The sequence below is a fragment of the Kushneria sinocarnis genome, assembly GCF_003633775.1.
GTDB classification, from domain to species: domain Bacteria; phylum Pseudomonadota; class Gammaproteobacteria; order Pseudomonadales; family Halomonadaceae; genus Kushneria; species Kushneria sinocarnis.
Genome location: NZ_RBIN01000004.1, coordinates 344,459 through 402,129 on the forward strand (window position 1 = coordinate 344,459; position 57,671 = coordinate 402,129).

At 65.4% G+C, this 57,671-nt stretch carries 50 protein-coding genes (2 of these 50 running past the window's edge); 25 read left to right on the top strand and 25 right to left on the bottom strand.

Going from position 1 to position 57,671, the window contains the following annotated elements; translation table 11 throughout:
• The 3 genes from C7446_RS08350 to slmA form a co-directional block, all read left to right on the top strand.
• Positions 1-1,082, top strand: partial view of a phosphomannomutase/phosphoglucomutase gene (locus C7446_RS08350; RefSeq protein WP_121172719.1) — the 3' portion only. It extends 325 nt beyond the left edge of the window; 1,082 of the gene's 1,407 nt are visible here — the last part of the coding sequence; its start codon lies off the left edge, out of view; the stop codon is at positions 1,080-1,082.
• Between the two features lie 98 nt (positions 1,083-1,180).
• Positions 1,181-2,131 (top strand): acetylglutamate kinase, encoded by a 951-nt coding sequence (argB, locus tag C7446_RS08355; protein ID WP_121172624.1) that lies wholly within the window; start codon positions 1,181-1,183, stop codon positions 2,129-2,131.
• A 102-nt stretch (positions 2,132-2,233) separates the two neighbouring features.
• Positions 2,234-2,854: a nucleoid occlusion factor SlmA gene (gene slmA, locus C7446_RS08360; RefSeq protein ID WP_121172625.1), complete on the top strand. Its 621-nt coding sequence runs from the start codon at positions 2,234-2,236 to the stop codon at positions 2,852-2,854.
• A 90-nt stretch (positions 2,855-2,944) separates the two neighbouring features.
• Here the strand turns inward: slmA and rpoH are convergent, their stop codons facing one another.
• From rpoH to ftsY, 4 genes are all read right to left on the bottom strand, one after another.
• Positions 2,945-3,823, bottom strand: a complete 879-nt coding sequence (gene rpoH, locus C7446_RS08365) for an RNA polymerase sigma factor RpoH (protein WP_121172626.1) — start codon at positions 3,821-3,823, stop codon at positions 2,945-2,947.
• Between the two features lie 141 nt (positions 3,824-3,964).
• On the bottom strand, positions 3,965-4,930 hold the full coding sequence (gene ftsX, locus C7446_RS08370; protein WP_121172627.1) for a permease-like cell division protein FtsX: 966 nt from the start codon (positions 4,928-4,930) through the stop codon (positions 3,965-3,967).
• On the bottom strand, positions 4,927-5,595 hold the full coding sequence (ftsE, locus tag C7446_RS08375; protein WP_121172720.1) for a cell division ATP-binding protein FtsE: 669 nt from the start codon (positions 5,593-5,595) through the stop codon (positions 4,927-4,929). The genes ftsX and ftsE overlap by 4 nt, the downstream gene beginning before the upstream one ends.
• Before the next feature lie 64 nt (positions 5,596-5,659).
• The gene (ftsY, locus tag C7446_RS08380; RefSeq protein WP_121172628.1) at positions 5,660-7,159 is read right to left on the bottom strand and encodes a signal recognition particle-docking protein FtsY; all 1,500 of its coding nucleotides are present in this window, start codon (positions 7,157-7,159) and stop codon (positions 5,660-5,662) included.
• 171 nt (positions 7,160-7,330) lie between these two features.
• On the opposite strand from ftsY, the gene rsmD reads away from it, so the two are divergent.
• Together rsmD and zapB are read left to right on the top strand one after the other, a co-directional pair.
• Complete coding sequence (gene rsmD, locus C7446_RS08385; protein ID WP_121172629.1) at positions 7,331-7,957, top strand: 16S rRNA (guanine(966)-N(2))-methyltransferase RsmD; 627 nt, start codon at positions 7,331-7,333, stop codon at positions 7,955-7,957.
• A 138-nt stretch (positions 7,958-8,095) separates the two neighbouring features.
• Positions 8,096-8,290, top strand: a complete 195-nt coding sequence (zapB, locus tag C7446_RS08390) for a cell division protein ZapB (protein WP_121172630.1) — start codon at positions 8,096-8,098, stop codon at positions 8,288-8,290.
• On the opposite strand, the gene C7446_RS08395 is transcribed toward zapB, so the two are convergent.
• The 7 genes from C7446_RS08395 to prfB all read right to left on the bottom strand — a co-directional run bounded on the left by C7446_RS08395 (position 8,275) and on the right by prfB (position 14,813).
• Positions 8,275-8,748, bottom strand: coding sequence for a GNAT family N-acetyltransferase (locus C7446_RS08395; RefSeq protein WP_121172631.1), 474 nt, complete (start codon positions 8,746-8,748; stop codon positions 8,275-8,277). The genes zapB and C7446_RS08395 overlap by 16 nt on opposite strands.
• Positions 8,745-9,653 carry a hypothetical protein gene (locus tag C7446_RS08400; RefSeq protein WP_121172632.1) on the bottom strand — a complete coding sequence of 303 codons (909 nt, stop codon included), beginning with the start codon at positions 9,651-9,653 and terminating at the stop codon, positions 8,745-8,747. Before C7446_RS08400 ends, C7446_RS08395 begins: the two co-directional genes overlap by 4 nt.
• A 23-nt stretch (positions 9,654-9,676) precedes the next feature.
• The gene (locus C7446_RS08405) at positions 9,677-9,991 is read right to left on the bottom strand and encodes a BolA family protein (RefSeq protein ID WP_121172633.1); all 315 of its coding nucleotides are present in this window, start codon (positions 9,989-9,991) and stop codon (positions 9,677-9,679) included.
• Between the two features lie 79 nt (positions 9,992-10,070).
• On the bottom strand, positions 10,071-11,483 hold the full coding sequence (locus C7446_RS08410) for an MFS transporter (RefSeq protein WP_121172634.1): 1,413 nt from the start codon (positions 11,481-11,483) through the stop codon (positions 10,071-10,073).
• 35 nt (positions 11,484-11,518) lie between these two features.
• Entirely contained in the window at positions 11,519-11,905 is a 387-nt protein-coding gene (locus C7446_RS08415) for a hypothetical protein (protein WP_121172635.1), read from the bottom strand.
• Positions 11,906-12,001: 96 nt separating this feature from the next.
• The gene (gene lysS, locus C7446_RS08420) at positions 12,002-13,516 is read right to left on the bottom strand and encodes a lysine--tRNA ligase (RefSeq protein ID WP_121172636.1); all 1,515 of its coding nucleotides are present in this window, start codon (positions 13,514-13,516) and stop codon (positions 12,002-12,004) included.
• 198 nt (positions 13,517-13,714) lie between these two features.
• Positions 13,715-14,813 (bottom strand): peptide chain release factor 2 gene (gene prfB / locus C7446_RS08425; protein WP_121172637.1). Its coding sequence is split into 2 segments (ribosomal slippage): positions 13,715-14,737 and positions 14,739-14,813, totalling 1,098 coding nucleotides; the frame shifts between segments, so codons are not numbered across the junction.
• Positions 14,814-14,953: 140 nt separating this feature from the next.
• On the opposite strand from prfB, the gene C7446_RS08430 reads away from it, so the two are divergent.
• From C7446_RS08430 to C7446_RS08515, 18 genes are all read left to right on the top strand, one after another.
• A complete protein-coding gene (locus C7446_RS08430) occupies positions 14,954-16,549 on the top strand; it encodes a peptide ABC transporter substrate-binding protein (RefSeq protein ID WP_245977774.1) in 1,596 nt (531 codons plus the stop codon).
• Between the two features lie 141 nt (positions 16,550-16,690).
• Positions 16,691-18,292, top strand: a complete 1,602-nt coding sequence (locus C7446_RS08435) for a peptide ABC transporter substrate-binding protein (protein WP_121172638.1) — start codon at positions 16,691-16,693, stop codon at positions 18,290-18,292.
• 125 nt (positions 18,293-18,417) lie between these two features.
• Positions 18,418-20,022, top strand: coding sequence for a peptide ABC transporter substrate-binding protein (locus C7446_RS08440; RefSeq protein ID WP_121172639.1), 1,605 nt, complete (start codon positions 18,418-18,420; stop codon positions 20,020-20,022).
• A gap of 49 nt (positions 20,023-20,071) precedes the next feature.
• Positions 20,072-21,682 (top strand): peptide ABC transporter substrate-binding protein, encoded by a 1,611-nt coding sequence (locus C7446_RS08445; protein WP_121172640.1) that lies wholly within the window; start codon positions 20,072-20,074, stop codon positions 21,680-21,682.
• 51 nt (positions 21,683-21,733) lie between these two features.
• Positions 21,734-22,660, top strand: coding sequence for an oligopeptide ABC transporter permease OppB (gene oppB, locus C7446_RS08450; protein WP_121172641.1), 927 nt, complete (start codon positions 21,734-21,736; stop codon positions 22,658-22,660).
• 18 nt (positions 22,661-22,678) lie between these two features.
• Positions 22,679-23,620, top strand: coding sequence for an ABC transporter permease (locus C7446_RS08455; protein ID WP_121172642.1), 942 nt, complete (start codon positions 22,679-22,681; stop codon positions 23,618-23,620).
• Between the two features lie 10 nt (positions 23,621-23,630).
• Positions 23,631-25,235 carry an ABC transporter ATP-binding protein gene (locus C7446_RS08460; protein ID WP_121172643.1) on the top strand — a complete coding sequence of 535 codons (1,605 nt, stop codon included), beginning with the start codon at positions 23,631-23,633 and terminating at the stop codon, positions 25,233-25,235.
• 46 nt (positions 25,236-25,281) lie between these two features.
• Positions 25,282-27,147: an oligoendopeptidase F gene (gene pepF / locus C7446_RS08465; protein ID WP_121172644.1), complete on the top strand. Its 1,866-nt coding sequence runs from the start codon at positions 25,282-25,284 to the stop codon at positions 27,145-27,147.
• Between the two features lie 572 nt (positions 27,148-27,719).
• Positions 27,720-28,490, top strand: coding sequence for an energy transducer TonB (locus C7446_RS16575; RefSeq protein WP_121172645.1), 771 nt, complete (start codon positions 27,720-27,722; stop codon positions 28,488-28,490).
• Positions 28,491-28,537: 47 nt separating this feature from the next.
• Positions 28,538-29,266, top strand: coding sequence for a MotA/TolQ/ExbB proton channel family protein (locus C7446_RS08475; protein ID WP_211327902.1), 729 nt, complete (start codon positions 28,538-28,540; stop codon positions 29,264-29,266).
• Between the two features lie 41 nt (positions 29,267-29,307).
• Positions 29,308-29,709 (top strand): ExbD/TolR family protein, encoded by a 402-nt coding sequence (locus C7446_RS08480; protein WP_121172723.1) that lies wholly within the window; start codon positions 29,308-29,310, stop codon positions 29,707-29,709.
• Between the two features lie 276 nt (positions 29,710-29,985).
• The gene (locus tag C7446_RS08485; RefSeq protein ID WP_170150030.1) at positions 29,986-32,682 is read left to right on the top strand and encodes a TonB-dependent receptor; all 2,697 of its coding nucleotides are present in this window, start codon (positions 29,986-29,988) and stop codon (positions 32,680-32,682) included.
• Between the two features lie 102 nt (positions 32,683-32,784).
• Positions 32,785-34,857 (top strand): M13 family metallopeptidase, encoded by a 2,073-nt coding sequence (locus tag C7446_RS08490; protein ID WP_170150031.1) that lies wholly within the window; start codon positions 32,785-32,787, stop codon positions 34,855-34,857.
• A 151-nt stretch (positions 34,858-35,008) separates the two neighbouring features.
• Positions 35,009-35,464 carry a MerR family transcriptional regulator gene (locus C7446_RS08495; RefSeq protein ID WP_121172648.1) on the top strand — a complete coding sequence of 152 codons (456 nt, stop codon included), beginning with the start codon at positions 35,009-35,011 and terminating at the stop codon, positions 35,462-35,464.
• Positions 35,461-38,268, top strand: coding sequence for a heavy metal translocating P-type ATPase (locus C7446_RS08500; protein ID WP_342768362.1), 2,808 nt, complete (start codon positions 35,461-35,463; stop codon positions 38,266-38,268). The genes C7446_RS08495 and C7446_RS08500 overlap by 4 nt, the downstream gene beginning before the upstream one ends.
• Positions 38,269-38,447: 179 nt before the next feature.
• Positions 38,448-39,692, top strand: coding sequence for an HlyD/EmrA/EmrK family protein (locus tag C7446_RS08505; RefSeq protein WP_121172649.1), 1,245 nt, complete (start codon positions 38,448-38,450; stop codon positions 39,690-39,692).
• On the top strand, positions 39,685-41,214 hold the full coding sequence (locus C7446_RS08510; RefSeq protein WP_121172650.1) for a DHA2 family efflux MFS transporter permease subunit: 1,530 nt from the start codon (positions 39,685-39,687) through the stop codon (positions 41,212-41,214). The genes C7446_RS08505 and C7446_RS08510 overlap by 8 nt, the downstream gene beginning before the upstream one ends.
• Before the next feature lie 46 nt (positions 41,215-41,260).
• Positions 41,261-41,674, top strand: coding sequence for a VOC family protein (locus tag C7446_RS08515; RefSeq protein WP_121172651.1), 414 nt, complete (start codon positions 41,261-41,263; stop codon positions 41,672-41,674).
• A 6-nt stretch (positions 41,675-41,680) separates the two neighbouring features.
• On the opposite strand, the gene C7446_RS08520 is transcribed toward C7446_RS08515, so the two are convergent.
• The 14 genes from C7446_RS08520 to C7446_RS08585 all read right to left on the bottom strand — a co-directional run bounded on the left by C7446_RS08520 (position 41,681) and on the right by C7446_RS08585 (position 55,885).
• On the bottom strand, positions 41,681-42,304 hold the full coding sequence (locus C7446_RS08520; protein WP_121172652.1) for a YitT family protein: 624 nt from the start codon (positions 42,302-42,304) through the stop codon (positions 41,681-41,683).
• 124 nt (positions 42,305-42,428) lie between these two features.
• The gene (locus C7446_RS08525) at positions 42,429-44,237 is read right to left on the bottom strand and encodes a single-stranded-DNA-specific exonuclease RecJ (RefSeq protein ID WP_121172653.1); all 1,809 of its coding nucleotides are present in this window, start codon (positions 44,235-44,237) and stop codon (positions 42,429-42,431) included.
• 58 nt (positions 44,238-44,295) lie between these two features.
• A complete protein-coding gene (gene thrC / locus C7446_RS08530; protein ID WP_121172654.1) occupies positions 44,296-45,684 on the bottom strand; it encodes a threonine synthase in 1,389 nt (462 codons plus the stop codon).
• Positions 45,685-45,769: 85 nt separating this feature from the next.
• The gene (locus C7446_RS08535) at positions 45,770-47,086 is read right to left on the bottom strand and encodes a homoserine dehydrogenase (protein WP_121172655.1); all 1,317 of its coding nucleotides are present in this window, start codon (positions 47,084-47,086) and stop codon (positions 45,770-45,772) included.
• Positions 47,087-47,188: 102 nt separating this feature from the next.
• A complete protein-coding gene (locus tag C7446_RS08540) occupies positions 47,189-47,980 on the bottom strand; it encodes a DsbC family protein (protein ID WP_121172656.1) in 792 nt (263 codons plus the stop codon).
• 6 nt (positions 47,981-47,986) lie between these two features.
• On the bottom strand, positions 47,987-48,877 hold the full coding sequence (gene xerD / locus C7446_RS08545; RefSeq protein ID WP_121172657.1) for a site-specific tyrosine recombinase XerD: 891 nt from the start codon (positions 48,875-48,877) through the stop codon (positions 47,987-47,989).
• A gap of 132 nt (positions 48,878-49,009) precedes the next feature.
• Positions 49,010-49,375 (bottom strand): 50S ribosomal protein L19, encoded by a 366-nt coding sequence (rplS, locus tag C7446_RS08550; RefSeq protein ID WP_121172658.1) that lies wholly within the window; start codon positions 49,373-49,375, stop codon positions 49,010-49,012.
• A 93-nt stretch (positions 49,376-49,468) separates the two neighbouring features.
• Positions 49,469-50,320 (bottom strand): tRNA (guanosine(37)-N1)-methyltransferase TrmD, encoded by an 852-nt coding sequence (trmD, locus tag C7446_RS08555; protein WP_121172659.1) that lies wholly within the window; start codon positions 50,318-50,320, stop codon positions 49,469-49,471.
• Between the two features lie 15 nt (positions 50,321-50,335).
• Positions 50,336-50,860: a ribosome maturation factor RimM gene (rimM, locus tag C7446_RS08560; protein ID WP_121172660.1), complete on the bottom strand. Its 525-nt coding sequence runs from the start codon at positions 50,858-50,860 to the stop codon at positions 50,336-50,338.
• Positions 50,861-50,898: 38 nt separating this feature from the next.
• Positions 50,899-51,156, bottom strand: a complete 258-nt coding sequence (rpsP, locus tag C7446_RS08565) for a 30S ribosomal protein S16 (protein WP_121172661.1) — start codon at positions 51,154-51,156, stop codon at positions 50,899-50,901.
• Positions 51,157-51,368: 212 nt separating this feature from the next.
• Positions 51,369-52,835 (bottom strand): signal recognition particle protein, encoded by a 1,467-nt coding sequence (gene ffh, locus C7446_RS08570; RefSeq protein ID WP_121172662.1) that lies wholly within the window; start codon positions 52,833-52,835, stop codon positions 51,369-51,371.
• Between the two features lie 125 nt (positions 52,836-52,960).
• Positions 52,961-53,653: a LutC/YkgG family protein gene (locus C7446_RS08575; protein WP_211327904.1), complete on the bottom strand. Its 693-nt coding sequence runs from the start codon at positions 53,651-53,653 to the stop codon at positions 52,961-52,963.
• Positions 53,637-55,127 (bottom strand): lactate utilization protein B, encoded by a 1,491-nt coding sequence (locus tag C7446_RS08580; RefSeq protein WP_121172663.1) that lies wholly within the window; start codon positions 55,125-55,127, stop codon positions 53,637-53,639. Before C7446_RS08580 ends, C7446_RS08575 begins: the two co-directional genes overlap by 17 nt.
• Positions 55,124-55,885, bottom strand: a complete 762-nt coding sequence (locus C7446_RS08585) for a (Fe-S)-binding protein (RefSeq protein WP_121172726.1) — start codon at positions 55,883-55,885, stop codon at positions 55,124-55,126. The genes C7446_RS08580 and C7446_RS08585 overlap by 4 nt, the downstream gene beginning before the upstream one ends.
• Positions 55,886-56,079: 194 nt before the next feature.
• Between C7446_RS08585 and C7446_RS08590 the strand changes: the two genes are divergently transcribed.
• Together C7446_RS08590 and C7446_RS08595 are read left to right on the top strand one after the other, a co-directional pair.
• Complete coding sequence (locus C7446_RS08590) at positions 56,080-56,883, top strand: cytochrome C assembly family protein (protein ID WP_121172664.1); 804 nt, start codon at positions 56,080-56,082, stop codon at positions 56,881-56,883.
• Between the two features lie 85 nt (positions 56,884-56,968).
• Positions 56,969-57,671, top strand: partial view of an HlyC/CorC family transporter gene (locus C7446_RS08595; RefSeq protein WP_121172665.1) — the 5' portion only. The gene runs 584 nt beyond the window's last position; only the first 703 of its 1,287 coding nucleotides appear in the window; it begins with the start codon at positions 56,969-56,971; the stop codon falls past the right edge of the window.

The window sequence follows — 57,671 nt, forward strand, 5'->3', positions numbered from 1 at the left end:
TTACCGGCAGCCACAATCCGCCGGACTACAACGGCTTCAAGGTCGTGCTGGACGGTGTAACGCTGGCCAACGAGGAGATTGCCGATCTCCATCGCCGCATCCGTGAGGATGATCTGCGCACGGGCAGCGGCAGCTACCGGGCGCACGACATCCGCCCGGCCTATCTCGAGCGCATCCTCGGAGATGTACAGCTCGAGCGGCCACTGAAGGCCGTGGTCGACTGCGGCAACGGGGTCACCGGTGAACTGGGCCCCGAACTGATCCGACGCTTGGGCGTGGAGACGATCCCGCTGTTCGACGAGATCGACGGCCGCTTTCCCAATCATCATCCCGATCCCGGCAAGTTCGAAAACCTCGAAGACCTGATCGCGAAAGTGCGCGAGACCGGCGCCGATATCGGCCTGGCCTTCGACGGTGACGGCGATCGCGTCGGCGTCGTCACACCGGCCGGCGAGATCATCTACCCCGACCGCCTGCTGATGGCCTTTGCCGAGGATCTGCTCGAGCGCCAGCCCGGTGCGCGCGTCATCTTCGACATCAAGTGCACCGGCAACCTGACCGATATCATCGAGGCACGTGGCGGCATCCCCGAGATGTGGCGTACCGGACACTCGCTGATCAAGGCGCGCATGAAGGAGACCGGTGCCCAGCTGGCCGGCGAGATGAGCGGGCACATCTTCTTCGGCGAACGCTGGTACGGCTTCGATGACGGGCTTTACGCCGCTGCCCGACTGCTGGAGATTCTCGCGCATCAGAGCGGCAGTGCCGATGACTATTTCGCCCGCTTTCCACAGGATCACGGCACGGCCGAGATCAACGTGCGGGTGACGGATGACAGCAAGTTCGATATCGTCAGGCGACTGGCGCGCGACACGGACTTCGGCGATCACGCCACCAAGACCACGCTGGATGGCATTCGCGTCGACTACCCCGACAGCTGGGGGCTGTGTCGTGCCTCCAACACCACACCCATGCTGGTATTCCGTTTCGAGGGCAGGACACCGGAGGCGCTCGAGCGTGTCCGGCGCCGCTTCCGCGAGGCGCTCGGCTCGGTGGCCCCCGAAACCGAACCCGGTTTCTGAACCGAATGCGTGCGCGCCCTCCGGGCCGACAACGCCGACACACTGTGCCAGATGGGGTGTTTCATGACGCCCCGTTGCATGACAAGGACCCGAACCTGATGACCCAGTCCGAACGCGATCCCCGCCAGGTCGTGGAAATCCTTGCCGAGGCGCTGCCCTACATCCAGCGTTTCTCGGGCAAGACCGTGGTGGTCAAGTATGGCGGCAACGCCATGACCGAAGACGCCCTGATCGACTCCTTTGCCCGCGACATCGTGCTGCTCAAGGAGGTCGGTCTCAATCCGATCGTGGTCCATGGCGGCGGGCCGCAGATCGGTGAACTGCTCGAGCGGCTGTCGATCGAGTCCCGGTTCGTTGACGGCATGCGGGTCACCGATGCCCAGACCATGGACGTGGTCGAAATGGTACTCGGCGGGCTGGTCAACAAGAGCATCGTCAATCTGATCAACCGCGCCGGCGGCAAGGCCATCGGCCTGACCGGCAAGGACAACGGTCAGATCCGCGCCCGGCAGCTGAAGGTCACCCGCCAGACGCCGGAGATGACCGCCCCCGAGATCATCGATATCGGTCATGTCGGCGAGGTCGAGTACATCTCCACCGACCTGATCGAGATGCTCTCGCACGCCGACTACATTCCGGTGATTGCCCCGATCGGCGTTGACGAGGCGGGACACGCCTACAACATCAATGCCGATCTGGTCGCCGGACGTGTTGCCGAGGCCCTGAACGCCGAAAAGCTGATGCTGCTGACCAATGTGGCCGGACTGATGAACGAGCACGGCGAGATCGTTACCGGCCTCTCCACCGCCGAGGTGGACCGCCTGATCGAGATCGGCGTCATCCATGGCGGCATGCTGCCCAAGATTCGCTGTGCGCTGGAAGCGGTCAGAAACGGCGCGGCAAGCGCGCATATCGTCGATGGCCGGGTGCCCCATGCCACGCTGCTGGAGATCTTTACCAATGCCGGGGTCGGCACCCTGATTACCGATACCCGGGAGGTCCCCACGCGCGATGAGGACGCGTCGGACAGCGCCGGCATCACCGCCTGAACCAGAGCCGGATGAGTGCATCCCCGATGCCCGGCTGCAGCAGTATCCCGACAATAAACGGCTGGGCTTCGCTCAACGCCAACCGGAGAAGAATGCCCCATCATGACCCAGGCCAATCCACGTCCGACGCGCCGCGACCAGATTCTGCAGGCGCTGGCACACATGCTCGAGGAGGACCGCGGCCGCCGGATCACCACGGCAGCACTGGCCCGTCAGGTCGGTGTGTCGGAGGCTGCGCTCTATCGGCACTTTCCCAGCAAGGCCAAGATGTTCGAGGCCCTGATCGAGTTCATCGAGCAGTCGCTGTTCGAACGGGTCCAGCGGGTCATGGAGGAGGAGCAGGAGCCGGAAAGCCGCTGCCGGCTGGTGCTCGTGCTGCTGCTGGGATTTGCCGAAAAGAACCCCGGCCTGTGCCGACTGATGACCGGCGACGCCCTGACCGGTGAAAATGCCCGGCTGCGCGCGCGTGTCGCCCAGCTGTTCGACCGGCTGGAGACTCAGCTCAAGCAGGTGCTGCGTGAAGGCCAGGCGCGCGAAAAATTTCAGCCGGTGATAACCATCACCGCCACCGCCAATCTGATGATGGCCACGGCTGAAGGGCGGATTACCCAGTATGTCCGCAGCGACTACCAGCGCCGGCCCACCGAGCACTGGCAGGACCAGTGGCAGCTGCTGGCACGCAACCTGCTATCGGACTGCTCCGCCTCGCCCTCCGCCGAATGATTCGGGGTCTCGTGCCGTAACGCAACAGGGCCCGCTCCTTCTGGAGCGGGCCCTGTCACTGGCAGAAGCCGCCGGCAGTCGATGGCTGCCTCAGGCGAAGTCGTGCATTTCCTCGCCCATGGCCTGCTTGAGCTTCTTCATGGCGTTCTTTTCCAGCTGCCGGATGCGCTCGGCGGAGACACCGTAGACATCGGCAAGCTCATGCAGCGTCGACTTGTTTTCCGACAGCCAGCGCCGCTGCAGAATATCACGCGAGCGCTCGTCCAGCTGCATCAGGCCCTCCTGCAGACGCCGCATCGAATCGGCTTCCCAGTCGCTGTCCTCGAGCGAACGGGCGGGATCGAAGCGCGAATCCTCGAGATACTGCGACGGCGACTGATAGCTCTGCTCGTCGTCATCGCCGGGCGTGGCATCGAAACCGGCATCATAGGCCGACAGCCGGCTCTCCATCTCACGCACTACCGACGGCTTGACGTCGAGATCGGAAGCGATGGCCTCCACCTCGTCGTTGTTGAGCCACGACAGCCGCTTCTTGGCACTGCGCAGGTTGAAGAACAGCTTGCGCTGTGCCTTGGTGGTCGCCACCTTGACGATCCGCCAGTTGCGCAGCACGAATTCGTGAATCTCGGCCTTGATCCAGTGCACGGCGAACGATACCAGACGCACGTTCTGTGCCGGATCGAAGCGCTTGACCGCCTTCATCAGGCCGACGTTGCCTTCCTGGATCAGATCGGCCTGCTGCAGACCGTAGCCGGAGTAGCTGCGCGCGATGTGCACCACGAAGCGCAGGTGCGACATGACCAGCTGTCGTGCTGCCTCGAGATCGCCGTGATCATGCAGTTTCACGGCCAGTTCGTGCTCCTCCTCGGCGGAGAGCACGGGGATGCCATTGATCGCCTGGATATAGCCGTTGAGGTCATGCCCCGGCGAAAGCTGACCAATAGGCTGAAGGTTGGTACTGGTAGTCATGGATACCCTGTGTTGTCTCCCTTGACCCGACCCTGAAAACGCTACCTGATTACTTCCTTGGACCACCGCCGCCCTGCCCGGTTCCGCGGCAGCGGTCACCACATGATACTGACAAGACGGGTCGAGTACTGATTAATCGGATCAGCGGGGCCGGATCCCCGCCAGATGGCGATCTACTGCCAACCATGCACCCATCAAGCCTAGCAGTGTGCCACAGCATAGTAAAAATGCCGACCCCCCGAGGCCCAGCGCCGGCAGGGTATAGTGGGTGCCGAAGCTCCGGGCCAGCGCATCGATCGGCGCCGACAGCCACTGGCGGCCGGCAAACAGCAGCACCAGCGCCATGAGCCCCCCGCCCAGGCCATACCAGGCGCCGCTGTAGAGGAAGGGACGACGGACGAAGGCATGCGTGGCCCCCACCAGGGTCACCACCTCGATTTCCCGGCGCCGGCTCTCCACGGCCAGGCGCACCGTGTTGCCCACCACCAGCAGCACTCCGCAGGCAAACAGCACCCCCAGCGCGATGACCAGCCGCTGACCCAGTTCGGCCAGCTGCCGCAGCCGTTCGAGCCACGCCATGTCCAGCCGTGCACGCTCAACGCCCTCGAGTCCGTCGAGCTGCTCGGCGAGTGCCTGCACCTGTTCCGGATTGCGGGAGCTCGGCTGCACCACGACAGTAGCCGGCAGCGGATTGTCATCCAGCAGCGCCAGCGTATCGCCGGTGCCCAGGCGCTGCTGAAACTCCTGCAGGCCGGCTGCGGCGGTAATCAGGCGAGTGGCATCAACGCCCGCCATCCCCCCTACCCGATCGGCAATCTCCATGGCCCGGGATTCGGAGAGCTGCGGCGAGAGATAGAGGGTCATCTGCGCGCTGTCGTCGAGATTGCGATCAAGCAGTGAAGCGCTGCTCAAAACCAGCCACAGGATGGCCGGCAGCATCAGCGCCACCGCAATCGCCAGCATGGTCATCAGACTGGCCAGCGGCCGCTCACGCAGCCGACGGGCGCTGTCGACCGCCATCCGGAGATGATGGCGACGCCAGGCACGCGCACGGCTCTCGACACCCAGCTGATGACGGCGGGCCCCCCGGCGCGATGGCAGATTCATGCCGCCTCCTCATCGCCGATCAGCCGCCCCTCGCGCAGCCGCAGCACACGATGACGCAGGCGCGCGATCAGGGCCAGGTCGTGGCTGGCAATCAGCACCGTGGTGCCGATGCGGTTGAAGTCCTCGAACAGTCGCATGATATCCGCGGAGAGCTGGGGATCGAGATTGCCGGTGGGCTCATCGGCCATCAGCAGGGCCGGCTTGTTGACCACTGCCCGGGCAATGCCCACCCGCTGCTGTTCACCGCCGGAGAGCTCGATCGGCAGCGCGTTCTCGCGATGCAGCAGACCGATCTTGTCGAGTGCGGCCCGTACCCGGCGCCGCGCATCCTCGGGCATCACGCCCCGAATGGTCAGAGGCAGGGCAACATTGTCGAAGACACTGCGATCGAACAGCAGCTGATGGTCCTGGTAGACCACGCCGATCTGGCGCCGGTAGTAGGGAATCTGCGATACCGGCAGACGCCCCAGATCGTGGCCACCGACCGACAGTTTGCCGCGGGTGGGCCGTTCCAGACAGGTCAGCAGACGCAGCACCGAACTCTTGCCGGCACCGGAGTGCCCGGTCAGAAAGACCATCTCGCCACGCTCGATGGTGAAGTTGAGATCGGCCAGCGCCTCGAAACGCCCGCCATACCGCTTGCCCACGTGCTCGAAGGCAATCATGGCCATGTTGTGCTCCACCCTCTCACCGCGTCACCGAATCCGCCCTGCTGCACGTGCGATCGCGCTACTCGCGCTCGCGGGAAAACAGTGCGCCGACGAAATCCCGGGCCTCGAACGGGCGCAGATCGTCCAGCGTTTCGCCCACGCCGATATAGCGAATGGGAATGCCCAGCTGCTTGGCCACGGCAAAGATGATGCCGCCCTTGGCGGTACCATCCAGCTTGGTGAGGGTAATGCCGCTGATCGGCACCGCTTCGTGGAAGGTCTGGGCCTGGCTGATGGCGTTTTGCCCGGTGCCGGCATCGAGCACCAGCATCACCTCGTGCGGCGCCTGCTCATCGAGCCGGGACATCACCCGCTGTACCTTCTTGAGCTCCTCCATCAGCGGCCCCTTGTTCTGCAGCCGCCCGGCGGTGTCGGCAATCAGTACATCAATGCCCCGCGCCTTCGCCGAGGAGAGCGCATCGTAGATCACCGAGGCGCTGTCGGCACCGGTATGCTGGGCCACCACCGGCACCTCGTTGCGCTCGCCCCAGACCTTGAGCTGCTCGACCGCAGCCGCACGGAAGGTATCGCCGGCCGCCAGCATCACGCTGCGACCCTGACGCTGGAAACGCTGGGTGAGCTTGCCGATGGTGGTGGTCTTGCCCACGCCGTTGACGCCGACCATCAGGATCACGAACGGCCCTTCACCCTTCGGCGGCAGCTTCAGGGTCTTCGCCACCGGCTCGAGCATGTTCGACAGCTCTTCCTGCAGCGCCTCATAGAGGGCTTCGACATTCTTCAGCTCGCGCCGCGAGATGCGCGCCTCGAGGTTGGTCATGATCTCGGTGGTGGCCTCGACGCCGACATCGGCCAGCAACAGCTGGGTCTCGAGCTCCTCGAGCAGATCGTCATCGATCTCCTTGTGGCCCAGCAGCAGCGTCGAGAGATTGTCGGTCAGATTGGCGCGGGTCTTGCCCAGCCCCTGACGCATGCGCCTGAGCCAGCCCTGCTTGCGTGGCGCCTCCTGCGACTCATCGGCCGTCTCGGGGCCGACCTCGATCTCATTGCTCGACGGTTTGCCGGGACGGCGCTCACCCGGGCGCAGCGCCGGCTCGGCCGTCGAGGACGGCGCATCGGCGGTACTGGCCACGCCGACATCCTCCGAGGCCGCCATGTCCTCGGGCGCGGGGGCCAGCCCCGGGGCCGGCTCGGGCGCGGCCTCCCGCGGCTCGGGGGTGGCAGCATGCTGCTCCCGGGCCTCGGTGGACAACGCCTGCTCGTCCGGGGGCTGCTTTTGCCCGTCATTCACCTGCCGCGGTGACTCTTGCTCCTGCGGCTCTTGTTCCCGGGACTCTTTCTCCCGGGATTCTTCCGCCTGTTCGGGCTCGGCCACGGGCGCGTTTTCAACCGTGTCTGCCGCTGCGGTCTGCTGCTGTTCCGGGGGCGTTTCCTGTCGCTCCGCGGCAGGCTCGCCCGGCGCTTCACGCTGCTCGGGCTGTTCGGAAGCCGGCTTTTGCGACTCCCGCTCCTCTTGCTCGGATGGCTGGTTGTGCTTCCTGCGTTTCAGAAAACCGAACATGAACGCTCTACCGTAAGAATGAAATCGAAAAAGGGAGGATAGCGTCACCACCCGCTGCACAGGCCGCTCGGGCAGTGCCGGGACAACGCCGATAACCGGGTCCTCATCCTACCACTACCGTCGGGGTGCGGGTACAATCGTGCCGCCCTCAGCACGATTCCGGAGCCCCGCATGGCACGCAGAACTTCACGTCGGCCGGCATCACACGGCGTAGCCCGCAAACGCGGCACGCTGCGTCTGATCGGTGGCGACTTTCGCCGCCGTCGCCTGCCGATTCCCGATCGTCCGGGACTGCGTCCGACCCCCGACCGGGTCAGGGAGACCCTGTTCAACTGGCTGACTCCACTGCCCGGCACCACCCGGGTCCTCGATCTCTATGCCGGTACCGGGGCACTCGGGCTGGAAGCGCTCTCGCGTGGCGCGGGGGCAGCCTGCTTCGTCGAGCACGACCGGGCTGCCGTCATTCAGCTGCGGGACAATCTCGCCACCCTGTTTGCCGCCCCCCTGCCCGATCAACGTCCGCTGCCCGATCACCGCGTGGCCGAAGAACCGGTGACCACCTTTCTGGCGCGGCCACCCGAAGCGCCATTCGATCTGGTCATGCTCGATCCCCCCTTCCGGCAGGCACTGGTCGAGGCGGACTGCGCCCGGCTCGAGGCCGGCGGCTGGCTGACCCCGGGCGCGCGGATCTATATCGAGACCGAGGCCGGTACCGACCCCGTGCTGCCCGGCAACTGGCAGCTGCATCGTCAGACCAAAGCCGGCGACAGCCTGGCGCGCCTCTATCAGCGCTGCTGACAACGCCCGGCCCGCGGGGTGCCGAGGCCGCCACTGCGGGCTTGCCCGCGCCGCACTGGGCGCGTAGGCTGGCTCCGGAGCGCCGCGCAGGCGGCCGACCTTACAAAACGATCAGGGCGTATCAGGAGACGGATCAGCATGAGTACCGAACTTTTCGATCAGCTTGAGCAGCGGGTCCACAATGCTCTGGAAACGATCGAAATGCAGCGCATGGAGCTCGACGAGCTGCGCCAGGAAAACGAGCAGCTCAAGCAGCAGCAGCAGCAGTGGGAAGGCCGCGTCAACAGCATCCTGTCCCGTTTCCGCGAACTGGACGATCAGAGCAGCGAGTAGGACGCCGCGAGGGTCAGCGACATCAGCAGTGCATCCTCGCGCCTGCCGCCGGGTACGGATGGCTCGTAATAGGCCCGGCGGCATCCATCCACCCGAAAGCCATGCCGTTCATACAGCATACGCGCCGTTCGATTGTTGCTGCGCACCTCGAGCAGCAGCCGCTCGCGCCGGCTTTGCTGCAACCGCTGCCGCGCCAGCGTCAGCAGTTGACCGCCCAGCCCGCGCCCCTGCCACTCGGTCGCCACGCCGATCAGCTCCAGCTCGGCATCCCAGGGGCCGAAGGCCAGCACCATCATGGCGACCAGTTCGCCACTCTCGTGCTCCATTCCCCAGAGCTCGGTTTGCGGCCGTGACGCCAGGGTCTGATAGACCGTCGCCGACCAGGCATCCTCGCGTATCCGCCGATCCAGCGCCGCCATCGTCGCGGCCTGCGCCGGACCGAGCGCCACCGGCATCATGTCCCGCTCTCCGGGGCAGTCCCGGACGCTGTCTCACCGCCCTCCTGCCACCACCGTGACCAGGGCTGCATCTGCTGCCAGAGGGCACGACGCACCCGGGCATCCTCCAGCGACGCCGGATCGGGCCCCTGCCAGTAGGGGACGTCCAGCAGTGCCGCCTGCTCATCGCCCAGCTGCAGTGCCCGGGATAGCGCCGGCGGCGTGCCAAACAGCAATACCCGCTCGATGAGCCAGCCCCGGCTGCGACGACCGGCGATGAAGGCGCGCAGCCCTTCGCGCGCCTCGGTCAGCGGATCCTCGACCGGCAGACCCTCCATCATCGGCCACTGGAACAGCTGAAAGTCAAGGGGATGTTCGGGGCGTACCCCGGCCGCATGAAAGATATTGCCCAGCAGCCGGCACTGATCCGACGAGGGCGCCTCGGTCTGGGAAAGCATGATCAGCCAGCGGCCATCGAGCGCGGCCACCTGCAGGGTAAAGCGCAACGGCTCGGCGTCGGCTGACGCCGATGTGGCCTCCCCGACCGCAGCCGGCTCTGCCGGCGCCGGACGCTCGTCTTCGGCGACCGGCGTTGCGGGCTCACTCGGCACCGGCGTTGCGGCATCGGCCGATGGTGCTGCCGGGCTCTCTTCCAGCAGCGCCCGCGCCGAGCGCGGTGCGCCGGTGGCCCGGGGCGGCGGGCTGGCCGCCTCGGTCCCGGCGGTGTCACGGGCATCGTCGATCAGGGCGTGCAGGCGGGTGCCGTGATCCGCTTCCGCCTCTTCGGCAGGCGCTTCTTCCGGCCAGTCGCAGGCCGGGGTGGGTGCGGCATTGGGCAGCCGGAAACGGGCCACGTGCGGGGTGATCCCCATGGCCTCGAGATACTGCAGACGTTCGCGCTCGGACACCTGTGCCGGCTGACCCATGATGGCGACTCCGGGCGACGCGTTCAGCGTCCGCCGCCGCCGCGGCAGTCGGGCGAATCCGGCCGGGTATTGCCGCGCGCTTCCCACTGGGCCGGGGTATAGAGGTGCAGCGCCAGGGCGTGGACCGGTCCCGCCATCTCATCGGCCAGTTCACAGTAGATCTGCTGATGGCGCTTGACCGGCATCAGCCCCTCGAACTTCTCGCTGACCATGGTGACCTTGAAGTGGGTCTCGGCATCCGGGGGCACATTATGCATGTAACTCTCGTTCTCGACGCTGAGCCACCGGGGTGCAAAGGCCTGCTGCAGCTTCTCTTCGATTCGGGTCTGCATACTCATTGTTCACCTCCTGTGCAGGACATGGGCCTGGAGCAGAGAGGCAGACGAGAGAGCACACGCCCTCGGCTGCATCCTGACATCAGTCGAATACGGCTTGCGTTCGCCGGTAGTGGAGTGTGCGCAGCACACACAGTCCGCAGGCCATGGCTCCGGCCAAGGCGCCGCCCCAGAGGGCCAGGCCGACCGGCATCGCATCGGCCGGTTCTGCGAACATTATTCCAGAAAGCACCAGTGCGACCAAGGCAGCCCCCAGCGACTGACCGAAGGTGCGCACGCTGGCCATGACCCCGGCGGCACTGCCACTGCGCTCACGCGGCAGGCTGCCCATGAGCTCGCGATTGTTGGGGGCCTGATAGAAACCGAAGCCGATGCCGCATACACCGCTGCGCCAGAGGATGTCGAACACGGCGGCCTCCCCGTCGAGCAGCGCCAGCAGCATCATGCCGACGATCAGCACCCCCATGCCACAGGCCGCGATCAGCGGAGGCGAACAGCGGTCCGCCAGCCGCCCGCCCAGCGGCGCGCCGAGCATGGTGCCCAGCGGCCAGGGCGTGAACAGCAGCGCCGAGGCCAGCGGGGTATATCCCTGCACGTTCTGAAACAGGAACGGCAGGCTGATGAAGGCCATGCTCTGGGCGATGAAGGCCAACAGCGACGTCAGGGCCGCCGCGGAAAACCGGGGTTCGGTAAAGATCGTCAGCGGCAGCAGCGGATGGGCCACGCGACGCTGACGCACCACGAAGGCGACCGCCGCCGCCAGACTCAAGCTCAGCAGCGCCAGCGTTTGCCCGGCTGCCGGGCCGCGCGAGAAGCCGTCCACCATGATCACGAAGCTTCCCAGCGCCACGGCCGACAGGACCGCGCCGAGCACATCGAAGGGAAAGCGCCTGCCCTGCTCGAAGGGCAGTGCCCGCACCGCCAGGCAGAGCGCGAACGCCCCCATCGGCAGATTGATCCAGAACAGCCAGGGCCAGTCGGCCACCGCCAGAATCGCCCCCCCCAGCGCCGGCCCACCGGCCACGCCGATCGAGACCGTCATCGCGGTCAGCCCCATCGCCTGCCCCAGCAGCCGGGAGGGAAAGATGACCCGATAGAGCGAAGGACCGATGCTCATCATGGCGGCGGCGCCGAGCCCCTGGATCACCCGGAAGCCGACCAGCACCGGCAGGCTGGGCGCCAGCGCGCAGCCGATCGAACTCAGCGTGAATACCGCCATGCCGGCGATATAGAGCCGGTAGCGGCCGATCCGATAGCCCAGCGCGGCGAAGGTCAGGATCGCCGCTGCCGCCATCAGCTGGTAGACATTGATGATCCAGACCGAGACCGAGGACGGCACGCCGAGATCGCGGGCCATGGTCGGCAGGGCAATGTTGATCAGGTTGATGTTGAGCACCGCCATCAGCGAGCCCGACATCAGCACCGCCATCGCCAGGATGCGCTGCCTCGGCGGCAGGCCGTCATCCCCCTCGCGCCATGACAGCAGTGCCTTCAAGAAAATGCTCCCGGCTGATGAAATGGCAGGCCCGTTCAGGCCTCGTCGTTGTCCAGCAGCAGATCGTCATCGAGCTCGACGCTGTCCAGCGCGTCATCGTCGCCCAGATCCAGCGTCATGTAGCTGTACTCGATGCTCAGAAAGCGCTCGAACATGGCTTCGTCGAGCGGCTCCGGCCAGTAGCGACGGTCCTCTTCCCAAGCCTGCAGCTCGTTTTCGAGAATATCGAGATAGCGCTCCCGTACATAGGCCTGCAGTGCCTCGAGCGAATCCATCTCGGGAATCAGATAGACCGTGCTCTCCTGCTCCACATCGGCCAGCGTCAGATCATCGTCGCCTTCGGTAGCCTCCAGCGAATTGATCCAGTCGACAAAGGCCCGGGTGGGGCGCACGCTGAGCGCCGAACGGTTGACCAGTTGCATCACGTGACTCCTCGAGCGGGAAGGTAACCGCCAACAGCGGGACAGACGGCCGACAGTATGGGCGCTTCCCGCCGTCGCGGCCAGCCCCGCATCCTGCTAGCCGGCCTGCGGCCGCATCGCGGGGAACAGCAGCACATCGCGGATCGAGGGCGCATTGGTGAGCAGCATGACCAGCCGGTCGATGCCGATCCCCTCCCCGGCGGTCGGCGGCAGGCCGTACTCCAGGGCGCGGATATAGTCCGCATCGTAGTACATTGCCTCGAGATCGCCGGCCTCCTTCTCCGCCACCTGGGCGGCAAAGCGTTCGGCCTGGTCCTCGGGGTCGTTGAGCTCGGAGAAGCCGTTGGCGATCTCGCGCCCGTTGATGAAGAACTCGAAGCGATCGGTCACGAACGGATCGGTATCGTTGCGCCGTGCCAGCGGACTGACCTCGGCCGGATATTCGGTGATGAAGGTCGGCGCATCGAGCCGATGCTCGGCAACCGTCTCGAAGATCTCGGTCTGCAGCTTGCCGAGCCCCCAGCCGGTGCCGACCTCGAGCCCCAGCCGCTCGGCGACCCCGCAGGCGGCCTCGAAGCTGTCGAGTTCGGCAGCCTCGATGCCCTCGCCATGGCGCAGGATGGCTTCCCGCATGGTCAGGCGCTCGAACGGCCGGGAGAGATCATAGTCCGCGCCCTGATAGTGCACCGTGGTGGTCCCCAGCGCCTGCTCGGCGACAAAGCGCACCAGCGCCTCGGTCAGATCGATCAGGTCATGGTAATCCGCATAGGCCCAGTAGAACTCGAGCATGGTGAACTCGGGGTTGTGACGCGTCGACAGCCCCTCGTTGCGAAAGTTGCGGTTGATCTCGAAGACCCGCTCGAAACCGCCCACCACCAGCCGCTTGAGATAGAGCTCGGGGGCAATGCGCAGGTACATGTCCATATCCAGCGCATTGTGATGCGTCACGAACGGGCGCGCCGTGGCCCCGCCGGGAATCGGCTGCAGCATCGGCGTCTCGACTTCCATGAAGTCATGCTCGGTGAAGTAGCGGCGAATGGCGCTGATCACCGCAGCCCGGATGCGGAAGGTTTCGCGCACCTCCGGATTCATGATCAGATCGACATAGCGCTGGCGATAGCGCGCCTCCTGATCGGTCAGGCCGTGAAACTTGTCGGGCAGCGGCCGCAGGCTCTTGGTCAGCAGCCGCGCCTCTTTCATCATGACGTAGAGATCGCCCTTGCCGGACTTGTGCACCGGCCCCCGGCCGAAGACGATATCGCCGATGTCCCAGCTGCCGATCTCCTCGAGCAGCTCCGCCGGCAGCCCCTTCTTGTCGACATAGAGCTGGATCTGGCCGGAACCATCCTGGATGACGATGAAGGGGCCACGCTTGCGCATGATGCGCCCGGCCACCGCCGCATGGCGATCGAGCTGCTCGAGGGTCGGCTTGTCATGCTCGCCCAGCTCGGCCTGCAGCGTGGCAGCCAGGCTGTCGCGGCGCTGGTCGTTGGGGAAGGCACTCGCGCCGCCGGCGGCCGCCCGCTCCCGATGCGCCGCCAGCTTGGTCCGGCGCTCACTGATCAGCTGATTGTCGTCGCGTGAAGTGTCCTGCTGATCCTGATTCGCCATTGCTTTGCCTATCGGAATATGATCGATCGAAGGCAGGCGTCGCGGCCTGCACGATTGCGGTAAAAGGGGCGCCTGCCGCCGGGGTGCGTCACGCGCGATGGCGGGACCGGGCGCGACGCCGCCCCGGCACGGGGAGCCGGGGCAGCGAAAGGCTGACGAACATGCGGCACCGTCACCCTGCCCCGCTGCGCAGGATGCTCAGAGTCCCTGCTTGAGGCTCGCCTCGATGAACGCATCCAGCTCGCCGTCCAGCACCTTCTCGCAGCTGCTGCTCTGGACGCCGGTGCGCAGATCCTTGATGCGCTGGTCATCGAGCACGTAGGAGCGGATCTGGCTGCCCCAGCCGATGTCCGACTTGGCATCCTCGGCCTTCTGTTTCTCGGCATTGCGCTTTTGCATCTCGATTTCCCAGAGCTTGGCACGCAGCTGCTTCATGGCGAAATCGCGGTTGGCATGCTGGCTGCGCTGGCTCTGGCACGACACCACCACGCCGGTCGGCTCGTGGGTGATGCGCACTGCCGAATCGGTGGTGTTGACGTGCTGACCACCGGCCCCGCTGGAGCGATAGGTGTCGACGCGCAGGTCCGAGGAGTTGATCTCGACCTCGAAGCTGTCGTCGATCTCCGGCGAGAGGAACACTGACGCAAAGGAGGTGTGCCGCCGGCCACCGGAGTCGAACGGGCTCTTGCGTACCAGCCGGTGCACGCCGGTCTCGGTGCGCAGCCAGCCGAAGGCGTACTCGCCCTGCACATGCACGGTGGCGGACTTGATGCCGGCCACATCACCGGCACTGACTTCCAGCAGGTCGGCGGTAAAGCCGTGATGCTCGATCCAGCGCAGATACATGCGCAGCAGCATGTTGGCCCAGTCCTGGGCCTCGGTGCCGCCGGAGCCGGCCTGGATATCGAGATAGGCGTTGTTGGCGTCCATTTCGCCGGAGAACATCCGCCGGAACTCGAGTCTGGAAAGCTCGCTCTCGTAGCGCGCGAGATCGCTGCGGATCATGTCGACGGTGTCGTCATCCTGCTCGCTGACCGCCAGCTCCAGCAGATCGGCGTTGTCGGAGACCCCGCTGGAGAGACGATCGAGGGTCGTGACGAGCTCCTCGAGCTGGGCGCGCTCGCGACCGAGCTTCTGGGCGTGATCCGGGTCGTTCCAGATCTCGGGGTTTTCCAGTTCGCGGGTTACCTCTTCCAGCCGATCCTTCTTCTCGGCATAGTCAAAGATACCCCCTCAGGACTTCTGTCCGTTCGGACAGGTCCTTGATCTGCTGATTGATCGGTGTAATTTCCTGCATGCTGGACTCGCTCTTGCGGGGCCGGTACGACCCGCCCCGCCGGATTCATGGGTCAAAAGGGGCACTTATTGTAGCCAACCGGTGGCATGGCCGTCATCCACCGGCGTCACCGAACGCCAGACAGCGCAAGGAAGACAACAATGACACGACTGTATCCGATGATGGCAACCGCAGCCCTGCTGGGCGCCCTGAGTCTCGCCCCCGTGGCCATCGAGGCCGCCGCGGCAGCCACTCTCAAGGTCGGCATCAGCAGCGATCCGGCCTCGCTCGATCCGGGTCGGATCACCGGCGGTGTCTGGGAAGAAGATGTGCTGCGTGACATCTACGAGGGACTGATCAGTATCGATGCCGGTGGCCGGATCATTCCCGGCGTCGCCGAAAGCTGGCAGCTTGCCGATGACGGCACCACCTGGACCTTTGAACTGCGCGACGATGCGCAGTGGTCGGATGGCGAGCCGGTCACCGCCGAGGATTTCGTCCGGGCGCTGCGCTATCACGCCAATCCGCAGACGGCCTCGAACTACGCCCATCGGCTCTATCCCATCGTCAATGCAGAAGCGATCACCCGCGGCGACAAACCGGTTGACTCGCTGGGGGTGGAGAGCCGCAACGATGGTCATACGCTGGTCATTCACCTGAACGAACCCACGGCCTATTTCCTGAAGACGCTGGTGCTGCCCTTCGGCTACCCGTTGCCGAAACACGTGATGGCGCAGTACGGCAAGGCCTGGAGCGATATCGATCATATCGTCACCAATGGCCCCTTCAAGCCGGTGAAGTGGGTCTCCAACACCGAGCTGGAGACGGTGAAAAACCCGCGGTTTCATGCCGCCGAGCAGGTCAGTCTCGATGGCGTCGACTTCTATCCGCTGGAAGACAAGAGCGCTGCCATTACCCGCTTTCGCGCTGGCGAAGTGGATGTGGTGCGCGACTTTCCGGCGGCCCGCTATCAGTGGCTGAAGGACAATCTGCCCGAGGCCGTACACGTCGCGCCCTCGCTGGGCAGCTACTACTACGTGTTCAATACCCGAAAAGGCACCCCGACCGCCGATCGCCGGGTACGCCGGGCACTGAGCCTGGCCATCAATCGCGAGGTGATTGCCGACAAGCTGCTCGATGGTGCGGTCGAGCCCTCCCGGGCGCTGGTCCCCGGCGGCGTCAGTCACTATACGCCGCAGCCCCAGCCGGGGCTGGATGAGCCGATGCCGGCGCGCATGCAGAAGGCACGGCAACTGCTGCAGCAGGCCGGCTACGGACCGGAGCACCCGCTTGAACTGACCCTGCGCTACAACGCCGGCACCGAGCATCAGCGCATCGCCGTGGCCGTGGCGGCCATGTGGAAGCCACTGGGGGTCGAGATTACCCAGCGCTCCTCCGAGGCCAACGTGCACTACGCCGACCTGATGCAGGGCGATTTCCAGGTTGCCCGCGCCGCCTGGATCTCCAGCTACGACGATGCCCAGAACTTCCTGCAGCTGCTGTCGGCGGAGACCAACAACTACGGCGCCTGGCACAGTGACGAGTACAGCCGGCTGATGGCGCGCTCCGATCGCGAACAGGATCGCGAACAGCGCCGGGCACTGCTCGAACAGGCCGAGCGCGTGGGGCTGGCGGACTATCCGCTGGCGCCGATCTACATCTACGCCTCGCGCAATCTGGTCAACCCGGCAATCGAGGGCTGGCAGGACAACGCGCTGGACATGCACCCCTCGCGCTGGCTGTCACTGCCGCAATGAGCACCGCAGACCCGCGGCCCCGGGCGATTATCGTGGACAGCGTCTTCAAGCAGGGATAAGGTCGGTGGCAACGGTATGATCTGCCGACCCGACAATGCGCCGCCACGAGCGGCAATAACAACACAGAGATCAGGATTCACCATGCATCATCCCCGCCTTCTCTCCGGCGCCGTCGCGCTGACCCTGGCCGTACTGCTGACCCCGTGGCAGGCCTGCGCCGCCGAGCCTTCCCGCACCCTGAACATCGGCATCACCGGTGAACCCGCCTCGCTCGATCCGGCCAGGGCCTCGGGGGGCGTATGGGAGTCCGATGTCTTCATGGACCTCTATGCCGGGCTGATCGTCGAAGACGCCGCGGGCGAGCACATCCCGGGGATCGCGAAGAGCTGGGAAGTCTCGGATGACGGCCTGACCTGGACCTTCCATCTGCGCGATGACGCCCAATGGTCGGACGGCCACCCGGTCACCGCCGAGGATTTCGTGTTCGGCTGGAAACATCAGCTCGACCCGAAGAGTGCTTCCAAGTACGCCTACATGCTCTATCCGGTGAAGAATGCCAGGGCGGTCAATACCGGCGAAAAGCCGCTGGATGCGCTGGGCGTCGAATCCCTGGATGACGGCCACACCTTCCGGGTCACGCTGGCCCGGCCGACCCCCTACTTCATCAAGATCCTGACGCATTACACATCGCTGCCGATCCCCGAGCACGTGGTCGAAAAGTACGGCGACCAATGGACACGGATGGAGCACATCGTCACCGATGGCGCCTTCAAGCCGACCAGCTGGGTCTCCCACGATCACATCTCGGCGGTGAAGAACCCCCGGTTTCATGATGCGAAGAATGTCGCGCTGGACAGGATCAACTACTACCCCACCGAAGACGCCAATGCCGGTATCCAGCGTTTTCGTGCCGGCGAGCTCGACATCCTGCGCAACTACACCTCCGATCGCTACGAGTGGCTGAAGCAGCATCTGCCCGATGCCACGCACATGGATACCTATCTGGGCTCGTACTACTACGTGCTCAACAGCCGCGAGGGCCGCCCCACCGCCGACCCGCGGGTGCGCGAGGCACTCAATCTGGCGATCCGGCGCAACGTGCTCTCCGAACAGATCATGCAGGACACCTTTCAGCCCGCCTATGCACTGGTGCCACCGGGCGTTTCCCACTACACCGCCCAGCCCATGGTCCTGAAGGACATGACCATGGAAGAGCGCATGACCCGGGCCAGACAGCTGATGCAGGACGCCGGTTACGGCCCGGATCATCCGCTCAGGCTGACCCTGCGCTACAACACCAGCGACGAGCACAAGAAGATTGCCATCGCCGTGGCGGCGATGTGGCGGCCACTCGGGGTGCAGGTCGAGATGACCAACGCCGAGGTCACGGTGCACTACCAGGCCCTGCAGGAAGGAGACTTCGACGTCGCCCGGGCCGGCTGGATCGCCGACTACAACGATGCCGAGAACTTCCTGACCCTGCTGCATACCGGGGTAGGCAACAACTACGGTGCCTGGCACAACGAGCAGTTCGATCAGCTGCTGGACGAGGCCAACGTCACCCTGGACAGCGACAAGCGTGAACAGCTCATGGAACAGGCCGAAGGCGTGGCCATGAACGATCATGCGCTGATTCCGCTGCTCTATTACGTGTCACGCAACCTGGTCAATCCGCAGCTCGAGGGCTGGCAGGACAACATCGAGGACAACCACCCCTCCCGCTGGGTGAAGTTCTCGCCGTAACCTTCCCCGTGACCCACCCCGGTGGGTCATTCACACGGACTCTCCCGCTACCGGCGACGCCTGTACCGGACGGATGAGAGCATGGCGCCAGTGGCTTCACGGCAGACCAGGGGAAGAGGAACATCATGGTGAAACATCGACTGGCGGCAATCGCCACCACCGCCGCATGGCTGACTGTCACCAGTCTGACCGGGCAGGCGGCGACGCTGGACATCGGCACCCAGGGCGAGCCGGCCTCGCTCGACCCGGCCCGGGTCAACGGTACGGTCTTCGAGAACACCGTGCTCGGCGATCTCTACGAGGGCCTGATCACGCTGGGCCCGGGCGGTGATTACCTGCCGGGGGTGGCGACCCGCTGGGAGACTTCCCCGGACGGGCGTCGCTGGACCTTTCAGCTGCGCGACGATGCCCGCTGGTCCGATGGCGCGCCGGTCACGGCGCGGGATTTCGTGGTGGCCTTTCGCCGCGTGCTCGACCCGGCGACCGCCTCGGTCTATGCCAGCCTGCTCTACCCGCTGCACAACGCCGAAGCCATCAGCCGCGGCGAGGCGCCGGTCGACTCGCTGGGGGTCACCGCACCCGATCCGCATACGCTGGTCATCGAGCTCGACGACAACACCCCCTGGCTGCCCTCGCTGCTCGCCCACATCGTCACCTCGCCGGTGCCGGCCCATCTGATTGACCGATACGGCAGCCACTGGAACCGGATCGATCACATCGCCACCAACGGAGCCTTCACTCCCGAAAGCTGGCGCTCGCACGATCATATCGCCGCGGTGCGCAACCCGCACTTTCACGATGCCGACAGTGTCGCCCTCGACGGGGTCAACTACTACCCCGCCGAGGATCTGCAGGCCGGGCTGTCGCGCTTTCGTGCCGGCGAGCTCGATATCATGCGCGACTTCGATCCGCAGCGTTACCAGTGGCTGCAGGAGCATCTGGGCGATGCCGTGCATCTGCGCAACCAGCTGGCGACCTACTATTACGCGCTGAATTCACGCCAGGGGCACCCCACCGCGGATCCCCGGGTGCGCGAAGCCCTCAATCTCGCCCTGCGCCGCCGGGTGATCACCGGGCAGATTCTCGAGGGCGCGGTCGAGCCCACCACCTCACTGGTCCCCGAAGGCATCAGTCACTACCGGCCCGAAGCGATGCCCGGGCTCGATCAGCCGATGGCGCAGCGCCTGGCCCGGGCACGCGAGCTGCTCGACGAGGCCGGCTACGGCCCCGACCATCCCCTCGAGCTGCGCCTGCGCTACAACTCGCGCGATGATCATCGCCGCATTGCGGTGGCCGCCGCAGCCATGTGGCGCCCGCTCGGCATCAATGTCGAGCTGATCAACGCCGAATCCAGCGTGCACTACTCGAGCCTTGCCCAGGGGGATTTCGATGTCGGCCGGGCCAGCTGGGTGGCCGACTTCGACGATGCCAGCAACTTTCTCGGCATCCTGCAAAGCGGCAATCCGAAGAATTACGGGGGGTATCACAACCCACGCTTCGACCGGCTGATGCAGCAGGCCGCCGAAGAAACCTCGACCGAGCGACGCCAGACCCTGCTGGCGCAGGCCGAACAGGTGGCCATGAGCGACTACGCCATGGCCCCGATCTACTCCGACGCGTCGCGCAACCTGGTCAACCCGCAGCTCGAAGGCTGGCAGGACAACGCCATCAACCGTCATCTGGCACGCTGGTTGCGTTTCCGGGAAGACGCGGACGCCGGACAGCCCTAACAACAATCATGGCCCGGCCTCAGGCCAGGAGCCATCACGGGACAATGACATGAGACTGACAACGCTGATGGGGGTGGGCGCCCTGTGCGCCCTGCTCGCCACGGGGCCGCTCCCGGCCGGTGCTGGCGAACCCGATGAAGCCGCCGTGCTGCATCGGGCCAACGGGGCGGAGCCCTCGTCTCTGGACCCGCAGCTCGGCACCGGGAGCTGGGAATCCAACATCACCGGTGATCTGTTCGAGGGACTGCTGGCACGCGATGCCGCCGGAGAGCTCATCCCGGGCGTGGCGCAGCGCTGGGACGTCTCGGCTGACGGGCTGACCTATACCTTCCATCTGCGGGAGAATGCCCGCTGGTCGGATGGCACGCCGGTCACGGCCGGAGATTTCGTCTACGCCTGGCGGCGCCTGCTCTCCCCCGAACTGGGCGCCGCCTACGCCTACCTGCTGTTCCCGGTCGCCAACGCACGCGCCATCAATCACGGCGAGCAGGCGGCGGAGACGCTCGGCGTGCAGGCCGTCGACGAGCACACGCTGACGGTCACTCTGACGCGACCGACCGGCTACTTTCCCGAGCTGCTGGCGCATCCCTCGACCTTCCCGGTACCCGAGCAGGCCATTCGTGCCCATGGCAGCCGCTGGACCCAGCCGGGCAACATGGTCTCCAACGGCGCCTTCGAGCTCACCGAGTGGGTCTCGCACGGCCACATCACGGCCCGGCGCAATGCCGATTTCCATGATGCCGCCGGCGTCTCCCTGCAGGCAGTGACGTACTATCCGATCGACGACGCCCGGGCCGCGCTCAACCGCTTTCGCACCGGCGAGATGGACATGATCGACTCCGTGCCCACCGACCGGCTCGACTGGGCAAGACGGAGCATGCCCCGGGCGCTGCATGTCAGCCCGATGCTCGGCACCTTCTACTTCGCCTTCAATCAACGCGAGGGCAGCGTGCTCACCGACCGCCGCATCCGCGAAGCGCTCAATCTGGCCACCCGGCGGCGCATCATCACCGAAAGGATCACCCGGCTCGATCAACCCCCCGCCTGGTCGCTCGTCCCGGACGCCATCGATCATTACGACGGCCCCCGCTTCGACTTTGCCGACAGCCCCCTGGAAGAGCGGATGGCCCGCGCCCGGCAGCTGATGCAGGACGCCGGCTACAGCCCGGCGCATCCCCTGAAGCTGACCATCGACTACATCACCAACCCGGAAACCCGGCGCATTCCGGTGGCACTGGCCGCCATGTGGCAACCGCTCGGGGTGGACGTCACGCTCATCAACAGCGATGCCGCGGTCTACTACGCCAAACTGCGTCAGGGAGACTTCCAGATCGGCATGGCGCCCTGGGTTGCCGACTACAACGATGCCAGCAACTTCCTCGATCTGTTCCGAAGCGGCGTGCCCAACAACCATTCCGGCTATCACCATCCGGCCTATGACCGGCTGATGGCCGAGGCCGGCGAAACGCTCGATCCCGGCAAGCGGGCCCGGCTCATGGCCGATGCCGAGCAGCGGCTGCTCGATGACGCGGCCCTGCTGCCACTGTATTTTTATGTCAGGGCCGTCATGGTATCGCCCCGCCTGACCGGCTGGCAGGAGAACCCGCTGGATATCCATCCGAGCCGCTGGATCCGCTTCCGATCCGGCACCGGCCAGTGAGCCCGCCTCCATGACCCCGACTGCTGCACCATCGCAAAGAGAGCACCACGCATGCTGACCTATACCGCCAAACGGCTGGCCATGGCGATCCCGACCCTGCTGATCGTCATCACCGTATCGTTCTTCCTGATGCGCGTGGCCCCCGGCGGGCCTTTCGACGGCGAACGCCAGCTGCCGCCCGAGATCGAAAACAACCTGCGTGCGGCCTACCACCTCGATGAACCGCTGCCGATGCAGTATCTGCGCTACATGGGCAATCTGCTGCAGGGCGATTTCGGTCCGTCGTTCAAGTACAAGGATTTCTCGGTCACCCAGCTGATCCTGCAGGGGTTTCCGGTCAGCCTCGAACTCGGCGGGCTGGCCATCGGGCTGGCGCTGATCATCGGCCTGCCGCTGGGGGTGATCGCCGCACTCCGGCGCAACTCCACCGTCGACTACATGGTGATGGGCATCGCGCTGGGCGGCATTGCCGTTCCCAACTTCGTGATCGCGCCGATTCTGGCACTGGTTTTCGGCGTACTGCTCGCCTGGCTGCCGGCAGGCGGCTGGAATGGCGGCGCACTGCCCAACCTGGTGCTGCCGGTGATCGCGCTGGCGATCCAGCAGATTGCCTATATCGCGCGCATGATGCGGGCCTCGATGATCGAGACCCTCGGCAGCCACTTCATTCGTACCGCCCGTGCCAAGGGGCTCTCCGAGCGCCAGGTGATCTGGCGTCACGCCCTGCGCCCGTCGATGCTGCCGGTCATCTCCTATCTCGGCCCGGCGATCGCCGGCATCATCACCGGCTCGGTGGTGATCGAACAGATCTTCGGGCTGCCCGGCATCGGCCGCTACTTCGTGCAGGGCGCGCTCAATCGCGACTACACCCTGGTGATGGGCACGGTCGTGTTCTATGGCGTGCTGATCGTGCTGATGAATCTGGTGGTCGACCTGCTCTACTCCGCGCTCGACCCGCAAATCCGCTATGACGACTGACCTTCGGACCCTCTGCTCATGACCAGTCACACTTCTACCCATGACGGTTTCGAAGACCGCCACGACCGGCCGGCCGGCAATCCCAACCCGCCCCCGGAACCCGATCCGGGGCCCGGCGAGAGCCTGGGTCGCGAAGCCTGGCGCCGGCTGAGGCAGAACCACGCGGCCATGTTCAGCCTCGGGCTGCTGGTCGTGATCACCATCGCCTGCGTGGCCGGCCCCTGGCTCTCCCCGTGGGGGCTGGCTGACGTCGACTGGAATGCCTTCGGCGTGCCACCGACGCTGGAAGGCATGCACCTGCTCGGCACCGATGCCAACGGCCGCGATCTGCTCACCCGTACGCTCTATGGCGGCCGCGTATCGCTGTCGGTGGCACTGGTCGCGACCGTGGTCAGCCTGGTGATCGGCGTGCTCTATGGCGCCATCTCAGGGTATGTCGGCGGGCGCACCGACAATCTGATGATGCGGTTTGTCGACATCATGTACTCGCTGCCATTCATGTTCCTGGTGATCCTGCTGATGGTGGTATTCGGTCGCAATATCTTCCTGATCTATGCCGCCATCGGGGCCGTGGAGTGGCTCGACATGGCGCGCATCGTGCGCGGCCAGACGCTGGCGCTCAAGCGGCGCGAGTTCATCGAGGCCGCCCACGCGCTGGGCGTGAAGGACAGCCGCATCATCACCCGCCACCTGATTCCCAACACCCTCGGCCCGGTGATCATCTACGTCACGCTGACCGTGCCCAAGGTGATCCTGCTGGAGAGTTTCCTCTCCTTCCTCGGTCTCGGCGTGCAGGAACCGCTGACCAGCTGGGGCGTGCTGATCAGCGAAGGCACCGATCAGATGCAGAGTGCGCCCTGGATGCTGCTGGTGCCGGCGGTATGCCTCGCCCTCACCCTCTTCTGTCTCAACTTCCTCGGCGATGGGCTGCGTGACGCCCTCGATCCGCGGACGCGCTAGGAGCACGACCATGTCGACACCGCTACTTGAAATCGACAACCTGCAGGTCGACTTCCGGCTGCCCACCGGCACCGTCAGCGCCGTTCGGGGCGTCAGCTTCTCGATCCACGAGGGCGAGACCATGGCGCTGGTGGGTGAATCCGGCTCCGGCAAGTCGGTGACCTCGACCGCGCTGATGCGGCTGCTGCCGGAAATGACCCATATCAGCGGCAGCGCCCGGCTGGGCGAGCAGGAGCTGCTGAAGATCTCCCCGCGCCAGATGCGCCGGGTGCGCGGCGACGAGATGTCGATGATCTTCCAGGAGCCGATGACCTCGCTCAACCCCCTGCACCGCATCGGCCGGCAGATTGCCGAGGTGCTCGAACGCCATCGCGGCATGACCGGGCAGAAGGCGCAGCAGCGGGTGCTGGAGCTGCTGCGCCAGGTGGGCATTCCCGAGCCCGAGCGACGCGTGCGCAGCTATCCCCATGAACTCTCCGGCGGCCAGCGCCAGCGCGTGATGATCGCCATCGCGCTGGCGTGCGAGCCGAAGCTCTTGATCGCCGACGAGCCCACCACGGCGCTCGATGTCACCGTCCAGGCGCAGATTCTGGCGCTGCTGAAGGATCTGCAGCAGCGCTACGGCATGGCGATCCTGTTCATCACCCATGACCTGACCCTGGTGCGCCACTTCGCCGAGCGCGTGTGCGTGATGCGCCATGGCGAAATCGTCGAGTCGGGCGACACCGCCACCGTCTTTGAACGGCCGCAGCACGACTACACCCGCATGCTGCTCGATGCCGAGCCCAGCGGCACCAAGGCCGCCGTCGACACGCAGGCGCCGATGCTGCTTGAAGCCAGCGATATCCGGGTCCGCTTTCCGATCAGAAAGCGTCTGTTCGGCAGGAGCGAGTATTTCGAAGCGGTACGCGGTATCACGCTGAACATTCGGCGCGGCCAGACGGTCGGCATCGTCGGCGAATCCGGTTCCGGCAAGTCCACCCTGGGCCGGGCGCTGCTGCGGCTGCTCGAAAGCCAGGGCTCGATCACCTTCGACAACACCGATATCACCCACCTCGACAAGTCCGCCATGCGACCGCTGCGCTCGCGCATGCAGGTCGTCTTCCAGGACCCGTTCGGCTCGCTCTCGCCACGCCAGACGGTCGGCGAGATCATCAGCGAGGGGCTGCGGGTGCACTATCCGGAGCTCGGTCGCCGCGAGCGCGAAGCCCGCATCATCGAAGCGCTGCAGGAAGTCTCGCTCGATCCGGCCATGCGCCGGCGCTACCCGCACGAGTTCTCCGGTGGCCAGCGCCAGCGGATTGCCATCGCCCGGGCGCTGGTGCTCAAGCCCCGCTTTCTGCTGCTCGACGAGCCCACCTCCGCACTTGATCGCTCGGTGCAGATGACGGTCATCAGGCTGCTGCGCGAAATTCAGCGCCGCCATGACCTGACCTATCTGTTCATCAGCCACGACCTGGCGGTGGTGCGCGCGCTCTCCGATACCGTGCTGGTGATGAAGGAGGGCCAGGTCGTCGAGCACGGTACTTCCGAAACCATTTTCACCCGGCCGCGCGAGACGTACACGAAGACACTGCTGAAAGCCGCGTTCATGAGCAGCGAGCACGCTGCCTGACCAACACCGGATACCAACCGCACAACAACAAGAGGTCTACCTTGCGATGCATTACAGAACAGCTCGTCTCCTGCCGACCACCACCCTGCTGCTGGCGCTGCTGCCGGGAGTGACCAGCCCGGTCATGGCCGCGCAGGCGAGTCGCGGTACTTCGAACGACGGCGCTTCTGCCGGAACATGGCAGCTTGAGGATCTCTACGCCTCGCCCGCCGCCTGGCAGCAGTCCTACGAACAGGTTTCGCAGGCCATCGACGGGCTGGATCGCTTCCGGGGGCACCTGACCGACAGTCCGCAGGCCCTGGCCGAAGCGCTGGACGCCGTGCGGCTGAACGCCTATGCCAGCCTCCGGGCGGACGAGGATCTGCGCAACAGTACCGCCCAGGAGCGCAACAACCGGGCCACGCGCCTGATGGCGCACTACGGCGAAGTGACCGGCTATATTCGTCCCGAACTGACCGGCATGGACCAGTCGACACTGGCCGAGTGGGCGGCCCGGCCGGTGCTGAAGGTCCACCGCCGGTTTCTGGAAAACGTGATGCGCGAGGCCCCGCATACCCTGGCGCGCCCCACGGAGTCGGCACTGGCGGCGCTTGCACCGGTCACGACCACGGGCAACACCTATTCGCTGCTGACCAATTCCGACATCGCCTGGCCGAGCCTTGCCATCGACGGCAAGTCGCGCACCCTGGATCAGGCCGGCTATTCCCGCTGGCGGGAGTCGGAAGATCGCGATGTGCGCCGCCGGGTGTTCGAAACCTTCTGGCCGGTCTGGCAGCAGTACGAAACCACCTTCGGCGCCCTGCTGGGCAATCAGGTGCTCGAGCATGTCATCGAGGCACGCCTGCGCCACTACGACAGCGCCCTGGCGGCCGCCGTCAGCAGTAACGACATCCCGGCGGCGGTCTATCACCAGCTGATCCGCTCCGCCAATCAACACCTGCCGACCCTGCATCGCTACCTGAAGCTGCGTCAGCGCATGCTCGGCGTTGAACAGCTGCACTACTACGACATCTATCCGCCACTGGTCACGAGTGAACGCCGGTTTACCATCGACGATGCCCGCCGCCTGACCCGGGCGGCAACCCGCCCGCTGGGGGCGCACTACTCGAAACTGCTCGAACGGGCGACCGACTCGCCCTGGACCAGCGTCTACCCGCAACGCGGCAAGCGCTCCGGCGCCTACATGAATGGTTCGGCCTACGATGTCCATCCCTATGTACTGATGAACTTCAATGGCGCCTACGGGGATGTCTCCACCTACGCCCACGAATGGGGCCATGGCATTCACTCCATGCTGGCCGATGAGTCGCAGCCCTACGCAACCTCGGATTACCCCATCTTCACCGCGGAAGTGGCCTCCACCACCAATGAAGAGCTGCTGATCGATGACATGATCCGTCAGGCCGACAATGACCGGGAGAAACTCTTCTATATCGGCCAGGCGCTGGAATCACTGCGCGGCACCTTCTTCCGTCAGACCCAGTTTGCCGAATTCGAGCTGGCCATCCATGAAGCCGCCGAACAGGGTACCCCGCTCTCCGGCAAGCGCATGACGCAGATGTATGGCGACATCCTGAAGAAATACTACGGTGTCGAGCAGGGCGTTACCGCGATCAACCCGGACTTCTTCATCGAGTGGGCCTACATTCCGCATTTCTATTACAACTTTTACGTCTACCAGTACGCTACCTCGATCACGGCAGCCCACCACTTTGCCAGTGCCCTGAAACGGGATCCCGAAAAGGTACGCGCTACCTATCTGAACGTATTGTCGAGCGGCGGCAGTGACAGCGGCTACCGGTTGCTGAAACAGGCAGGTGTCGATCTGGCCACTCCTCAGCCCTATGACGCGCTGATGGACTACATGAACGAGCTGATGGATCAGGCCGAAACCCTGCTCGAGCGTTCCTGAGCGACGACTGTCCCCCTCCCTGCAGGAGCCGCCGGCAATCTGGCGGCTCTTTTGTTCGACACGCCCCTCAATGGCGCCAAAACAGTGCAGCCCTCCAAAAGCGCCTTTTTTTGGTTCATTTCCTGATAAAGGCCTCGTCATGAGGCATTCCTGCAAATATCAATCTTTAATTAAATTCGTCCTTTTCCTGCTTCAGACGCTCCCATCAATGCCTTCAACCCTGCCCTCCTGCCAGGTCATCATTAGAAATTTTCATTATTGAATATTCAGCTGATCAAACGCCGCACCCTCTCTCCCACTCATGGCGTAATGCCACCTTTTCCGAATCTTATCCGCACGATTGGGCCTCTCCCGGCTGCCGGAACAAGGCAGATTCCGACGCTTCATCACGACGGCATCGCCCGCCCACAACCTGATTTTAATTCAGCATCAGTGGCCCGGGCCGAGAGTGGCATTTCAATGGCACACTAATTGCTTACCTGAATAAATATCGCCCGCTGAGCGGGGATCAGTCACGCCCCGGCTGACCATCCGGGGGTCGCTCGCAATGACCTGCCAATAAAAGAGACAACATGAGTGACAGTGTCAGGGGAACGGTCGATCAGGGAATCGGCACACAATCGCAACGACGCTCCATTGCCAAGGCGGAAATCATTACGCTGCTGCTGGTATCGGCCGCCGTCCACGGGCTGCTCTGGTGGGCACTGAACCGTCAGCCGGATGTACTGGCCGAAGCCATGCCGACCCAGGCCTCCCGGGCATCGGAGGTGACGGTGTCGCTGACCAGCGCACCTCCGCCTACTCCCGAACCACCTCCTCCTCCACCTCAACCACAGGTGGAAGAGGCGCCGGTGGTCGATGAAAACGCGGTCATGCCGGCAGAAGAAGAGGTGGCAGAGCAACCCGAGCCCGAACCCGAGCCCGAACCACAGCCGGAACCCGAACCCGAACCCGAACCCGAACCCGAGCCTCGCCCGGCACAGCAGTCGAGTCAGCCGACACGGACCTCGAATCCATCGGCGCAGCGCGCCTCGAGCAGCAACAGCAGCGCCAACCAGGTGACCCCGGCAGTGTCGGGCATGCAGAGCCTGGGCAATCCGCCGCCCCGTTATCCTTCGCTGGCCCTGCGTCGCGGTTACGAAGGCAACGTCAGGCTGAAGATCCTGGTGCTGCCCGACGGGACCGCCGGTCAGGTGGAGGTCATCTCCTCCAGCGGTCATCGCGAACTGGACGAGGCCGCCGTGGAAACCGTGAAAGGCTGGAAGTTCAAGCCGGCCCGACGAGGCGACACCCCCATCAGGGGCTGGGCGATCCAGACGATTGCCTTCAATCTGCCGCGCTGATGTAAATCACAACCACAAGACAGGACCCTGCAAGGAGCCATGACATCATGATGAACAGCAGTATTACGCCAATGATCGTGCCCGCGGTGCTCTGGACCCTGATCGCCTTTTCGGTGGTGACCTGGGCGGTGCTGCTGATCAAGGGGCTGCAGTTTGCCCGCAACCGTACCGAGAACAAGCGGTTTCGCAAGGCCTTCTGGGAAGCCCGCAGCCTGGAGGAAGGCGAGTCCGTGGCCGAGCAGCGCCCCGGCACCATGGCCTCGATTGCACGCGCCGGGTTTGCGGTCATTACCGGCAGCGACATCTCGCCCGACAACCGGGAACTGGCTCAGCGAATCAACCGTTCCGACCGTCTGGAACGCAGCCTGCGTCAGCAGATTCAGCGGGAACGACGTTCGCTGGAAGGCGGCCTGGCCATTCTGGCCAGTATCGGCAGCACCTCGCCCTTCATCGGCCTGTTCGGCACCGTCTGGGGCATCATGGAAGCACTGGTCACCATCGGCGAGACCGGTGAAGCCGGGCTGGACACCGTGGCCGGCCCCATCGGCCACGCCCTGATTGCCACCGGCGTCGGTATTGCCGTCGCCGTGCCCGCCGTGCTGGTTTACAACTACTTCACCCGTCGCCTCAAGCTCAACGTATCGCTGATGGATGATTTTGCGCACGACTTTTACAGCCTGGCGCAACAGAACGAGTTTCATGTTCGCTCTTCGGTCGATACCGGCCATGCAGCACATGGCAACCCCGCTCCCCGGCATCAGCCGATGGGTGCCTGAATCCGCCCCCTGCCACCCTTCAGATTCCGGGAGACATGACCATGGCCTTTTCCAATCAGGACGATGATGAAGTACTCAGCGAAATGAATGTCACACCGCTGGTGGATGTCATGCTGGTGCTGCTGGTGGTCTTCATTGTAACAGCCCCGCTGATGACCAATGCCGTGCACGTCAATCTGCCCAGGACCGGCGCAGTAGCGCCGCCCGAATCCAGTGAACCGATGGTAGTGAGCGTGGATGCCGAGGGGCACTATTTCATTGGCAAGCAGGAGTACGCGTTCGAACAGCTGGAAACCCGGCTGCAGCAGGCTCACGAGGAGAATCCGCAGCAGGCGGTCCAGCTTCAGGCCGATGAAGGCGTCAATTACGGCCAGGTCGCCAAGGCCATGGCGGCCCTTGAACGCTCGGGCATTCAGAAGGTCGCCGTACTCACCCAGCAGTAGCGGCTCAGGACACTCATCGTGGCAACAGGGAGGGAGAGACCACCGTTTCGGGTGGAATCATGACGCGGGAAGAAACACTTTCGGACACCCCTGACCGTGTTCGGAACAACAACAAAGAATACTGCAAGGAACAACCCAACAATGATAATGCGACCCGAACGGGGGCGTTGCGCATCCAGTGCGCCCCTGCGTACCACTTCATCTTCTGCTGCAACCACGGCCGACCGTCACGCTGACTGGCGTCGGACGACGCTTGCCTCAGCCTGGATACTGCTGATGGCCTGCTCGCCCCTCTCCCTGGCCGAAGGGGATGATTATGTCGCCCCGCCTGCCGAAGAGAGCGATAACGGCCGCGATGCCGTGGCCCCGGCTGCAGCGGCCCCGAGCGGCGACACCAATGAGGAGATCGCCGCCCCGGCAGCCCCTGCCGCGGTCGCCGCCGATGGCGACACGCCCACCCGGGATCTGGGGCGCGTGGAAGTGACCGGCTCGGCCATTGCCCGCACCGATGCCGAAACCGCAGTCCCCGTGACCATCATCCAGGCCGATGAAATCAAGCAGCAGGGGATCACCTCGACCGAGGAGCTGGTTTCGCAGCTGAGTTCCAATGACACCAGCTTCGGCCCCGGACTGAGCACCGGCACCGCCATTACCGCAGGGGCAAGCTTTGCCAACCTGCGCGGGATCGGCACCGACAAGACGCTGGTGCTGCTCAACGGCCGCCGGCTGGCCAACAACTCGCTGGATGGCGGCGCGGTCGATCTCAATACCATTCCGTTCGGTGCCATCGAACGGGTCGAGGTGCTGCGCGACGGCGCCTCCGCCATCTATGGCACCGACGCCATCGGGGGTGTGATCAACTTCATCACCAAGAAGAATCTCAGCGGCGGCGACATCGAGTTCGGCTATGAAACGCCGACCCAGGGCGGCGGCGGTGACAGCAACGACATCAGTGCCACCTGGGGGAACGGCGATCTCGAGGAAGATGGCTTCAACATCATGGGGTCGCTGAGCTACCGCAAGCAGAATCACCTCGACTATACCGACCGCGACAGCATCCGCGAGATCTATGATCCGGCCAGCGGCATCTACTCGGTGTCGTCCTACGCCTACCCCGCCAACTACTACCAGGGGGATATCTCGGGCAATCCGCTGGCTGCCAGCGGCTGTAACGGCACGGGGCTGGTTGATACGGGCGGCGGCACCTGCTCCTACGACTATGGCCGCTACGGTCAGGTACAGCAGGACAGCGAAAAGACCTCCCTCTACACCCGGGCCAGCGCCCGACTGGCCGAGAACCACAGCGCCTCGCTCTCTTATCTGTGGTCGCGCAGCAAGAACACCTCCCTCAGCGCGCCCTCACCCACCTCGTCGGCGCCCGAAATCCAGCCCGGCACCCCCTTCTACCCGGATGATCCGGCACTGGACCCGACCCAGCCGGTGTCGGTGCGCTGGCGCGGCATTCCGGCGGGCGCCCGGGAAACCTACAACACCATCGACGCCAAGCGACTGGTGCTGGATTTCACCGGTGACTTTTCCGGCTTCAACTACGACAGTGCCGTCTCCTGGAACCGCAGCACAACCGATCTCGACTACCGCGGCGGCTATCTCTCCGATGACGACCTCGAGAATGCCTTCAATGACGGGCTGATCGACCCGTTCTCGACCGACCCGCTGACCGAAGCCGGGCAGCAGGCGCTGGCCGATGCCGAGGCCAGTGGTCTAGTATGGACGGCACAGACCGACGTCTATGCGTGGGATGGCAAGCTCAGTCGCGAGATCGGCGACTGGTTCGGTGCCGGCTCATCGGCGATTGCCGTGGGGGGCGACTACCGGCATGAACGGCTCAAGCTGGACACCGATGCGGACGTCGCCTCACGGGCCACCAGTGGCGGCCTGTCGCCGGACGCTTCGGTCAACGAGGACCGCGACGTCAAGGGCGTCTACAGCGAACTGAACGTGCCACTGATTGACGGCCTCGAGATCACCGCCGCCGTTCGCTACGACGATTACAGCGATGTCGGCGATACCACCAATCCCAAGATCTCGTTTCGTTATCAGCCGGTCCGCCAGCTGCTGATCCGTGGCGCCTACAGCGAGGGCTTTCGCGCGCCCACGCTGTATGAACTCTACGATCCGCAGGCTCTGACCTTCTCTCCCAGCGGTCTGAGCGATCCGCAGCTCTGCCCCGGCGGCACGCCCGCCAACGGCGGCGTGGCGACGCGCGACTGCAACACCCAGTTCCAGGAACAGCAGGGCGGCAACGAGGATCTCGAGCCGGAAGAGGCCAGGAACTGGACGCTCGGTTTCGTCTTCCAGCCCTTTGACAGCTTCTCCGCCGGGCTCGACTTCTGGTGGGTCGAGATCGAGAACGAGGTGTCCGCGCCGACCTCGGCCTACGTCATCGCCAACGACCCCGGGTCGATTGCCCGCAACGATGACGGCTCGATCGACTACATCCCGGTGCAGAACCAGAACCTGGGCAAGACCAAGACCAACGGGGTCGACATCTCCGCCAACTATCGCAAACCCACCACCTACGGCCTGTTCACCATCGGCTATTCCGGCACCTATGTGGACCGCTATGACTTCCAGGAGTCGCCCGACAGCAGCTATGTCAGCAATGTGGGCCACTACCGCAGCGGCTACGGCACCATCTTCCGCTGGAAGCACAAGGTGACCTTCAACTGGGCCAGGGGGCAGTGGGCGGCCGGTCTGATCAACCACTACCAGTCCGGTTATGATGACTACGATACCGAGACCCACGACGAGGTCGGGTCCTACACCACCTGGGATGCGCTGGCCTCCTACATGTTCATGGCCGGGCCGCGGATCACGCTCGGCGTGAAGAACATGTTCGACCGCGATCCGCCCTTCTCCAATCAGCCGGAAGTGGGTCAGAGCGGCTACGACGCGCGTTACGCCGATGCCCTCGGCCGCACCGTCTATGCCCGCCTGAATTATACCTTCTGAACCCCTGCCCCCCCCTGTACGGTCGCTGCCAATCTGGCAGCGACTTTTTTATCCTGCATTTCGTACGCTCTCTTTCGACTTCACCGGGACTGGATGTTGATGATGCGCAAACCGATATCTCCCCCCGCTCCGCTGCGCGCGGCCGGCCTGCTGACGCTGGGACTGCTGCTGTGGCAGCCTCCGGCGCTGGGGGCCAAGGCTCCCGACGAGGGCCGGGCCGCCATGGGTGACTGGGGAGTACAGCTTGATGCCCTGGATCGCAGCGTCGATCCGGGTGACGACTTCTACCACTACGTCAACGGCAGCTGGCTCGCCCGCGCCTCGATTCCACCGGATCGCAGCAATTACGGCGCCTTCACCGAGCTTGCCGATACCGCCGAGCAGCAGGTGCATGACATCCTCCAGCAGCTGGATGGTGCCGATACACCGCCCAACTCGCCCCAGCAGCGCCTGGGCGATCTCTATCACGCCTGGATGGACCGGAGCGCCATCGAGCAGCGCGGCCTCTCCCCCATTCGGCCGGATCTCGAGCGCATCCGGCAGGCAGACGACAAGACGGTACTTGCCCGCCTGATGGGCGAGGCCGGAATGGGGCTGAGCTCGCTGGCCGAGCCCTCGATCGACATCGATGTCCGCGATACCGACCGCTACGTCACCTATCTCTCCCAGATGTCGCTGGGCCTGCCGACCCGGGACTACTACCTCGAGCAGCAGCCCCGCTTCAGGGAGATCCGGCACGCCTATGTCGACTATATTGCCCGGCTGCTGCGCCTGGCCGACCAGCCCCATCCCGAAGGCAGTGCCCGGCGCATCCTCGCGCTGGAAACCGAAATGGCCCGGGCGGAGTGGCCCCCCGCGAAGCAGCGCAATCGTTCACTGACCTACAATCCGATTCAGCCCGATCAGCTGGCGCTCTATGCCCCGGGCTTCCCGTGGCAGAGCTGGCTCGAGGCCAGCGGTCTGGCGGGACAGGACAAGCTGGTACTGCGGGAAAACGACGCCATCCGCGGACTGGCCCGGATCTACGCCACCACTCCGCTCTCGACGCTCAAGGCGTATCTGAGCTTCCGGCTGCTGTCGGCCAACAGCGATTACCTGCCCAGCGCGATCGACCAGGCCAGCTTTGACTTCTATGGCAGCACCCTCTCCGGGCAGCCGGAACAGCGCGAGCGCTGGAAGCGCGGGGTCAGCCTGATCAACAGCCAGCTGGGCAAGGCCGCCGGCAAGCTCTATGTGATGCTGCATTTCTCTCCCGAGGCCAAGCAGCAGATGCAGCAGCTGGTGGCCAATCTCAAGGCGGCCTATCGCGATCGACTCACGCACGAGGTGAGCTGGATGACGCCCGAGACCCGTCAGCGGGCGCTGGACAAGCTCGATGCCTTCACCGCCAAAATCGCCTATCCCGATCACTGGGAAGACTATGAGGGCATGACCATCCGGCCCGATACGCTCTATGCCGATATCCGGGAGGCACGCCGCTGGCACTGGCAGGATGAACTCGCCAAGCTCGGCGGACCGATCGATCGTGACGAGTGGTTCATGAACCCGCAGACGGTCAATGCCTACTACGCTCCGAACCGCAACGAGATCGTGTTCCCGGCCGCCATCCTGCAACCGCCCTTCTTCGATCCCAACGCCGATCCGGCCGTCAATTATGGCGGAATCGGTGCCGTCATCGGCCATGAAATGAGTCACGGCTTCGACGACCAGGGCCGCAAGTCGGACGGTCAGGGGCGTCTGGTCGACTGGTGGACCAGCGCCGACACCGAGCACTTCGATCGGCTGGCCGACGAGCTGGGGCAGCAGTATGCCCGATACGAGCCGGTGAAGGGCTATCACCTCGACCCCGAGCTGACCATGGGCGAGAACATCGGCGACCTGGGCGGGCTCAACATCGCCCTGAGCGCCTATCACCGCTCGCTGGAGGGTCAACCGGCCCCGATCATTGATGGCTTTACCGGCAACCAGCGCTTCTTCATGGGCTGGGCACAGGTGTGGCGCCGGCTGTTCCGGGAGCAGGCGCTGATCAATCGCATCAAGAGCGACCCCCACTCGCCCTCGCAATACCGGGCCAATGGCGTGGTACGCAACATGGATGCCTGGTACGAGGCCTTTGATGTCACACCGCAGGATCAGCTCTATCTGCCGCCGGATCAGCGAGTCGTGATCTGGTAATGCCCGCGCCGGTCGGTCAAGGGGCCGACCGGCGCTCACCTCTTCTCGTCATCTCTCGCCGATACGACATCCCTTCGGCAGCTTGACCCAGGTCCTACCCCAGGGTTTTAGGCTAATGCCATCTTCAGTCGAATTCCCGAGAGGTGCGCCCATGAAAGTCAGCCAACTGGCCCATCAGGCCGGTGTCACGGCAGAAACCGTGCGTCACTACACCCGGCTCGGGCTGCTGACCCCACAGCGCAATCCCAACAACGGCTATCAGCTCTATGACGAGGAGGCCCTGCGCCGGCTGCGCTTCATCCAGCGCGCTCGCACCCTGGGCTTCAGCCTCGGCGAGATCGGCGAGATCTTCGAACATACCGATCATGGCGACTCGCCCTGCCCGCTGGTGCGCGATCTGCTGGCCGAGCGACTGCCGCAGGTGCGTCAGCAGATCTCCGAACTGCAGGCACTGGCCAATCGCATGGAGCAGGCACTGGAAACCTGGTCGCACATGCCCGACGGCGCCCCCGACGGCCACACCCTGTGCCGGCTGATCGAACACTGGGAGCAACCTGCTGCAGCAGAGACGACTTCGCCTTCAGACGGAGTCAGGGAGGATGCATGACCGCACGCCGGAGCCATCATCTCGAACTGGAAGGCCTCGCCTGTGACGGCTGCATCAGCAGGACACGACAGGCGCTGGGCGAACTGGACCCTCAGGCGGAGATCGAACTCGACCGCCATCAAGCCCGGATCACGAGCTCGCATGAACCGCACGAGCTGATTGCCGCCGTCGAACGTGCCGGGTTTGCTGCGCGACCCGTGACGCGTGAGCGCACCATCCCCGGCATGAGCTGTCAGGGCTGTGTCGCCAATATGCGCCGCGCCGTGCAGGCCCGGGACGCACAGGCCGAGATTGAAGGTGATCCCGAGAGCCAGCGCCTGACAGTGGCCACCACACTTGATGACGATACGCTCGATCAGGGGCTCACCGACGCCGGCTATCCCCCGGGTGATCCGGGTGCCTCTTCCGGCGACAGCGAGACCGACGCCCGGTCTTCGAATGCGTCGGCGGCCGACACCTCGACCGCCGCATCGTCTGCCTCCAGCGAAGCTGACAGGGGCGGGGAGACGATCGAGCTGGCCCTGACCGGCATCACCTGCGCCGGCTGCGTGCAGACCATTTCCAATGCGCTCAACGGCGTGGCTGGCGTCGACGATGCCCAGGTCAACCTTGCCAGCCGCAATGCCCTGGTGACCGGCAGCGCCACATCGCAACAGCTGATCGAAGCGGTCCGGAATGTCGGCTATGGCGCCGAAGTGGTGGAGAATGCCGAAGAAGGCGATGCCCGACGCGAGGAGCATTCGCGCCGGGAGTATCGTGCCAAGTGGCGGGACAGTCTGCTGGCACTGATTCCCGGTCTTCTGCTGATGCTGGGCATGTTCTTCCATGCCCCCCGGCTGACCGGTGTGGAACGCTGGCTCTGGCTGGCCATCGGGTTCGGTGTGCTGGGCATCATGGTCACCGCCGGACGCGGTTTCTTCTCCGCTGCCGGCAAGGCATTGCGCCATCATCAGGCCAACATGGACCTGCTGGTCGCGACCGGCTCGCTCGCCGCCTGGGTCTACTCCATGGCCGTGGTACTGGCCCCGGCCCTGTTTCCGGATGCCGCCCGCGCGCTCTACTTCGAATCACCACTGATGATCATCGGTCTGATCAGCATCGGCCAGGCACTGGAGGTCCGCGCTCGCGGACGCACCTCCAGTGCCCTGCGCCAGCTGCTGGAGATGCGCGCCACCACCGCTCGGGTGATTCGTGATGGCGAGGAAGTCGACGTCGATATCGACGAGGTCGAGGAAGGCGAGCGGCTGCGTGTCCGCCCCGGCGAGCGCATCGCCGTGGATGGCGAGGTCCTCGAGGGCGACAGCTTCGTCGATGAGTCGATGCTGACCGGCGAGCCCGATCCGGTACGCAAGGAGCACAGCGCCCGGGTCTCGGCCGGTACCGTCAACGGCCGCGGCACCCTGATCTACCGCGCCACCGGCGTCGGCAGCGACACCCGGCTGTCCCGCATCATCGAGCAGGTACGCAGCGCACAGAATTCGCGCCCGCCGATCAGTGCGCTGGCCGACCGGGTGTCGAGCATCTTCGTGCCCGCGGTGATGATCGTGGCTGTGCTGACGGCGCTGGTCTGGTTCAATGTCGGCCCCGAGCCGCGTATCACCCACATGCTGATCGCCGCCACCACGGTGCTGATCATCGCCTGCCCCTGTTCACTCGGGCTGGCGACCCCGATTTCAACCATGATCGGTGTCGGCCGTGCCGCCGAACGGGGAGTTCTGATTCGTCATGGCGAAGCGCTGCAGCGGGCCGGTGATCTTGATGCACTGGTGGTCGACAAGACCGGCACCCTCACCGAGGGGCGACCGCGCGTGACCGAGAGTGAAGCGCCGGCCAGCAGCGCGCCGCTCTCCCGGGAAACGCTCGGTCTGCTGGCCGGTATCGAGACCGGTTCCGAGCACCCGCTGGCTACCGCCATCACCCAATGGTGTCAGGAGCAGGGCGCCACGGCCACGGAAGTCTCCGACTTTCAGGCGCACTCCGGTCGCGGCGTGACCGCCACGACGCACGATGGCACCCGGCTGGCACTCGGCAATCCCGCCCTGATGGCAGATCACGGGGTTGATATCAGCGCCGTGCGAGAACGAATCGAAACGCTGGAGTCGCAGGCCCGTACGGTGATGCTGCTGGCCGTGGGCGATGAGTTGCGCGCCCTGCTGGCAGTACATGATCCGCTGCGCGAGGATGCCCGCGAGGCCATCACCCGCCTCAAAAGCGCCGGTCTGACTCCGATCATGCTGACCGGCGATGCCCCGGCGACGGCTCGTGCCATCGCCCGGGAAGCCGGTATCGACGAGGTCGAGGCCGGGCTGATGCCGGAAGACAAGCACGCCCATATCGAACGCCTGCAGCAGGCCGGCCGGGTAGTCGGCATGGTGGGCGACGGCATCAACGACGCCCCGGCGCTGGCGCGTGCCGATGTCGGCTTTGCCATCGGCGCCGGCACCTCGGTAGCCATCGAATCCGCCGGTGTGGCGCTGATGCGCAATTCGCTGCATGGCGTAGCCGATGCCATCGAAATCAGTCGTGCCACCATGCACAATATCCGCCAGAACCTGTGGGGCGCCTTTGGCTACAACGTGCTGGGCATCCCGGTCGCCGCCGGGGTGTTCTATCCGCTGACCGGTGCCCTGCTGTCACCGGTGATTGCCGCACTGGCGATGGCGGCGTCCTCGGTGACGGTGGTCGGCAATGCCAGCCGTCTGCGCCATTTCACGCCGGGCGGGCCGACCCATGCCGCGCCGGACAGCGCGTCACGCGGCGAGGTCACGGCCCGGGCAGAGACATCGAAGGAGGTACGGGGATGAGCTGGCTGATCAATCTGACCGGCGTGCTGCTGATCGCGGTCATCGTCTGCTGGTTCCGTCTGTTGCGCCTGCCGGGTCGACGCGCGCGCGGGCATTGACGCCTGCCCGGGGCGTCAGTAGTCTCTTAAGCTCCGTTTCAGCGCCCTGCTGCCCCGGCAGGGCCGCCTGAGGAGCACGCAGTGAGCGATTCCGGGCAATCTGCCTCCCCCGATGACCCCTCAACCGACCGCCACCGCAAACGCCGTCTGCGCATCCGGCTGCTGCTGGCGCTGACCGTTCTGTTCCTGCTGATCGGCGTCGCCTGGGGCGCATGGTGGTACTTCGTGGCGCAGTACCGGGTGGCGACCGATGACGCCTATGTGCACGGCAATCAGCTCTCGATCATGCCGCGAGTGTCGGGCACGGTGACCACCATCGAGGCGGAGGATACCGATCGGGTGCGTCAGGGCCAGACGCTGGTTCGGCTGGATAACAGTGACTATCGTGTGGCGCTGGATCAGACCCTGGCCGAACTCGGCCAGACGGTCCGCCAGGTCGGCCAGCTCTATGCCCGGCTCGATGAGCAGCAGGCGATCATCGACCAGCGTCAGGCCACCCTGCGCCAGCGTCGTGACGACTATCAGCGCGCCCACTCCCTCTATCAGCGTCACGCGATCTCTCAGGCGGACGAGGAACAGGCACTTACCAGCTATCAGGCAGCGCAGGCCGATCTGGCCGCCGCCCGCGGCCAGCTCGGCGCGCTCGAGACCCAGACCCGGGGGACCCGGCCGGCCGACCATCCCCGGATTCAGGCGGCGGCCCAGCAGGCGCGTCAGGCCTGGCTGGATCTTCAGCGCACCACCCTGCAGGCGCCGGTCAGCGGCCAGATCGCCCAGCGCAGCGTTCAGCTGGGTCAGCAGGTCTCCCCCGACTCACCGCTGATGGCGATCGTGCCACTCGATCAACTGTGGGTAGAGGCCAACTACAAGGAGACAGAGCTTGCGAAGGTGCGCATCGGCCAGCCGGTACGTATCGTTGCCGATTTCTACGGCGATGACGTGGTCTATCACGGGCGGGTGCAGGGTATCTCCGCCGGTACCGGCAGTGCCTTCGAGCTGCTGCCGCCGCAGAATGCCACCGGCAACTGGATCAAGGTCGTGCAGCGGGTGCCGGTACGCATCAGCCTGCAGGCCGATGAACTGCAGGCGCATCCGCTGCGCATCGGCCTGTCGATGACCGCCACCATCGACGTACACGACACCAGCGGGCGGGCGGTGACGGAGCACTCCATCACCTCGCCCCGCTTTGCCACCCCGGCCTATGACAGCGACCTGCAGCCGATCAATCAGCGCATCGAGGCCATCATCGAAAGCAATCTCGATCGTTCGCTGATACCAACCGATGCGCCGGCGGCGGATGTCGTGAGCTCGCAGGGCCATGAGTGACGCTGCCGTCCAGCAGTCACTCCCGCCGCTGAGCGGTGTCCGCCTGGCGGTCGCCTCGATCTCGCTGGCACTGGCCGTGTTCATGAACGTGCTGGATGTCTCGATCGCCAACGTCTCGATCCCCACCCTGGCCGGCGATCTCGGCGTCAGTGCCAATCAGGGCACCTGGGTGATTACGGTATTTGCCGTCTGCAACGCGGTCACGGTCCCCATTTCCGGCTGGCTGTCGCGGCGCTTCGGCCAGGTCCGGCTGTTCGTGATCTGTACGCTGCTGTTCACCTTCGCCTCGTGGCTCTGCGGCTTTGCCCGGAGCTTTCCCATGCTGCTGGCCTTTCGCGGTTTTCAGGGCGCGGTAGCGGGGCCGATGATCCCGCTGTCCCAGAGCCTGCTGCTGGCCTGCTATCCGCGCGACAGGCGAGGCACCGCCAACGGCATCTTCGGCATGACCGCGGTGGTCGGCCCGGTGGCCGGCCCCATCCTGGGCGGCTGGATCACCGATAACATCAGCTGGCCGTGGATCTTCTACATCAACGTGCCGATCGGTCTGATCGTCGCTCCGCTGTGCTGGGCACTGCTGAAGGATCGGGAGACGCCGACCCGGCGCGATCCACTCGACGTGACCGGACTGGTACTGCTGATCATCGGCGTCGGCAGTCTGCAGATCATGCTTGATCAGGGTAACGACAAGGCCTGGTTCCAGTCGGGCTACATCATCGCGCTGGCGATCATCGCCACCATCTTTCTGTGCGTCTTCGTGGTCTGGGAGCTGACTGCCGAGCGGCCGGTGGTCGACCTGACGCTGTTTCGCGATCGCAACTTCACCATCGCCACCACCGTGCTCTGTCTGGGCTACATGGCGTTTTTCAGTGCCATCGTGATCCTGCCGCTGTGGCTGCAGACCGGGCTCGGCTACACGCCGAGCTGGGCAGGACTGGCCACCGCCTCGCTGGGCATGATGGGGGTGGTCGCCTCGCCCATCGCCGGTCGGCTGAGCGATAGAATGGATGCCCGCATTCTGGTGACGATCGGCTTTACCGTGTTTGCCGGGATCTCGTTTTTCACCAGCAATTCCAGCACGCAGATGAGCTTTGCCGAGATATTTCTGCCCCGCCTGCCGTGGGGGATCGGCACGGCCCTGTTCTTCATTCCGCTTTTGAGCATCGCCTTCTCGCGGCTGCCACAGGACGAGGTCGCCAGTGCCTCCGGGGTGCTCAACTTCCTGCGCCAGCTGTCGCTCGGGTTCGGTACTTCCCTTGCCACCACCCTCTGGGACAACCGCACCAGCTTCCACGATCATCGCCTCAACAGCCACGTCACGTCCTTCGAGCCCGCGACGCAACAGTGGCTGGAACAGGCGCGCTCACTCGGTCTGACCGATGATCAGGTCCATCGCCAGCTGGCGGATATCATCAGCAACCAGGCGCTGATGATGGCCACCAACGATCTCTTCTACCTGTCCGGCTGGGTCTTTCTGGCACTGATGCTGCTGATCTGGTTCGCGCGCCCCGCCCATCGCCACTGAATGAAACTGCTACGCTTGAAGGCAGATTCCCAGCGCAGAGTGTCTCATGCAGCCGGATGGCATCATCGAAACCGTGCTCTACACCCGCGACATGGCCGCCAGTCGCACCTTCTTCGAGGGCGTGCTGGGGCTGACGCCCCACAACAGTGACGAGCGCTTCACGGCCTACCCGGTAGGGCCATCGATGCTGCTGATCTTTCAGCAGGGACAGACCGACGAGACGGTCCGGCTGCCCGACGGCATGGGGACCATTCCGCCCCACAACGGTGGCGGTGAGCAGCATATTGCGCTGGCCATCGGCGCGGACATGCTGCAGGCCTGGGAGACCCGGCTGGCCGAGCACGGCATCGCCATCGAGGGGCGCACCCACTGGCCGCCGGGGGGCGAGAGTGTCTATTTCCGTGACCCGGATCGCCACCTGATCGAACTGGTCACCCCCGGGCTGTGGCCGAACTACTGAGCCGGCTCAGTTGCTGCTCACCCCGGTATAGCGTCCGGGTCGGTGATTGAAGGTCAGGATTACCGCCAGCACCACCGCGCCCAGGATCGAGTAGAGCACGTTGCCGGCCGGCAGCACGAAGAAGGCCGCCAGCATCACCAGGCCGTCGAGCCCCATCTGCACGTTGCCGGCACGCCAGCCATGGCGATCCTGTACGTAGAGCGCGAGGATGTTGAAGCCTCCCAGACTGCCCCGGTGGCGAAACAGTGCCAGCGCGCCCAGACCGATCAGTGCGCCGCCCATCAGCGCGGCGAACAATGGCGCCACCTCGCCGATCTCGATCCAGTCGGAGAGATACCAGCTGATCCAGGACAGCAGGGCAATGGCGGCGAAGGTCTTGAAGGTGAACTGGTGCCCCACGCGCTGCCAGGCCAGCCAGTAGAACGGCAGGTTGACGACGAAGAAGACCGGCCCGAAGGACCAGCCGGTGGCGTAGCTGATCAGCAGGGCAATGCCGGCGGTACTGCCGATCAGGATATGAGCGTGTTCGTAGAGCCCCAGCCCCAGCGCGGCACAGGCCGAGCCGAGCAGGATGGCCATGCCATCCTCCCAGGGGCGATGGCGCTGACTGGCGGCATCGGTGGTTGTCATGGCAGGACACTCCTGGCTTGTTGTTATCGTCATCATGGATCGCACGATGTTGACCGGGGCGGCACTTGTGGCGCCGGACCGTTCTGCCACGGAGATTACCCGGCCCCCTGCCGGGTGTCGAGTTTCAGGCGTCGGCCATCTCGGCATGCTCGATCATCAGCTGCAGGCTCTCGCGGCCGCGCCAGCGATTGCGGGAGAGCCGGTAGGCGCAGCGGATCGTCTCGCCCAGCCCGAAGGGAGGCAGCTCACCCGGGGACACCGCACGAAACCAGATGGCGCGCAGTGTGACCGCGCCACTGGAGAGATCCATCATCAGATGATTGCCCTCGGCCCCCACCAGGCGGGTCTTTTCCACCAGAAAGCGCCCTTCGAACAGCGGCGCCTCGAACTCGCGACCGAACGGTGCCAGTGCCTCGAGCTCGTCGAGAATGGCCAGCTGCAGCTGTGTCTCATCCAGCGCGCCATCGGAGAGGATCTGCGGGTAGAGCTCACGCTCGCCCAGCTGCTCATCCACCGCCCGGGTCAGCGCCTCGCGAAATGCCGCGAGGTGCTCGACCGGCACACCGATCCCGGCAGCACCACTGTGCCCGCCGAACCGCGGCAGCGCTTCGGGGGCCAGCTCGAAGGCCCGCTGCAGCGCGTTGCGTAGATGCACCCCTTCCACCGAACGACCCGACCCGGTCAGCATGCCGGGCTGGGCCGCCGGGGTCAGCACGAAGGTGGGGCGCCCCCAGCTCTGCACCAGCCGGGAAGCCACAATGCCCTGCACACCGGGGTGGCCATCCTCCAGATGGACCGCCAGCACCCGGGCGCCCGCTTCCAGCTGCGCCCGCGCCAGCGCCCGGGCACTCTCCACCATGTCGGCCTCGATCGACTTGCGCGACTGGTTGTCCTCGTCCAGCACGGCGAGGTGACGCCGGGCGGTCGCATCGTCACGGGCAAGCATGAAGTGCAGCGCGGCGTAGGGGTCGTCGAGCCGGGAGCGCGCATTGATCCGCGGCCCCATCTGGAAGGCCAGCGTCTCGGCATCAAAGGGAGTGCTGTCCTCGCCCAGCCACTCGGCCATGGCCCGCCAGCAGGGCTCATCCATGCGATTGATCAGGGTCAGTCCGAGCGTCACCACCGCCCGGTTGATCGCACTGTCGCCCAGCGAAACGCAGTCCGCCACCGTACCCAGCGCCACGTAGGAGAGCCAGGGCGAGAGCTTGGGCGTATCCGGCGACAGCAGCCCCAGTTCGATCAGTACCGCGCGGGTCAGCGACATCAGCAGCCACGACACCATGCAGCCGGCGATGGTGTTGTCGGGATAGCCGCAGTCGCTGCGCGACGGATTGACCACCGCATGCGCCGAAGGCGGCGGCCCCTCCGCCGGCAGGGCGTGATGATCGGTGACCACCACGTCAATGCCCGCCTCGCGCAGCCGGGCGAGGCGCGGCTCATCGCTGGAACCGCAGTCGGCGCTGATGATCAGGCTCGGGCGCGGCGCCAGCGCCAGGGTGCGCTCGACCAGCGGCAGGCTGATGCCGTAGCCATCATGAATGCGATGGCCGATCAGGCTGTGGACGTGACCGGCGGGCACCCCGAACAGCTCGGTCAGGGTCCGCAGGATCACCACATGCGAGGTGATGCCGTCGACGTCATAGTCGGTCAGCACCCCGATGTGTTCCCCCTCGGCCACCGCCCGGGCGATACGCTCGGCCGCGCGGCGGCTGTCACACAGCTTGCCGGGATGCTCGATGTACTTCAGGGCCGGCCGAATCAGGGCTTCCAGCGGCGCCCGGGGAGCATCGAGGCGCCCGGCCACGATCCGGGCCTGCAGCTCGGTCAGGCCGGCATCGAGCGCCTCGCGGTAGAGCCCCTCATGGCGCGCTCGGGGCCGGATGCGTCGGCGCAGCGAATCGACGATGCGCGTGGGCGCGGCATCAGCTGGCATCGGAAGACCTCGCAATCGGGGCAGCGACCGGGGCCGGACCGGCCCCGGTCAGGGAGATTCAGTGGCGGTGCTCGGCCACGAAGCGCTGAACCGCCGCCAGCTCGGCCGGCAGCACGTCATAGCGCTCCTCGCGCGCCATCAGATCCTGCATCGCCTCGGGCAGCGGCGCGCCCTCGAAGCCGGCACGCACCACCGCCTCCTCGAACTTGGCCGGATGAGCGGTGGCCAGCGTGATCATCGGCGTGGTGTCGTCCGAGCGAGCACGCTGTGCTGCGCGGTAACCGATCGCGGTATGCGGGTCGAGCAGCTCGCCGGTGGCGCCAAAGGCCTCGCGGATCACCTCGAGAATGGTGTCATCATCAACCCGATGGCTGGCAAACAGCCGGCGCAGCTCGGCCAGCGGCGCATCGGCCAGCGCGGCGGGTTCGCGCTGGAAGCGCTCGAGCACCTCGCGGACCGCGGTACTGTTGCGGCCATAGGCCTCGAACAGCAGTCGCTCGAAGTTCGACGACACCACGATGTCCATCGACGGTGCCAGCGTCGCCTGCAGCTCGCGTTTCGAGAAGTCATTCTCGGTCAGGGTGCGGTGCAGGATGTCGTTGGCGTTGGTGGCAATCACGAACTGCTTCACCGGCAGCCCCATCCGGCGCGCCATGTAGCCGGCAAAGAGGTTGCCGAAGTTGGCCGAAGGCACGGTAAAGCTGACCTCGCGATGGGGCGCACCCAGCGCCACCCCGGCGGCCACGTAGTAGACGATCTGGGCCATGATGCGCGCCCAGTTGATCGAGTTGACCGCGATCAGCCGAGTGCCGCGCAGGAAGGCCTGATCGGCGAAGCTGCCCTTGACGATCGCCTGGGCGTCGTCGAAGTTGCCCTCGATGGCGATGTTGTGCACGTTCTCCGCCAGCACCGTCGTCATCTGCCGGCGCTGCACCGGCGATACCCGGTTGTGCGGATGGAGGATGAAGATGTCGAGATTGTCGCAGTGCCGGCAGCCCTCGATCGCGGCGGAGCCGGTATCGCCCGAGGTCGCGCCCATGATCACGCCCTTCTCGCCGCGACGGGCGAGAAAGTGATCGAGCAGGCGGCCGAGCAGCTGCAGCGCCACGTCCTTGAACGCCAGCGTCGGGCCGTGAAACAGCTCGAGCAGCCAGTGGTTGTGATCGAGCTGATTGAGCGGCGTGACGGCCGCATGCTTGAAGGTGCCGTAGGTCTCCTCGATCAGCCGACGGAAGGTGGCATCATCGATCTCGTCGCCGACGAACGGCTTCATCACGCGAAAGGCCACCTCGGTATAGGGCAGCCCCGCCATGGCCTCGAGTTCATCGTGCGAGAACTGCGGCAGCTCCTCGGGCACGTAGAGACCGCCGTCCTCGGCCAGGCCGGTCAGCACCACTTCCTCGAAGTTCAGTGCCGGCGCCTGACCACGGGTACTGATATAGCGCATCTTTCACTCCATGAGTGACGAGCGGCGAACCCCGGGCGGCGAGCCGGTTGTACTCGCCCCCGGGCCAGGCCGCCCGAAGCGGGAATCATGCCTGCTCGTCGAGATTCTCGACCCGGATGCGGGTCACCGCACCGGCAATGTCGGCCAGCGACTCGAGCTGACGAATCGCCTCGTTCATGTTGGCCTCACGGGTACGGTGCGTGAGGATGATGATCGGCACCAGCTCACCCTCGGTCGCCTCCTTCTGGGTCAGCGCCTCGATGCTCACGCCCTGCTCGGCAAGAATGGTCGCCACCCGGGCCAGCACGCCGGGGCGGTCCACCGCCAGCAGCCGCAGATAGTAGGCGGTAACGATGCTGTCCATCGGCAGGATCGGCGGATGCTGACTGTCACGGTCGATCCCGCTGAAGGCCAGGTAGGGAGTGCGGTAGTCGTGATGGGTGGCGATGTCGCGTGCCACGTCGAGCAGGTCGGCGACCACCGCCGAAGCGGTCGGCTCGGCGCCGGCGCCGGCGCCATAGTAGAGGGTCGGGCCGACCGCATCGCCCATCACCTCGATGGCATTCTTGACGCCGTGCACATTGGCCAGCATCCGCTCCTTCGGAATCAGGGTGGGATGCACGCGCAGCTCCACCCCTTCATCGGTACGCCGGGAGATCCCCAGATGCTTGATGATGTAGCCGAGCTGATCGGCCTGCTCGACGTCCTCGGCGGTGATCCGCGAGATGCCCTCGGTATAGGCGCGCTCGAACTGCAGCGGCACCCCGAAGGCGATCGAGGCCAGGATGGTCAGCTTGTGGGCGGCATCAATGCCTTCGACATCGAAGGTCGGATCGGACTCGGCATAGCCCAGCCCCTGGGCTTCGGCGAGCACATCGTCAAAGGTGCGCCCCTCGTCACGCATGTGCGTGAGGATGTAGTTGCCGGTGCCGTTGATGATGCCGGCCAGCCACTGGATGCGGTTGGCGCCGAGCCCCTCGCGCAGCGACTTGATCACCGGGATGCCGCCGGCCACGGCCGCTTCGAAGGCAACGATCACCCCCTGCTCGGCCGCGGCGCGAAAGAGCTCGTTGCCGTGCACCGCGATCAGCGCCTTGTTGGCGGTCACCACATGCTTGCCGTGGCGGATCGCCTCCAGCACCAGCTCGCGGGCCACGTCATACCCGCCGATCAGCTCGACCACGACGTCGATGTCGGGGTTGCGCGCCACCTCGAAGACATCATGGGTCATGCGAATACCGGTGAGGTCGCATTCCGGGTTGTCGCGACGGGCACCCACCTGCTCGATCACGATCGGCCGACCGGCACGGCGTGCAATTTCATCGGCATTGCGCGTCAGCACATTGAAGGTGCCGCTGCCTACCGTACCCAGTCCACAGATGCCTACTCTCACCGGTTCCACACTCTATCCCCTGTCGGCTGAGGCAGGGGCCGCTTGCGGCCCTGCCGGAAGATTCATCAAGTCGATGTAGTGTAACGTCTCAGGACGCCGCAATGAACGCCGCTAGCCGTTATCGGCGTCTGCTTGCTGCTGCTGATCGATCATGCCGATCAGCCGATCGACGGGCAGGTAGCCGGGCACCATGCGACCGTCGGGGAAGATGATCGCCGGTGTGCCCTGGATGCCCAGCTGCTGCCCCAGCCGGTACTGCTTCGCGACCGGCGAATCGCAGCTGGCGCTGCCCTGCCCGGTATCGCCATCGATCGCTGCGGTAAAGGCCTCGCTGCGGTTGTCGCTGCACCATACCCGGCGCAGTTCGCGCGCCCCCTCGCCCTGCAGGCCGGCCCGCGGGAAGGCGAGATAGCGCACTTCGATGCCGCGCCGGTTGAGCTCCGGCACTTCATGATGCAGCTTCTGACAGTAGGGGCAGGTGGTATCGGTAAACACCGTGAGCACCGCCCTGACCTCGCCGGCCGGTCTGAACACCACCGTCTCGCTGTCCGGGATGGCGCTGACGGCCTCGTGGCGCTGCTGGTTCTGTGCCTGCTCGGTGAGATTGACCAGCCGCTTGCCGTTGTTGTGATAAAGGCTGCCGACCAGCAGATACTCGCCGCTGCGATCGGTGTAGAAGGTCTCGCCGCTGTCCAGCTGCACCTCGTAGATGCCCGCCATGGGGGTGCTGCCAACCGACTGCACCGGCATCGGCCGGCCGTCGACGACCAGCTTGTCGGCCAGTGCATCGGGAGACGGGGCGCCACCGCTGTCAGCGGCGGCCAGCGCAGGCGTCAGACTGCAGGCACCGAGCGCCAGGGCGGCGGTCAGGCGGCGAACAAGGGCGACAGGCGTCGAACTCATGACGATTCAACCTCGTGGATGGTGTTGCGCATGAATGGCTTCCAGCCGGGCCTGGGCGACATGGGTGTAGATCTGGGTGGTGGACAGGTCGCGATGGCCCAGCAGTTCCTGTACGACACGCAGATGGGCCCCATGATTCAACAGGTGGGTGGCAAAGGCGTGGCGCAGGGTATGGGGTGACAGGGGCGCGGTGATGCTGGCGCTGATGGCGTGGCGCTTGATGCGATGCCAGAAGGTCTGGCGGGTCATGAAACCGTCGTTGCGCCCGGGGAAGAGCGGCGCCCGGCTGATATCGCTCATCAGCTCGCTGCGCGCCTGACGCAGATAGCGCTCGAGCCAGTCGAGCGCCTCCTCCCCCATCGGTACCAGACGCTCGGCATCCCCCTTGCCGAGCACCCGCAGCACCCCCTGACGCTGATTGACGCTGTCGATGCGCAGCGTCACCAGCTCTGAGACCCGCAGCCCGCAGGCATAGAGCACCTCCAGCATGGCGCGGTCACGCAGGCCCAGTGGGGTGGCAACATCGGGGGCCGCCAGCAGGCGCTCGACCTCGGTTTCATCCAGGGTCGCCGGCAGATCCGGGCGAACCCGGGGCGAGACGGCCTCGCTGAGCGGATCACGCGCCAGCTGCCCCTCCAGCAGTGCCCAGCGATAGAAGCGGCGCAGGCTCGACGTGAGCCGGGCGTCGGAGCGCGCCTGGTAACCGGCCGCCTGGCGATCATCCAGAAAGCGCTCGAAGCATTCGGGGCTTGCCGTCAGCAGCGAACGGTCGCGCTCGGCCAGCCAGCGCTGCCAGTGCGCCAGATCGCGCCGGTAGGCCGCCAGCGTGTTGTCACTGGCGCCACGCTCCAGCCACAGCGCATCCAGGAAGGCATCGCGCAACTCATCGTCGGTCATGACGCTCCTCGTTCAGCACAATTGCGGTCTGCCTGGGCCGACTGCAGCCATCGACGCCACACGGACATGAAAAACCCCGCACCATCGGTGATGATACGGGGTAGCGGACATCGCACACACGGCGTCCGGGGCTTACCGCTTGGTGGTAACCCTTTCCTTGATGCGCGCAGCCTTGCCACTGCGCTCGCGCAGATAGTAGAGCTTGGCCTGGCGCACATCACCGCGCCGCTTGACGTCGATGGACGCGATCAGCGGGCTGTAGGTCTGGAAGGTACGCTCGACTCCCACACCGCTGGACACCTTGCGTACGGTAAAGGCGGAGTTCAGCCCCCGGTTGCGCTTGCCGATGACCACGCCTTCGAAGGCCTGCAGGCGCTCGCGATTGCCTTCCACGACCTTGACCTGGACGGAAACGGTATCACCGGCACCGAATTCCGGGATTTCGCGATTGACCTGCTCGTCTTCAATCGCCTGGATGATCTTGTTACGACTGCTCATGTGCTGCTCCTTGTTGCGGCCCGCCGGCGTGAATGACCGGAGCGGACGCTGATCCCGGCGTTAAAACGCGGAACCGATGATGGGTGACGCGGGTCATCCGTGCGGTGGCTCACCGTCACGCTCCCGCACCGCCGGCGAGGATGGCCCGGAGCCGTCATCGCCGTCTTCCGGAGTACCCGGGGAGGACGCCGCCTGTTCGGCGATGTACTCCTCGAGCAGCTGGCGCTGTTCTTCGTTCAGCGTTCTGCCGGCCAGCAGCTCCGGTCGTCGTGACCAGGTCCGGCCCAGTGACTGCTTGAGCCGCCAGCGCCGGATATGGTCGTGATTGCCGCCGAGCAGTACCGCCGGCACCTGCCGCCCGTCGATGATCTCGGGACGGGTGTAGTGCGGGCAGTCCAGCAGCCCGTCGGCAAAGGAGTCGGCATCGGCCGAGCCGCTGTGGCCGAGCACCTCGGGCACCATGCGCGCCACGGCGTCACAGACCACCATGGCCGGCAGCTCGCCGCCGCTGAGCACGTAGTCCCCGATCGACCACTCCTCGTCGATATCGGCCTCGACCACGCGCTCATCGATCCCCTCGTAGCGCCCGGCCACCAGAATCAGCCGACGATGGCCGGCCAGTTCGCGTACCCCGGCCTGATCCAGCACCCGCCCCTGGGGCGAGAGATAGATCACGTGCGTCTGCGAGGTATCGCCGCCATCGAGCTCGGCGGCGCGACGGCGGGCGGCGTGGATGGCACCACGCAGCGTATCCACCTTCATCAGCATGCCCGGCCCGCCCCCGTAGGGTCGATCGTCAACGCTGCGATGACGATCGCTGGCGTGGTCGCGGGGATTGAAGAACTCGATGTCCACCAGCCCGCGATCCACCGCCCGTCCGGTCACGCCGTGGCGGGTGATCGCCTCGAACATGCCGGGAAACAGTGACACGACACCCATCCACATGGTCACTGCTCCACCTCAGAAATCGGGATCCCAGTCCACCGTCATGGTCCCGGCATCCAGATCGATCTCCCGGATCACCTCATCGGGCAGAAACGGGATCAGCCGTTCACGGTCGCCCTTCACCACCAGCACATCATTGGCGCCGGTTTCAAACAGCCAGGCGACCCGGCCCAGCGACACGCCATCGCCCGTTGACACCGCCAGCCCCTCGAGCTGATACCAGTAGTACTCGCCCGGATCGAGGGCCGGCAGGGCATCGGTCGGCAGCAGGATGCGCGCGTTGGTCAACTCCTCGGCCGCCGAGCGCGAATCGATGCCCTCGAGACGGGCGATCAGCCCCTTGCCGTGACGCTGCCCCTCGAGCACATTCAGGGTGCGATACTCGTCGCCCACCTCGACCGACCAGCTCGGATAGTCGAAGATGCCCTCGATGGGCGTGGTCCAGGAGTAGACCCGGACCCAGCCGCGCACGCCGTGCGGGCTGTTGAGCTTGCCCAGCAACACGAACTCATCGCTGCCTGCAGCGGCTGCCGTCTGCATCGACCTCTCCGGGCTCGTGAATCCGTGCGTGGCTGGACTCAGGCCGCGTCCTGATGCTTGCGCGCATAACGCACAAGTTCGGCAACGCGATCGGAGAGCTGCGCACCCTGGCTCTGCCAGTAGTCGATGCGCTCGAGATCGATGCGCATGCGCTGCTGCTGGCCGCGAGCGACCGGGTTGAAGAAGCCGACCTGCTCGATGAAGCGACCGTCACGCTTGACGCGCGAATCGGTCACGTGCAGGTGATAGAAGGGACGCTTGCGAGCGCCGCCGCGTGCCAGACGAATGGTTACCATGGCCTTGACTGTCCTTTGATTCACGGGTCCTTGCGCCCGGATCGGGATCACAACGGACCGAGGATTCGTATCGAGCGCGCTTGCGTCTCATCGGCGAGACCCGGGCTGCGACCTGTCGATCGCCGAATAAACGCGCTGCCCGGAAGGAGCGGCATTTTACGTGATAATTGCCGCGTTGGAAACCACCGGCGGCGGGAAGCGGCCTGTCCGGCTCAGCGCCGCGGGAAACGCCCCTGGCCGCCGCCCATGCCGCTGCCGGGGCCTCCCATGCCCCCCATGCCACCACCGGGGCCGCCCATGCCGCCGCCGGGACCCCCCATGCCGCCGGCGCCACCGCCGCCCATCATGTCGCTCATGCCGCGCATCATCTTCTGCATGCCGCCCTTCTTGCCCATCTTCTTCATCATCTTCTGCATCTGGCGATGCTGCTTGAGCAGGCGGTTGAGATCGGGCACCTGGGTGCCCGAGCCGGCACAGATGCGGCGCTTGCGCGAGCCGTTGATCAGATCGGGCTTGCGGCGCTCCCTGGGCGTCATCGAATTGATCATGGCCTCGAGCTTGCCGAACTCCTGCTCGCTGTTCTGACTCTGGGCCATTTCCGCCATCTGCCCCATGCCGGGCATCTTCTCCAGCAGGCTGCCCATGCCGCCCATGTTCTTGAGCTGCTGCAGCTGATCGCGAAAGTCCTCGAGATCGAAGCTCTCGCCCTTCTTCATCTTCTTCGAGAGCTGATCGGCCTTGCCGCGATCCACCTTGCGCTCGGCTTCCTCGATCAGGCTGAGCACGTCGCCCATGCCGAGGATCCGCGAGGCCACCCGATCGGGGTGGAAGGGTTCGAGGGCGTCGACCTTCTCGCCCATGCCCATGAACTTGATCGGCTTGCCGGTGATCTGGCGCACCGACAGCGCGGCACCGCCCCGGGAGTCGCCGTCCGCCTTGGTCAGGATCACGCCGGTCAGCGGCAGCGCCTCGTGGAAGGCGCGCGCGGTGGTCGCGGCATCCTGACCGGTCATGGCATCGACGGTGAACAGGGTCTCCTGCGGCGAGATCGCCTGATGCAGGTCGCGGATCTCGCTCATCATGTGTTCATCGACGTGCAGACGCCCGGCGGTATCCACCAGCACCACGTCATGGAACTGGATGCGCGCGTGCCTGATCGCCGCTTCGGCGATGTCGGTCGGCTTCTGGTCGCTCGACGACGGGAAGAACTCGACGCCGACTTCGGCCGCCAGCGTCTCCAGCTGGTCGATGGCCGCCGGACGGTAGACGTCGGTCGAGACCACCAGCACCTTCTTCTTCTCGCGCTCGCGCAGGTACTTGCCGAGCTTGGCCACCGAGGTGGTCTTGCCGGCGCCCTGCAGGCCGGCCATCAGCACGATCGAGGGCTGCTGCTTCAGCTCCAGCGGCACGTTGGCCTCGCCCATGATCGCTTCCAGCTCCTGCTGAACGATCTTGACGAACTGCTGGCCCGGCGACAGGCTCTTCGAGACCTCCTGGCCGACGGCGCGCTGACGCACGCGCTCGACGAAGTCCTTGACCACCGGCAGCGCCACGTCGGCTTCGAGCAGCGCCCGGCGGACCTCGCGCAGGGTATCCTTGATGTTCTCTTCGGTAAGTTTCGCCTGCCCGGTTACCGATTTCAGTGTCTGCGACAGACGATCGGTCAAGCTGTCAAACATGGGCGTCTCCGACGATAAAGGGTTCGGCGACCGGCACGCGGCCGGCGCTGATGGCGCCCAGTATAACCGGGCTGTCGAGCCGGATGCATCCGCACCGGCGCTGCAATCGCTCTCACGGTTTCCGCTCAGCCGCCGAGCAGGATCACCTCCAGCCGCCGCGGTCCGTGTACACCTGCCACCCGGCTGAGTTCGATGTCAGCGGTCGCCGAGGGCCCGGTAATGAAGGTGATCGGCGCGCAGGTACGCTGCGTCTCCACCAGCTGCGTCATCGCCTCGGGGACCAGCCCGACCACCTGAGCGGCATCGATCACGCAGAGATGGTAATCCGGCATCAGCGTCAACAGCCGCCGCCCCTGCGCCGGTCCGGCATCGAGCACGATCGAACCGGTCTCGGCAATCGCCAGCCGGCAGCCGGTGATCACCCCGTCGATGTCATTGATCGCCGCCGCCGGGTGCCCGTCATCCGTGATCAGCGAGACCCCCTCGTCACCGGGACACCATGCCCCGGGCAGATCCGGCGGCACGATCACCGAACCGATCGCACTCGCCTTCAGCCGCTGGTCAATGATGCCCCGCACCTCGGCCTCCCCGGCGGCCTCCAGCACCCGGACCCCGAGCCCTTCGAGCCGCTGTCGGAAGCGATCCGTGATTGCCTCGCGCGTGGCATCATCCTGCCGGCGATAGCGGCGTTCGATGGCGTCATGATCGGCCTGCCGCGGACGCCTGCCGGCGTCGACCGTGTGCGCCGACGCCTCCCGACCCAGCGCCCGGCGGATATCGCCGAGCATGGCATCACGTCCATCAGCCGGTTGAGTCATCACTGCCTCCATGATTGCCGCGGCCACGCTGCGCTCCGGCCTGCCCCGGCTGCTGGCGCGCGGCCCACCATTCGCGAAAGGACTGCTCCGGCAGCGCCGGCATGTCGCGGGTACGGGTCCAGCCGCCGAGCGCCCCCGGCAGGCGATCGATCCGGCCCTCCCGGGCGATCAGCTTCTGCCCCTGCCGGGCCAGACGCTGCAGACCATGCAGCCGTTCACTGCGCTCGAACATCCAGCGCGCGGTCTGCATCGCCAGCGACTCCGGGGCCAGCCGGCCGGCGGGACGGCGACGCTGCTGCGCCACCTTCTCGCCACGCAACTGCACCAGAATCGAGGGAATGTCGATCTTCACCGGACACGCCTCCTGACAGGCACCACACAAGGTGGAGGCCTCGGCCAGCGTGCCGGCCTGCTCCACGCCGCGCAGCTGCGGGGTGAGAATGGCGCCGATCGGCCCCTGGTACATCGAGTCATAGGCATGACCGCCGGTGCGCTCGTAGACCGGGCAGACATTGAGACAGCGCGAGCAGCGGATGCAGTGCAGCGTCTGGCGCTTCTGCTCGTCGGCGAGAATCCGGCTGCGACCGTTGTCGAGCAGCACCAGATGAAAGGTCTGCGGCCCGTCCCCCTCGTGCACCCCGGTCCACAGCGAGGTATAGGGATTCATCCGTTCGCCGGTCGAGGCTCGCGGCAGCAGCTGCAGGAAGACTTCCAGATCCTGCCAGCGGGGGATCAGCTTCTCGATCCCCATCAGCGAGATCATCACATCCGGCACCGTCAGGCACATGCGCCCATTGCCCTCGGACTCCACCACACTCACCGAGCCGGTTTCGGCGACGGCGAAGTTGGCGCCCGAGATCGCCACCCGGGTATCGAGGAACCGGCTGCGCAGGTAGCGACGCGCAGTCGCCGTCAGCTCGGGGGGATCATCGGAGAGGGTCTCGAAGCTCAGGTCCTTCATGTCGCGCATCTCGCGCACGAACAGCTCGCGGATCTCGGCACGATTGCGGTGGATGGCGGGCACCAGGATGTGCGAGGGCCGATCACCGCCGAGCTGGACGATCATGTCGGCCAGGTCGGTTTCGACCGGCTCGATGCCGGCTTCCGAGAGCGCCGGATTGAGCTCGACCTCATCGGTGGTCATGGACTTGATCTTGATCGCCCGATCGGTCTCGTGCTCGCGGGTCAGCCCGACCACGATGCGTCGCGCCTCCTCGGCATCCCGCGCCCAGTGCACCTGACCGCCGGCCGCCTGCACCCGCTCCTCGAGCTCGAGCAGATACTCGTCGAGATACGCCATGGTGTGGGCCTTGAGCGCACTGCCGGCGTCACGCAGCGCCTCCCAGTCGGGCAGCTCGCCGGCCATCCGGGCCGTCCGCTCGCGAATGGTGGTGGTCGCCTTTTTCACGTTGCGGCGCATCTGGGTATCGTGCAGCGCCTGATGGGCCCGTTCGGGAAAGGTGGTCTCGCTCATGATCGTACTCCGCCCGCGGCCTGCGAACCCGGTTCGGTAGAGGCCAGAATTTCCGCCAGATGCACGGTTCGCACGCCGGTCTGCTGACGCGACAGCCCTCCGCCGATATGCATCAGACAGGAGTTGTCACCGGCGGTGCAGACTTCGGCACCGGTTGCCAGGATGGCCGCCATCTTGTCACTCAGCATCGCCGTGGAAACATCGGCATTCTTGATCGCGAAGGTACCGCCGAAGCCGCAGCACTCCTCGATCCGGGGCAGCTCCACGAACTCCAGTCCGGCCACGTTTTCGAGCAGCCGCCGGGGAGCCTCACCGAGCCCCAGCGCCCGCAGGGAGGTACAGGAGGCATGATAGGTCACCCGATGCGGATAGTAGGCCCCGACATCGGTGACACCGAGCCTTCCGGTCAGGAATTCGGCGAACTCGTACACCCGGGGCAGCAGCGCCTCGAGCCGGGCCACCAGCGACTCATCCCCGGCCTCCCGGGCCAGTCGGGGGTAGTGCTGGCGCACCATCGCGGTACAGGAGGTCGAGGGGATCACGACCACTTCGGCCGACTCGAACTGCTCGACGAAGCGGCGCACCAGTCCCAGGGCCTCATCCCGGTAGCCGCTGTTGTGGTGCATCTGGCCACAGCAGGTCTGGGCCATAGGAAAATCGACCTCGTGGCCGAGCCGCTCGAGCACCGTCACCACGGCCCGGCCGGTATCGGGAAACAGGGTATCGTTGAAACAGGTAATGAACAGGGCAACGCGCATTCCGACCTCGGCTCCCGCATGACATGAGTAATCACCGGTCGACGCCACGCTGTCCGCCAGCGACAGCGCCCGCCAGGTTTCGATCCACCCGCGGCACCGGTATAGTAGTCCCTCCTGAAGACTGGCACCCCGAGCGCGGTCGTGCGAGTCCTGTTCGATCATCACGCGACGCTTCGAGACCGAATCTGCCACCGATGCCCACGCTGCTCCTCGCCCTGCTGGCGGTGATGTCCTATGCCAGTGCCGCCCTGCACCAGGCGCTTGCCCTCAACCGGCTGGTGCCGATGCGCCCGCGCCTGATCCAGGCCGTGGGGACACTGGCGGTACTCTGTCATGCGGTCATTGTCTATACCAGCCTCAGTGCGCGCGACGGGCTGCATGTCGGCCTGTTCGAGAGCGCCTCGCTGATCGCCTGGCTGATCGCCCTCACCCTGCTGGCGGTCAGCCTGTTCCGACCGGTGCTGGCGGCGGCGGCCGGGCTGTTTCCGCTCGCCGCGCTGTCGCTCCTGGGCGTGCTCGGACTGCCCAGCCCGCTGGTCGAATCCAGCTTTCCGCCGGGGCTGATCGTGCATATCGTGACCTCGACCCTGGCCTACGCCTTTCTGATCATCGCCGCCGGGCAGGCGGTGCTGATCGCGCTGCAGACCCAGGCCCTCAAGCGCCATCGCATCCGCGGCATCATCCAGGTGCTGCCACCGCTGACCAGCATGGAACGCCTCATGTTTCAGCTGATCATCTGTGGCATGGTACTGCTGACCGCCTCGCTGATCAGCGGCACGATCACGCTCGACCACCTGATGGCCCGCCATCTGGCGCACAAGACGGGACTTTCGATTCTCGCCTGGCTGATCTTCGGCGGACTGCTGTGGGGTCGCTACCAGCGCGGCTGGCGCGGACCGCGCGCCATCCGCTGGACGCTGGGTGGCGTGGCGGTACTGCTGCTGGCCTATTTCGGCAGCAAGTTCGTACTCGAAATCGTGCTCGATCGCAGCTGGTAGCGCCGCATGGCCGGGCGCTGCTTGACACCTGTCACAGGGCTTTCCAAGAATACGATGATCGCCCCCATCCGAGGATCCGCCAGCCTTGAGCGATGACACTCCCCTGACGCTCATGTTCGTGATGCTGTTTGCACTGGTGCTGCTTTCGGCATTCTTTTCCAGTTCGGAAACCAGCATGATGTCGATCAACCGCTACCGGCTGACCCACCGGGCCAATGGCGGGGATCGCGGTGCCCGCCGGGTGCTGAGGCTGCTCGCCCGGCCCGACCGGCTGCTGGGCGTGATCCTGATCGGCAACAACATGGTCAACAACCTGGCCGCCTCCATCGCCACGCTGATCGCGATCCACTTTCTCGGCGAGGTATCAGGCCCCGCGGTGGCCACGGCGGGCCTGACGCTGGTGATCCTGATCTTCGGCGAGGTTACCCCCAAGACCTTCGCCGCGGTACGCCCGGACGCCATCGCCCTGCCGGCCACCTGGATCCTGCAGCCGCTGCTCAAGGTGCTCTATCCGCTGGTCTGGCTGGTCAACGGCATTTCCAATTCGCTGCTGCGCCTGATGGGGCTGAAACAGATCGATGGCGGCACCGAAAAGCTGACCCGGGAAGAGCTGCGCACCGTGGTGCATGAAGCGGGCTCGATGATCCCGCACCGCCACCAGGCGATGCTGATTTCGATCCTCGATCTGGAAAACGTCACCGTCAACGACATCATGGTGCCACGCCACGAGATCGCCGGGCTCGATCTCGAGGACGACGAGGAAACCCTGCTGGCCCAGCTGCGGGCCA

Coding starts and splice junctions, on each gene's coding strand:
- argB (WP_121172624.1), top strand. CDS start 1,181: ATGACCCAGTCCGAACGCGATCCCCGCCAGGTCGTGGAAATCCTTGCC.
- slmA (WP_121172625.1), top strand. CDS start 2,234: ATGACCCAGGCCAATCCACGTCCGACGCGCCGCGACCAGATTCTGCAG.
- rpoH (WP_121172626.1), bottom strand. CDS start 3,823: ATGACTACCAGTACCAACCTTCAGCCTATTGGTCAGCTTTCGCCGGGG.
- ftsX (WP_121172627.1), bottom strand. CDS start 4,930: ATGAATCTGCCATCGCGCCGGGGGGCCCGCCGTCATCAGCTGGGTGTC.
- ftsE (WP_121172720.1), bottom strand. CDS start 5,595: ATGATTGCCTTCGAGCACGTGGGCAAGCGGTATGGCGGGCGTTTCGAG.
- ftsY (WP_121172628.1), bottom strand. CDS start 7,159: ATGTTCGGTTTTCTGAAACGCAGGAAGCACAACCAGCCATCCGAGCAA.
- rsmD (WP_121172629.1), top strand. CDS start 7,331: ATGGCACGCAGAACTTCACGTCGGCCGGCATCACACGGCGTAGCCCGC.
- zapB (WP_121172630.1), top strand. CDS start 8,096: ATGAGTACCGAACTTTTCGATCAGCTTGAGCAGCGGGTCCACAATGCT.
- C7446_RS08395 (WP_121172631.1), bottom strand. CDS start 8,748: ATGATGCCGGTGGCGCTCGGTCCGGCGCAGGCCGCGACGATGGCGGCG.
- C7446_RS08400 (WP_121172632.1), bottom strand. CDS start 9,653: ATGGGTCAGCCGGCACAGGTGTCCGAGCGCGAACGTCTGCAGTATCTC.
- C7446_RS08405 (WP_121172633.1), bottom strand. CDS start 9,991: ATGAGTATGCAGACCCGAATCGAAGAGAAGCTGCAGCAGGCCTTTGCA.
- C7446_RS08415 (WP_121172635.1), bottom strand. CDS start 11,905: ATGCAACTGGTCAACCGTTCGGCGCTCAGCGTGCGCCCCACCCGGGCC.
- lysS (WP_121172636.1), bottom strand. CDS start 13,516: ATGGCGAATCAGGATCAGCAGGACACTTCACGCGACGACAATCAGCTG.
- C7446_RS08430 (WP_245977774.1), top strand. CDS start 14,954: ATGACACGACTGTATCCGATGATGGCAACCGCAGCCCTGCTGGGCGCC.
- C7446_RS08435 (WP_121172638.1), top strand. CDS start 16,691: ATGCATCATCCCCGCCTTCTCTCCGGCGCCGTCGCGCTGACCCTGGCC.
- C7446_RS08440 (WP_121172639.1), top strand. CDS start 18,418: ATGGTGAAACATCGACTGGCGGCAATCGCCACCACCGCCGCATGGCTG.
- C7446_RS08445 (WP_121172640.1), top strand. CDS start 20,072: ATGAGACTGACAACGCTGATGGGGGTGGGCGCCCTGTGCGCCCTGCTC.
- oppB (WP_121172641.1), top strand. CDS start 21,734: ATGCTGACCTATACCGCCAAACGGCTGGCCATGGCGATCCCGACCCTG.
- C7446_RS08455 (WP_121172642.1), top strand. CDS start 22,679: ATGACCAGTCACACTTCTACCCATGACGGTTTCGAAGACCGCCACGAC.
- C7446_RS08460 (WP_121172643.1), top strand. CDS start 23,631: ATGTCGACACCGCTACTTGAAATCGACAACCTGCAGGTCGACTTCCGG.
- pepF (WP_121172644.1), top strand. CDS start 25,282: ATGCATTACAGAACAGCTCGTCTCCTGCCGACCACCACCCTGCTGCTG.
- C7446_RS16575 (WP_121172645.1), top strand. CDS start 27,720: ATGAGTGACAGTGTCAGGGGAACGGTCGATCAGGGAATCGGCACACAA.
- C7446_RS08475 (WP_211327902.1), top strand. CDS start 28,538: ATGATGAACAGCAGTATTACGCCAATGATCGTGCCCGCGGTGCTCTGG.
- C7446_RS08480 (WP_121172723.1), top strand. CDS start 29,308: ATGGCCTTTTCCAATCAGGACGATGATGAAGTACTCAGCGAAATGAAT.
- C7446_RS08485 (WP_170150030.1), top strand. CDS start 29,986: ATGGCCTGCTCGCCCCTCTCCCTGGCCGAAGGGGATGATTATGTCGCC.
- C7446_RS08490 (WP_170150031.1), top strand. CDS start 32,785: ATGCGCAAACCGATATCTCCCCCCGCTCCGCTGCGCGCGGCCGGCCTG.
- C7446_RS08495 (WP_121172648.1), top strand. CDS start 35,009: ATGAAAGTCAGCCAACTGGCCCATCAGGCCGGTGTCACGGCAGAAACC.
- C7446_RS08500 (WP_342768362.1), top strand. CDS start 35,461: ATGACCGCACGCCGGAGCCATCATCTCGAACTGGAAGGCCTCGCCTGT.
- C7446_RS08510 (WP_121172650.1), top strand. CDS start 39,685: ATGAGTGACGCTGCCGTCCAGCAGTCACTCCCGCCGCTGAGCGGTGTC.
- C7446_RS08515 (WP_121172651.1), top strand. CDS start 41,261: ATGCAGCCGGATGGCATCATCGAAACCGTGCTCTACACCCGCGACATG.
- C7446_RS08520 (WP_121172652.1), bottom strand. CDS start 42,304: ATGACAACCACCGATGCCGCCAGTCAGCGCCATCGCCCCTGGGAGGAT.
- C7446_RS08525 (WP_121172653.1), bottom strand. CDS start 44,237: ATGCCAGCTGATGCCGCGCCCACGCGCATCGTCGATTCGCTGCGCCGA.
- thrC (WP_121172654.1), bottom strand. CDS start 45,684: ATGCGCTATATCAGTACCCGTGGTCAGGCGCCGGCACTGAACTTCGAG.
- C7446_RS08540 (WP_121172656.1), bottom strand. CDS start 47,980: ATGAGTTCGACGCCTGTCGCCCTTGTTCGCCGCCTGACCGCCGCCCTG.
- xerD (WP_121172657.1), bottom strand. CDS start 48,877: ATGACCGACGATGAGTTGCGCGATGCCTTCCTGGATGCGCTGTGGCTG.
- rplS (WP_121172658.1), bottom strand. CDS start 49,375: ATGAGCAGTCGTAACAAGATCATCCAGGCGATTGAAGACGAGCAGGTC.
- trmD (WP_121172659.1), bottom strand. CDS start 50,320: ATGTGGATGGGTGTCGTGTCACTGTTTCCCGGCATGTTCGAGGCGATC.
- rimM (WP_121172660.1), bottom strand. CDS start 50,860: ATGCAGACGGCAGCCGCTGCAGGCAGCGATGAGTTCGTGTTGCTGGGC.
- rpsP (WP_121172661.1), bottom strand. CDS start 51,156: ATGGTAACCATTCGTCTGGCACGCGGCGGCGCTCGCAAGCGTCCCTTC.
- ffh (WP_121172662.1), bottom strand. CDS start 52,835: ATGTTTGACAGCTTGACCGATCGTCTGTCGCAGACACTGAAATCGGTA.
- C7446_RS08575 (WP_211327904.1), bottom strand. CDS start 53,653: ATGACTCAACCGGCTGATGGACGTGATGCCATGCTCGGCGATATCCGC.
- C7446_RS08580 (WP_121172663.1), bottom strand. CDS start 55,127: ATGAGCGAGACCACCTTTCCCGAACGGGCCCATCAGGCGCTGCACGAT.
- C7446_RS08585 (WP_121172726.1), bottom strand. CDS start 55,885: ATGCGCGTTGCCCTGTTCATTACCTGTTTCAACGATACCCTGTTTCCC.
- C7446_RS08590 (WP_121172664.1), top strand. CDS start 56,080: ATGCCCACGCTGCTCCTCGCCCTGCTGGCGGTGATGTCCTATGCCAGT.